Source organism: Vibrio sp. JC009 (genome assembly GCF_029016485.1).
In the GTDB taxonomy this organism is placed as follows: Bacteria; Pseudomonadota; Gammaproteobacteria; order Enterobacterales; family Vibrionaceae; genus Vibrio.
Genome location: NZ_CP092107.1, coordinates 1,150,532 through 1,208,202 on the forward strand (window position 1 = coordinate 1,150,532; position 57,671 = coordinate 1,208,202).

50 protein-coding genes (2 of these 50 running past the window's edge) are annotated in these 57,671 nt (G+C 45.5%); 20 read left to right on the forward strand and 30 right to left on the reverse strand.

The features are described from left to right. Positions 1–874, reverse strand: partial view of a diguanylate cyclase gene (locus L3Q72_RS20065; protein ID WP_275132329.1) — the 5' portion only. The gene continues 971 nt to the left of window position 1, outside the view; the window shows 874 of its 1,845 coding nt (coding positions 1–874); the start codon lies at positions 872–874; its stop codon lies off the left edge, out of view. Between the two features lie 243 nt (positions 875–1,117). Between L3Q72_RS20065 and L3Q72_RS20070 the strand changes: the two genes are divergently transcribed. Next, positions 1,118–1,411: a hypothetical protein gene (locus L3Q72_RS20070; RefSeq protein ID WP_275132330.1), complete on the forward strand. Its 294-nt coding sequence runs from the start codon at positions 1,118–1,120 to the stop codon at positions 1,409–1,411. Between the two features lie 97 nt (positions 1,412–1,508). On the opposite strand, the gene L3Q72_RS20075 is transcribed toward L3Q72_RS20070, so the two are convergent. The 6 genes from L3Q72_RS20075 to L3Q72_RS20100 form a co-directional block, all read right to left on the reverse strand. Next, positions 1,509–2,126 (reverse strand): 3'-5' exonuclease, encoded by a 618-nt coding sequence (locus L3Q72_RS20075; protein WP_275132331.1) that lies wholly within the window; start codon positions 2,124–2,126, stop codon positions 1,509–1,511. Positions 2,127–2,194: 68 nt separating this feature from the next. Then, complete coding sequence (locus L3Q72_RS20080; RefSeq protein ID WP_275132332.1) at positions 2,195–3,016, reverse strand: transporter substrate-binding domain-containing protein; 822 nt, start codon at positions 3,014–3,016, stop codon at positions 2,195–2,197. Positions 3,017–3,101: 85 nt separating this feature from the next. Then, positions 3,102–5,096 (reverse strand): EAL domain-containing protein, encoded by a 1,995-nt coding sequence (locus L3Q72_RS20085; protein WP_275132333.1) that lies wholly within the window; start codon positions 5,094–5,096, stop codon positions 3,102–3,104. A 161-nt stretch (positions 5,097–5,257) separates the two neighbouring features. Then, positions 5,258–7,045: a sodium:solute symporter family protein gene (locus tag L3Q72_RS20090; protein ID WP_275132334.1), complete on the reverse strand. Its 1,788-nt coding sequence runs from the start codon at positions 7,043–7,045 to the stop codon at positions 5,258–5,260. Between the two features lie 370 nt (positions 7,046–7,415). After that, complete coding sequence (locus L3Q72_RS20095) at positions 7,416–8,171, reverse strand: SDR family NAD(P)-dependent oxidoreductase (protein ID WP_275132335.1); 756 nt, start codon at positions 8,169–8,171, stop codon at positions 7,416–7,418. Between the two features lie 416 nt (positions 8,172–8,587). After that, entirely contained in the window at positions 8,588–9,310 is a 723-nt protein-coding gene (locus L3Q72_RS20100; protein WP_275133760.1) for a FadR/GntR family transcriptional regulator, read from the reverse strand. Positions 9,311–9,680: 370 nt separating this feature from the next. On the opposite strand from L3Q72_RS20100, the gene L3Q72_RS20105 reads away from it, so the two are divergent. Beyond that, positions 9,681–10,940, forward strand: a complete 1,260-nt coding sequence (locus tag L3Q72_RS20105) for a diguanylate cyclase (protein WP_275132336.1) — start codon at positions 9,681–9,683, stop codon at positions 10,938–10,940. Between the two features lie 575 nt (positions 10,941–11,515). Here L3Q72_RS20105 and L3Q72_RS20110 read toward each other — a convergent pair. After that, positions 11,516–12,031 (reverse strand): hypothetical protein, encoded by a 516-nt coding sequence (locus tag L3Q72_RS20110; RefSeq protein ID WP_275132337.1) that lies wholly within the window; start codon positions 12,029–12,031, stop codon positions 11,516–11,518. A 256-nt stretch (positions 12,032–12,287) separates the two neighbouring features. On the opposite strand from L3Q72_RS20110, the gene phnR reads away from it, so the two are divergent. Beyond that, the gene (phnR, locus tag L3Q72_RS20115) at positions 12,288–12,989 is read left to right on the forward strand and encodes a phosphonate utilization transcriptional regulator PhnR (RefSeq protein WP_275132338.1); all 702 of its coding nucleotides are present in this window, start codon (positions 12,288–12,290) and stop codon (positions 12,987–12,989) included. A gap of 71 nt (positions 12,990–13,060) precedes the next feature. Beyond that, positions 13,061–13,765 carry a DUF445 domain-containing protein gene (locus L3Q72_RS20120; RefSeq protein WP_275132339.1) on the forward strand — a complete coding sequence of 235 codons (705 nt, stop codon included), beginning with the start codon at positions 13,061–13,063 and terminating at the stop codon, positions 13,763–13,765. A gap of 2 nt (positions 13,766–13,767) precedes the next feature. Here L3Q72_RS20120 and L3Q72_RS20125 read toward each other — a convergent pair whose 3' ends face one another. From L3Q72_RS20125 to L3Q72_RS20140, 4 genes are all read right to left on the reverse strand, one after another. Then, entirely contained in the window at positions 13,768–14,001 is a 234-nt protein-coding gene (locus tag L3Q72_RS20125) for a hypothetical protein (protein WP_275133784.1), read from the reverse strand. Next, on the reverse strand, positions 13,967–14,224 hold the full coding sequence (locus L3Q72_RS20130) for a hypothetical protein (RefSeq protein ID WP_275132340.1): 258 nt from the start codon (positions 14,222–14,224) through the stop codon (positions 13,967–13,969). The genes L3Q72_RS20125 and L3Q72_RS20130 overlap by 35 nt, the downstream gene beginning before the upstream one ends. A gap of 216 nt (positions 14,225–14,440) precedes the next feature. Beyond that, complete coding sequence (gene putP, locus L3Q72_RS20135) at positions 14,441–15,961, reverse strand: sodium/proline symporter PutP (RefSeq protein ID WP_275133761.1); 1,521 nt, start codon at positions 15,959–15,961, stop codon at positions 14,441–14,443. Positions 15,962–16,221: 260 nt separating this feature from the next. Then, positions 16,222–17,007, reverse strand: coding sequence for an AraC family transcriptional regulator (locus L3Q72_RS20140; RefSeq protein WP_275132341.1), 786 nt, complete (start codon positions 17,005–17,007; stop codon positions 16,222–16,224). 409 nt (positions 17,008–17,416) lie between these two features. Between L3Q72_RS20140 and L3Q72_RS20145 the strand changes: the two genes are divergently transcribed. After that, positions 17,417–18,517 (forward strand): PEGA domain-containing protein, encoded by a 1,101-nt coding sequence (locus L3Q72_RS20145; protein ID WP_275132342.1) that lies wholly within the window; start codon positions 17,417–17,419, stop codon positions 18,515–18,517. A 213-nt stretch (positions 18,518–18,730) separates the two neighbouring features. Then, positions 18,731–20,548 (forward strand): SUMF1/EgtB/PvdO family nonheme iron enzyme, encoded by a 1,818-nt coding sequence (locus tag L3Q72_RS20150; protein ID WP_275132343.1) that lies wholly within the window; start codon positions 18,731–18,733, stop codon positions 20,546–20,548. A gap of 42 nt (positions 20,549–20,590) precedes the next feature. Here L3Q72_RS20150 and pdxH read toward each other — a convergent pair whose 3' ends face one another. Further along, positions 20,591–21,226, reverse strand: a complete 636-nt coding sequence (gene pdxH, locus L3Q72_RS20155; protein ID WP_275132344.1) for a pyridoxamine 5'-phosphate oxidase — start codon at positions 21,224–21,226, stop codon at positions 20,591–20,593. Between the two features lie 224 nt (positions 21,227–21,450). On the opposite strand from pdxH, the gene L3Q72_RS20160 reads away from it, so the two are divergent. The 4 genes from L3Q72_RS20160 to L3Q72_RS20175 are packed head-to-tail and all read left to right on the forward strand — an operon-like array spanning position 21,451 to position 27,614. Next, positions 21,451–22,842, forward strand: a complete 1,392-nt coding sequence (locus tag L3Q72_RS20160) for an HlyD family type I secretion periplasmic adaptor subunit (RefSeq protein WP_275132345.1) — start codon at positions 21,451–21,453, stop codon at positions 22,840–22,842. Positions 22,843–22,892: 50 nt separating this feature from the next. After that, positions 22,893–23,558, forward strand: coding sequence for a transglutaminase-like cysteine peptidase (locus L3Q72_RS20165; RefSeq protein ID WP_275133762.1), 666 nt, complete (start codon positions 22,893–22,895; stop codon positions 23,556–23,558). 5 nt (positions 23,559–23,563) lie between these two features. Continuing rightward, positions 23,564–25,474, forward strand: coding sequence for an EAL domain-containing protein (locus tag L3Q72_RS20170; protein ID WP_275132346.1), 1,911 nt, complete (start codon positions 23,564–23,566; stop codon positions 25,472–25,474). 25 nt (positions 25,475–25,499) lie between these two features. Further along, positions 25,500–27,614, forward strand: coding sequence for a type I secretion system permease/ATPase (locus L3Q72_RS20175; RefSeq protein WP_275132347.1), 2,115 nt, complete (start codon positions 25,500–25,502; stop codon positions 27,612–27,614). Between the two features lie 23 nt (positions 27,615–27,637). Here L3Q72_RS20175 and L3Q72_RS20180 read toward each other — a convergent pair whose 3' ends face one another. Together L3Q72_RS20180 and L3Q72_RS20185 are read right to left on the reverse strand one after the other, a co-directional pair. After that, on the reverse strand, positions 27,638–28,561 hold the full coding sequence (locus L3Q72_RS20180) for a DMT family transporter (RefSeq protein WP_275132348.1): 924 nt from the start codon (positions 28,559–28,561) through the stop codon (positions 27,638–27,640). Next, positions 28,545–28,778, reverse strand: a complete 234-nt coding sequence (locus tag L3Q72_RS20185) for a hypothetical protein (RefSeq protein ID WP_275132349.1) — start codon at positions 28,776–28,778, stop codon at positions 28,545–28,547. Before L3Q72_RS20185 ends, L3Q72_RS20180 begins: the two co-directional genes overlap by 17 nt. Positions 28,779–28,787: 9 nt before the next feature. Between L3Q72_RS20185 and L3Q72_RS20190 the strand changes: the two genes are divergently transcribed. Further along, positions 28,788–29,321, forward strand: a complete 534-nt coding sequence (locus L3Q72_RS20190) for a dihydrofolate reductase family protein (RefSeq protein WP_275132350.1) — start codon at positions 28,788–28,790, stop codon at positions 29,319–29,321. Positions 29,322–29,910: 589 nt separating this feature from the next. Here the strand turns inward: L3Q72_RS20190 and L3Q72_RS20195 are convergent. Further along, positions 29,911–30,933 (reverse strand): IS110 family transposase, encoded by a 1,023-nt coding sequence (locus L3Q72_RS20195; RefSeq protein WP_275129409.1) that lies wholly within the window; start codon positions 30,931–30,933, stop codon positions 29,911–29,913. Positions 30,934–31,656: 723 nt separating this feature from the next. Here L3Q72_RS20195 and L3Q72_RS20200 point away from each other — a divergent pair. After that, complete coding sequence (locus L3Q72_RS20200; RefSeq protein WP_265698078.1) at positions 31,657–31,995, forward strand: cytosolic protein; 339 nt, start codon at positions 31,657–31,659, stop codon at positions 31,993–31,995. Between the two features lie 78 nt (positions 31,996–32,073). Here the strand turns inward: L3Q72_RS20200 and L3Q72_RS20205 are convergent, their stop codons facing one another. From L3Q72_RS20205 to L3Q72_RS20240, 8 genes are all read right to left on the reverse strand, one after another. After that, complete coding sequence (locus L3Q72_RS20205) at positions 32,074–32,385, reverse strand: AzlD domain-containing protein (protein WP_275132351.1); 312 nt, start codon at positions 32,383–32,385, stop codon at positions 32,074–32,076. Beyond that, a complete protein-coding gene (locus L3Q72_RS20210; RefSeq protein WP_275132352.1) occupies positions 32,382–33,125 on the reverse strand; it encodes an AzlC family ABC transporter permease in 744 nt (247 codons plus the stop codon). Before L3Q72_RS20210 ends, L3Q72_RS20205 begins: the two co-directional genes overlap by 4 nt. Before the next feature lie 64 nt (positions 33,126–33,189). Beyond that, positions 33,190–34,023: an AraC family transcriptional regulator gene (locus L3Q72_RS20215; protein WP_275132353.1), complete on the reverse strand. Its 834-nt coding sequence runs from the start codon at positions 34,021–34,023 to the stop codon at positions 33,190–33,192. A 95-nt stretch (positions 34,024–34,118) separates the two neighbouring features. After that, positions 34,119–34,610 (reverse strand): GNAT family N-acetyltransferase, encoded by a 492-nt coding sequence (locus tag L3Q72_RS20220; RefSeq protein ID WP_275132354.1) that lies wholly within the window; start codon positions 34,608–34,610, stop codon positions 34,119–34,121. Positions 34,611–34,681: 71 nt separating this feature from the next. Then, positions 34,682–36,373, reverse strand: coding sequence for a FapA family protein (locus L3Q72_RS20225; RefSeq protein WP_275132355.1), 1,692 nt, complete (start codon positions 36,371–36,373; stop codon positions 34,682–34,684). A 148-nt stretch (positions 36,374–36,521) separates the two neighbouring features. After that, positions 36,522–38,567 (reverse strand): GNAT family N-acetyltransferase, encoded by a 2,046-nt coding sequence (locus L3Q72_RS20230; RefSeq protein WP_275132356.1) that lies wholly within the window; start codon positions 38,565–38,567, stop codon positions 36,522–36,524. Positions 38,568–38,683: 116 nt separating this feature from the next. Beyond that, on the reverse strand, positions 38,684–39,658 hold the full coding sequence (locus L3Q72_RS20235; protein ID WP_275132357.1) for a ParB/RepB/Spo0J family partition protein: 975 nt from the start codon (positions 39,656–39,658) through the stop codon (positions 38,684–38,686). Positions 39,659–39,665: 7 nt separating this feature from the next. Further along, positions 39,666–40,883 carry a ParA family protein gene (locus L3Q72_RS20240; RefSeq protein WP_275132358.1) on the reverse strand — a complete coding sequence of 406 codons (1,218 nt, stop codon included), beginning with the start codon at positions 40,881–40,883 and terminating at the stop codon, positions 39,666–39,668. A 1,192-nt stretch (positions 40,884–42,075) separates the two neighbouring features. Between L3Q72_RS20240 and L3Q72_RS20245 the strand changes: the two genes are divergently transcribed. From L3Q72_RS20245 to L3Q72_RS20265, 5 genes are all read left to right on the forward strand, one after another. Then, positions 42,076–44,052 carry a replication initiator protein RctB domain-containing protein gene (locus L3Q72_RS20245; protein WP_275132359.1) on the forward strand — a complete coding sequence of 659 codons (1,977 nt, stop codon included), beginning with the start codon at positions 42,076–42,078 and terminating at the stop codon, positions 44,050–44,052. 694 nt (positions 44,053–44,746) lie between these two features. Beyond that, a complete protein-coding gene (locus L3Q72_RS20250; RefSeq protein WP_275132360.1) occupies positions 44,747–44,944 on the forward strand; it encodes a hypothetical protein in 198 nt (65 codons plus the stop codon). Between the two features lie 103 nt (positions 44,945–45,047). Then, positions 45,048–45,257: a DUF3283 family protein gene (locus tag L3Q72_RS20255; RefSeq protein WP_275132361.1), complete on the forward strand. Its 210-nt coding sequence runs from the start codon at positions 45,048–45,050 to the stop codon at positions 45,255–45,257. Between the two features lie 66 nt (positions 45,258–45,323). After that, positions 45,324–46,040: a YebC/PmpR family DNA-binding transcriptional regulator gene (locus tag L3Q72_RS20260; RefSeq protein ID WP_275132362.1), complete on the forward strand. Its 717-nt coding sequence runs from the start codon at positions 45,324–45,326 to the stop codon at positions 46,038–46,040. Positions 46,041–46,155: 115 nt separating this feature from the next. Further along, positions 46,156–47,028 (forward strand): NAD(P)-dependent oxidoreductase, encoded by an 873-nt coding sequence (locus tag L3Q72_RS20265; RefSeq protein ID WP_275132363.1) that lies wholly within the window; start codon positions 46,156–46,158, stop codon positions 47,026–47,028. A gap of 73 nt (positions 47,029–47,101) precedes the next feature. On the opposite strand, the gene L3Q72_RS20270 is transcribed toward L3Q72_RS20265, so the two are convergent. Then, on the reverse strand, positions 47,102–48,766 hold the full coding sequence (locus L3Q72_RS20270; RefSeq protein WP_275132364.1) for a methyl-accepting chemotaxis protein: 1,665 nt from the start codon (positions 48,764–48,766) through the stop codon (positions 47,102–47,104). 308 nt (positions 48,767–49,074) lie between these two features. Then, entirely contained in the window at positions 49,075–49,941 is an 867-nt protein-coding gene (locus L3Q72_RS20275; RefSeq protein ID WP_275132365.1) for a glycerol kinase, read from the reverse strand. A 200-nt stretch (positions 49,942–50,141) separates the two neighbouring features. Between L3Q72_RS20275 and L3Q72_RS20280 the strand changes: the two genes are divergently transcribed. After that, positions 50,142–50,393 (forward strand): DUF3081 domain-containing protein, encoded by a 252-nt coding sequence (locus L3Q72_RS20280; protein WP_275132366.1) that lies wholly within the window; start codon positions 50,142–50,144, stop codon positions 50,391–50,393. Between the two features lie 52 nt (positions 50,394–50,445). On the opposite strand, the gene nhaD is transcribed toward L3Q72_RS20280, so the two are convergent. Then, on the reverse strand, positions 50,446–51,885 hold the full coding sequence (nhaD, locus tag L3Q72_RS20285) for a sodium:proton antiporter NhaD (protein ID WP_275132367.1): 1,440 nt from the start codon (positions 51,883–51,885) through the stop codon (positions 50,446–50,448). Between the two features lie 193 nt (positions 51,886–52,078). Between nhaD and L3Q72_RS20290 the strand changes: the two genes are divergently transcribed. Continuing rightward, positions 52,079–53,428 (forward strand): diguanylate cyclase, encoded by a 1,350-nt coding sequence (locus L3Q72_RS20290; protein ID WP_275132368.1) that lies wholly within the window; start codon positions 52,079–52,081, stop codon positions 53,426–53,428. Positions 53,429–53,479: 51 nt separating this feature from the next. On the opposite strand, the gene L3Q72_RS20295 is transcribed toward L3Q72_RS20290, so the two are convergent. From L3Q72_RS20295 to L3Q72_RS20305, 3 genes are all read right to left on the reverse strand, one after another. Beyond that, a complete protein-coding gene (locus tag L3Q72_RS20295; protein WP_275132369.1) occupies positions 53,480–54,502 on the reverse strand; it encodes a GGDEF domain-containing protein in 1,023 nt (340 codons plus the stop codon). A 283-nt stretch (positions 54,503–54,785) separates the two neighbouring features. After that, positions 54,786–56,705: a monovalent cation:proton antiporter-2 (CPA2) family protein gene (locus tag L3Q72_RS20300; protein WP_275132370.1), complete on the reverse strand. Its 1,920-nt coding sequence runs from the start codon at positions 56,703–56,705 to the stop codon at positions 54,786–54,788. After that, a complete protein-coding gene (locus L3Q72_RS20305; RefSeq protein ID WP_275132371.1) occupies positions 56,702–57,322 on the reverse strand; it encodes an NAD(P)H-dependent oxidoreductase in 621 nt (206 codons plus the stop codon). Before L3Q72_RS20305 ends, L3Q72_RS20300 begins: the two co-directional genes overlap by 4 nt. Before the next feature lie 202 nt (positions 57,323–57,524). Between L3Q72_RS20305 and L3Q72_RS20310 the strand changes: the two genes are divergently transcribed. Next, positions 57,525–57,671: the start of a fatty acid desaturase gene (locus L3Q72_RS20310; protein ID WP_275132372.1), read on the forward strand. 993 nt of this gene lie beyond the right edge of the window; the window shows 147 of its 1,140 coding nt (coding positions 1–147); the start codon lies at positions 57,525–57,527; its stop codon lies beyond the right edge, outside the window.

The following is a 57,671-nucleotide window of genomic DNA, read 5'->3' on the forward strand; positions in this document are numbered from 1 at the left end:
CGTTAGACTGCTCCAGTTTTCTCTCCACCTTTTTACGAACATGCAGCTCGCGTGACTGACTCTTTACCGCTCTCTGAAGTTTGTCAACCAACACGGTATGGAAGCGCCATGTGGTCATTACCAGAAACACACCGTTAATCAAAAGTGTTCCCAGAGCGGCAATTAATGCCGTCTGGTAAAATTTAACCTGCGCGTTCGCCTGTAAAACACCTTCTTTGGTCCGGATATCAATCGCCTCAAGAAACTCATTGATGGGCACCATAATGTTTCTTTTGGCTTCATGGTATTCCGGCCCGTAGAGAATATTTCTTGCCATTACCGGATCAGGCTTACCTGTCACGATGAAATTCCCGTCCCGATCCTGAAACTTGCCGACCATTGCATTCATTGCAATCTCTTCAAGGTGCACCAGCTCATCAGAATTTTGCTGAGCCTGATTCAACAACAGGAACTCACTTTCGGTAAATCCGGCCATGAGCATAAGGGCTTCCAGTGACGCTTTCTCACCATCAGGGAAGGGAGCTTTGGGAGCATCAACTGTCATAAAATCCCAGTAGATACGCTCATAGTTTTCTGGTCGGGCTTTTTCACCATTTCGGATCGCAAGAATATCCCAAAAATACTCTTTGAACTGAGAGTTCTCTGAAACCGCATAGGAGCGAACCATCCGGGTCAGATCATCTGAGCTTTGCCTGAGCTGATCAGCAAGCTGGTAGGATTCATAGCGAAGCGTGGTCGCGGTTTTAAACTTTTCCTGACCAACGGCCTGCATTCTTAACAGATAAGCAGAAACCATCACCAGACTTATCAGAAGTATCACTTCTGCAATAATCAGGATAAGCAGTCTCTTCTGATTGTTACATATGCTCTGCATTCACTGGCCCGGGTTAAAAGTCCTCTATTAATTTTATGTGCTAACGCTTTAACGTCAAAAAACAGAGCAGAATAAAACGTGCCTCAGTCAAGCTTTCCGCAATCAAATCAAAAAAATAGGAACACCCATAGCCGTGATGTGAGATGACTCTCATACAGAATCCAAATTGTATGATTTTATGTCAGATAGCACTATTGCAATGAAGGCCCCCTCCTCCTATAAGCATTAAAAAAGGTGAATACAATGGAACTGGTAGCAACGAGAGCGGACGACTGGCAACTTTACAGAGCTGGCGAAAAATACTTTGAATCAAAGGTAAAGCTGAGTGAAGAACAACTGGCAACCGATGGTGAAGAAGTCCTGATGACCTCAGGTAACCTAAAACAGTTAGCCTTTAGTAAAGATTCTATTAAAAGTTGGTTCAACAAGAGTGAAACTGAAGATGATTTTGCAAAAGTCCTCAACGCTCTGGAGCCAATCATCGTCGAGTTCTGGCAAGAGAAAAAACTAGAATCCTGGATCATGGAAATATACTAATCCAGACTGACCACTCCCTCCGTTCCGGTTTTTGCCCCAACCGTAATAACAGAGATCGATAACGAAAGAGCCTCACGGCTCTTTCTGACTACTGGTATTAGCCCATATGCCTGGCTAACAAGGCTGTGACTGCATGCTTGCTGGTTTTTGCAATTTTCTGCATAAAGGGAAAGCTTGGATTGCTGATGCCCTGCAGCTCCAGCTCATTGACCATCAGCATCCACAAACGGGCGGTCATCTGCGAATCGGCTAATGCCCGGTGAAAGATGCCATCATTTTCTATCTGCTTAAAGTGCACCAGGTCACCCAGTTTATGGGTTGGGGAGTCCTGAATAAGCCGTCTGGCCACCAGCATAGAACAGGCAAACTGGCCTGGGTAGGTCACACCGATGCGTTCAAATTCCGCATCCAGAAAGCGCTTATCGAAAGAGGCGTTGTGGGCGACCAGAGGAGTGTCACCAATAAAGTCTGCAAACTCTGCCATTACCTCTGCGCAATCCGGAGCATTCTGCAGCATCGCATTGCTGATCCCGGTATAGCCCTCAATAAAACCACTTACACGAAACCCGGGATTCATTAGCTGCTGAAAAGTATCCGTTACCTCTCCGTCTACCAGCTTAACTGCACCTATCTCTATCGCCCTGTCTCCCATATTGGGTGAAAGGCCTGTGGTTTCGAAGTCGAGAACAATGACGGATTTTGCCGATAGCTGCATGTAGGAAGTCCTGGATAAAGCAAAAAGGAAACTGATTATAACGCTTTTCGGGAATAACAAAACGTACTTCAGTGGCCTATACGTTCTGCCTGTTTCTGCTCACGGTACTTTTTCATAACTGTACTGTCAGGCTGATAAGCCGCAATCAATTCCTTCAGGACTCCCTTTTCCTGTAAATAAGTGTGGCTGCTCTGAAGTGCCGATACGACCTCAGCAGAGGTCTTGTTGCCTGTCACAAGCCAAAGCTCTTTTGATAGCTCATCTATCTTTAAAACCGGAACGTAGTCGTCTGGGTTATATCCGTACTGTTCCATCCGGTAGTAAAAGCTGGAAGCAACCAGTGGGGCGTAATCAATGCGATCCGCGCTGAGTAATTTGATCGCTCTGCGACCATAGGTCACCGTCATCACATCGGGACACTCAAGCTCCCTGAGCAAATCTTCAAAGGCACTACCGGACTGAGCTCCGAATCGGAAGTATTTCAGATCTTTAAGTGAAGATGCGACTTTTTTAGGGCCATCCACATGCCGGTACAGTGTGGTTTCATAGGGTGAGACTTCCCCTATCCACTGATATTTTTTCTCTCTCAGCTCTGTTCTTGAGATAGCAAACAGCAAAGAGTTTTCCGACTCCTCCACCGCCAGCATTGCTCTCTTCCAGGGAACAAAGTTCACATGCCGGATCTGCATCGGATGCGATTTTGCCGCTTCCTGCACAAGGCGCTGGATATATTCGATAACATACCCTCTGGGCTCATCATCCACCTGAACCTGCAGAGGGGGAAACTCATCCGTATATAAATCCAGTTCAACCGACTCAGAATGACTCAGCGTGGGGTAAAAAAGAGAGATAACACCACACAGGGCAAATCGCTTTAACTGTTTATTCAAATGACAAATCACGGCTTATTCACATCTAAGTCTATTGCGTTTAGTTTCAATATAGCAAAACAACCGGGTAAAGCTATGCAACAATTTACAATGTAAACTCACTTTGAAACTTCTCCACCGGCATAGGCATTTCAAAGAGAAACCCCTGAAACAGGCAGCTTTCGTACTCCTGAAGCAGTGCCAGTTGGGCCTCTGTCTCCACCCCTTCCACAACCACATCCAGCTGAAAAAAGTCCGCCATAGACATAATCGACTGCACCATCAGATGTGACTGTTTATCGATAAAGATATCCTTGATGATGGTGCGGTCTATTTTTATCTCATCTACCGGAAGCTTTAACAGGTTGCTTAAAGAGGAGTATCCCGTCCCAAAGTTACCCAGTGAAAGCTTCACTCCAAACTTCTTCACATCACTCAGTTTACTGACTGTCTCATCGATATCTTTTAAAAAAGTACTCTCTGAAACCTCCAGAGTCAGCTTGCTTTTATCAACCGGATACTTGTCGATGATAGCGTAAAAATCCGACACAAACTTTGAGTGCCATATTTGCTTGGATGACAGATTTACAGAAATATTCAGATGTTCCGTCTCAGGAGCGGACTGCCACTCCTGCAGCAACTGACAGGCTTTTTCCAGAACCATATGCCCTAACGGAACGATAAGATTGGTCTCTTCCGCTATATCCAGAAAAGCTCTTGGCGCTAAAGCCCCCATGGTGGGATGTAACCAGCGCAATAGTATCTCACCGCCGGTCATCTCCTGAGATGAGTTATACCTGGGCTGCAGATAAGTCGTGAACTCATTTTCAGCATACGCTTTATGCACCGCTTTTTTCAGGACACTTGCTCTGTCCAGATCTAAGCGACTTTCCGGGCCGAATACTCTGATGCCATGCCCCGAGTTCCCCTTAGCTCTGCGCAAAGCGGACTCTGTCAGTCTGATCAGGTTCTCGGCAGAAGCTTCAGCGGAGTTAAACACCATGCCTCCAACGCTGGCGGATACAGAATAATCAACGTCAATGCCACAGCTTTCTTTTAACTTCACGGGCTCCGAAACCGCTAAGCTGATGCGCTCTGAAAATTTTTGGCTATAGGCAATTGCCAGCTTAGAGATGTCGTTTAAGTGGGGAAGAAGAATGGCAAACTTGTCGCCTTCAAAACGTGCAACACTTCCTTTGGCTCCCACCTCATTATCCAGTTTTTCCGCCACCACAGACAGCACTTCGTCACCAACCTGATAGCCATAAGTTTCGTTTAACAGTTTGAACAGATCTAAGTCCAGAAGCAGGAGGGCACTGTATTCCCGCTCGTGATCCCGCTCCTGTAATAAGCCTGAAAGCTTCTCCTCAAACAGAGTACGGTTGGCAAGAGTGGTAAGAGGATCGTAATAAGCAAGACGGCGTATTCTTTCCTGGTTGATTTTTGCCTCGGTAATATCCTGAACAATACCTATCATCCAGACCGGTTGTTCATTCTCAAACTCAACAATACCGCACCTATCCCAAACCCAGATAAGCTTGCCGTCAGGTCTTATTATCCGAAACTCCAAATCATAAGGCTCATTGCGCTCAATAAGCGCATGTAAGGCATTACCAACCCTTTCTTTGTCTTCTTCAAAGATACTTTCTTCAAAGTCCTTAAAACCATACTCTGTATTATGAATACCCACAATTTTCTGAAACTGGGTATTGAAGGTAACGTCACCGGTGCGCATATTCCACTCCCAGAGACCTTCACCGGAGATATTCAGCACAAACTGGAGACGTTTGGTGTCTTTTTCACGATATGAATCAAGAACCGACACTGTTTTAGGCTCTGCTGTTTCAGTTACGGCTAGATCTAACGATTGCTGTTCAGCCCTCTCACTATCCAAAGCTCTGAGACTCTCAAGAGCCCGGTTGGCAAAAACAAATAAAAGCAGCAAGGTAGCAAAAGTCGCTACAAAGATACTTAACTCCTGCTTGTGAGAGAAAGATAAAACAATAAAATAAACCGCTGAAAAGCAGGCAGTAAAGATAACCAGAGCCTGTATTTTGCTCTGCTCTGGATTAATTTTAGGAATGTAATTCACCGACATCATTACCCTCCATGGTACAGATAAACCACGCGTATCCCGACGCTAACCTGCAATCATGGAGAAAATGTGGAGATTTTGCATGCAGGCTCATCTTTGTGACAGACAACAAAAAAAGCAAGTAGCGAACTACTTGCTTTTCTCATAATTAATAATCAATTGAGAGATTAAGATACTGTTTCAGGTTCTTGATCCACTTCAACATCTTCAATGCTCTTATCAACCGCTTTCATCAGTAGCAGACCAACACCACCAACGATTGCGCCACAAAGAATGAAGATAAATCTTCCCAGCATAGGGTTCGGCAGCAGAACCATCAGCATAATACCCAGACCAGCAATTGCGATTAGTCGGCCCAGCATTTCACGCTGCTTGTTGTCCAGTTTCTTCTGAGCAGTGGATTCAGCAACAAGTGGCGTTTCCAGGTTGCTGAAGAACTTGTCTACATCCTTCTGACGGTGCTCTTCAAGCGGCTTGTAGAACAGCGTTGACAGCAGGAAGAAACCACCGGTTAGCGAGATATGTCCAATCAGGCCGATAGCCACTTTAATATCAGACCACTCACGCTTAGTCAGCTCTTCAAGACCAAACCATGCTTCAACCATATCAGCGTTGATAACAAAGCCAACTACATAAGAAACGCCGGCACCAACAACCAGAGTACCCCAGCCAGCCCAGTCCGGTGTTTTCTTGATAAAGAAACCAAGGAATGCAGGGATTGTCATTGGGAAGCCAATCAGGGCACCTACGTACATCATGGTATCAAACAGACTCAGACCTTTTAGCGAGTTAATAAACATCGCCACCAGAATAATCAGAATACCGAACACGGTAGAGGTGATCTTAGAAACAAATACCAGCTCTTTCTCTGTCGCATCTTTGCGCAGTACCGGCTCGTAGAAGTTCTTAACGAAGATACCTGAGTTACGGTTCAGACCAGAGTCCATTGAAGACATAGTTGCTGCAAACATTGCTGCAACCAGCAGGCCAACCATACCGGCAGGCATATATTCACGAACAAAGTGAAGGTAAGCAAAGTCACCCGCTTTTTTACCTACATCAGGGTAGATTGAGTAAAGATCCACGCCTTGTCCTGCAACATACCAGGAAGGAAGGAACCAGATCATTGGACCTAAGGTCATCAGGCAGCAGGCAAGCAGAGCCGCTTTCTTCGCATTCTTAGAGTCTTTAGCCGCAAGGTAGCGGTATGAGTTAAGCATGTTGTTGGTAATAGAGAACTGCTTAATAAAGATAAAGAAGGCCCAGATACCAAAGATGCTCAGGTAGTTCAGGTTGTTACCGGATACAAAAGATGCACCTTCCTGAACCGGGAAGTTGGAAATAATCTCACCAACACCGCCACCCTCAATGATCGCAAATACAGCACAGGTAACGGTTACCGCCATGATGATAACCATCTGCATAAAGTCAGATGCAATTACCGCCCATGAACCACCGGTTACCGACATCGCAAGTACCACAGCACCGGTTACGATAATGGTTGTGTTCATATCGAAACCAAAGATACCGGAAGCGATAATAGCCAGAGCATTCAGCCATACACCCGCAGATACGATCGAGTTTGGCATACTTGACCAAGTGAATACCTGCTCATTGGTTGTACCAAAACGCATGCGGATAGCTTCAATGACTGTTACTACGCGAAGCTGTCTGAACTTAGGCGCGAAATATGCGTAGTTCATAAAGTAGCCAAATGCGTTTGCAAGGAAGATTACCGCTACAGCAAAACCATCGTTATAGGCCTTACCTGCAGCCCCTGTAAAAGTCCATGCAGAAAACTGAGTCATAAATGCAGTCGCACCAACCATCCACCAGAGCATGCTACCGCCCCCGCGGAAATAATCACTGGTTGTGTTTGTAAATGTTCTGAACATCCATCCTATTGCAATCAAGAACAGGAAATAGATGCAGACAATCATTGTATTGAGTTCCATCATTATACCTTTGTCAGTCAGACTAATTGTGTCGATAGTAACTATATAACGCCATCAATTTATTTGTACTACAATATGCCATTAACGTGACGACGATCTACTAAAAAAATCGCATTTGTCATACATATGGTCGAAATGTGCTTTTTAGGGCTGTAGAGGCTTGTGGTGACAAGCATAAGTCCTAAAGACCCCATTAACATTGGAGGTATCAAATTTTCGAAAAACCGACGGCAGATTAAGGCACTGATAAAACAGTAACAAACGACCTGCTGCAACTATGACAGCGCAACAATTCTTGTATTACAATAACCAAAGAAAAAAGGCCACATAAAAAATATGCAGCCTTTTCGGGAGTCAGATTGAGTAGGAATTAAATACCCAGAGCCTGCCCGCCACCAATCTGAACAGTTTCAGCTGTAATAAACGAAGCGTCGTCACTTACCAGGAAGGAGATCACTGAAGCCACTTCCTCTGGCTGACCAAGGCGGCCCAGCATGATGCTGTTTGCCCAGGAAGCAAACACTTCAGGCTTAGTTGATTTAATTTGTGCGTGGAAAGGCGTATCTATGGTACCCGGAGATACCGCATTTACACGGATCCCAACAGGGGCCAGCTCTTTCGCAAGTGCGCGGGTAAGGGTATGAACCGCCGCTTTAGAAGTACCGTAGATACCTGCACCCGGGCCACCAGCATTCCATGCCGCATTTGAAGTAAAGTTGATGATGGAGCCATTTTCAGCTTTTTTCAAAAACGGGATCGCCGCACGGGAAACGAAGAATGCACTATCAAGGTTCAGAGCCATAACTTTACGGAAGAACTCCGTGCTCATCTCTTCGATGGAACTACGTCCACCCAGGCCGCCGGCGTTATTAACGACAACATCGATTTTGCCGTACTTCTCACCAATAGCAGTAACGGTTTCAGTTACCGCCATTTCATCAGTAACGTCAAAACCGTAATATTCAGCCTTAATGCCCTGCTCCTGTAATTCAGCAACACACTTTGCGCCCTGCTCGTTTTCAATACCATTTAAAACTAGGGTATAACCATCTTGACCAAGTCGCTTTGCAACCTGAAAGCCGATACCACCGGTCGCACCAGTGATTAATGCAATTTTCTCAGACATATCCATACTCATATAAAATTAATTAACAATAAGCCACCCTGTGACTTTTACCGGATGCAGCTTATATACGACACAAACAACTGTAGTTAAATACTACAAATAAAACAAGTGGAGCAAGAAAATTCTTGATGAAGATCTCTTTACTGAGAAAACAGGAGCCCAGGAAAAATAGATAACACCATTTTCAAAACCAATAACTTTCTTTTAAAAACAATGAAATACAAGAAAAACATTCACTAAAGACGTCTTCAGGCTTTTTCCAGGAATAAAGGCATGATGATGTATTACACCAGCAAAAAACAAACTTTTGTATTACAAAAAATATGGGTATTCTTCTATTTACCACAACAAACGGCCACAAAAAAAGCCAATGTCCGCAGACTATTGGCTTTTCAGTATGTTTGATTGTGCTTCGCTTATGCAGCTTCTTCCGGCAGACGGTGTTTTGTAGCCTGAAGGTGAGATGCTGATGCGTCACGTGCTTTTTCCGAGTCACCAGCCATGATGGCATTGTAGATTTCCTGGTGCTCTTTGATGCAGGTACTTCCCTCTTCCGAAGAGTGACGGATAAAGTTAACAAACATAGTTGACAGAATATTGCCGAAAGGCAGGAAGAAATCATTTCCTGTGGATGAGAAAATCAGCTTGTGGAACTGCATATCAATATCTGTCCACTTCTCGGCATCAAACTCATCCGCGTTGGCAACATCCACCATTTCCTGAAAAACAGAAGAGAGCTCCATTCGCTGCTCTGCCGTTGCATGCCTTGCAGCAAGCGCGCACGCTTCTGGCTCAATTGCCCTGCGAAGACCCAAAAAGCGAATACAGAACTCATCCACATCCATCAGGCCTTCCATCCACTCGATAAGCTGAGAGTCGAGGAAGTTCCACTTAGCCCGTTCAACAACGCGGGTACCAATTTTCGGCCGGGACTCCAGCAGCCCCTTTGATGTCAATAATTTTACTGCTTCACGCAATGCAGTCCGGCTAACCCCAAACTGCTCGCAAAGCGCCATTTCTCCGGGGATCACGCTGCCTTCAGGTAGCTTTCCCGAAATAATGCTTCTCGCTATTTCTCTTGCCACCTGAACGTGCAAGCTGCGTTTAGAACCCGCAATTGCGCCAAAACTACTCAAAATGTTGCTCCCAATAACCAAGATATTTTAATAATAGTTCAATCAACTAATAGACACTTAGTATTTATTGTAACAATAATACAAGAATTGCTCACGATAAATTAGCGATTGATGATATCTCATTGTTTAAAATAAGTAATGCCTGAAGAGAGACATACCACAAAGCGCGTTCATGTTACGTGACGAGCTTATCAAACCTCAAGCAAGGAAATGTTATAGTAATACAAATTAATTTTTCATTTTCAATATATCATAACGTCGACTATCTTTATGCTACCCGGGACACATTTCACAGCGAATTTGTAATGTCGGTCCGTACAATTTACTGTATTATTAATACCAACATAATACCTTTAGCCACGCTAGTTTATTCATGCCTGAACTTAATATTGATTCAACATATGGTGTAGTAATCATCAAGGACTTTAAGGCCGTTCACGCGGACGATAATTACGCCCGTATCTTTGGCTATGAGTCTGCGGAAGAGCTGCTTTCCAGTATCAGCTCCTTTTTGGATCTTATCGATCCTGAGTATCATGATTCCGTCAGGAAAAACTTTTATCGGATGCTCAGTGGAGAAATCACGCCAAAAGGGAAAACTTTTACTAACTACGATCGTAATGGCAGGAAGTTCAGTGTATTTACCGTAGATCATGTAATTGAATGGGAAGGAGAACCGGCTATACAGGTTACGGTTATCGACCTCTCCATGGTAGAAGAGGCAAACCGAAGAATTAGAGAGAACGATCTCAAATATAAACGCCTGATTACTACGTCTGGACAGGGGATTCTGGTACACAGAAACTTCAAACCCCTGATGGTTAACCAGGCTTGGGTAGACCTCATGCATGCACCATCTATCGATTACGTTATAAACAATGTAAATGTATTCGATTTTATACCTGACGACGCCCGTGAACTCGCCCTAACGAGGTATGACGATATTATCCGGGGAAAAGTGGAAGGGTTTCATCACATAACAGAAAATACCTGTTTCGATGGTAAGCAAAGATATTTTAACGTCTACGATAATCTGATCGACTGGGATGGTGAGCCGGCCATTCAGGCAGTCATTGAAGATGTAACAGAAAAAGTGAAATTAGAGCAGGAGCTGGAATACAAAGCCACTCATGATCAGCTAACTGACCTACTCAACAGAGAAGCCATTTTTAAGTGGCTCAACGACTCTCAGAGCACCAAGGGTGCCCTTGCCTGCCTGCTAATCGATATTGATGACTTTAAGTCTGTAAATGACAGCTATGGCCATTTCAGCGGAGATATGATTATTCAGAGCATCGCCGGGCAGTGCCGTGATTTTGTTGGCGAGAACGGCGTTGTCGGGCGCTGGGGAGGCGAAGAGTTTATCGTCTTTATCCCTGGCATCACTAAAGAAGAAGCCATAGAAAAAGCAGAAGCTCTGCGTAAAAAATGCAAACTGCGCAGCTACGAAGTTGATGGTCACAAGATACGCCGGACTATAAGTGTTGGGGTTGCCCATCAAAACAAACCCAATGAAGATATCATCAAGCGGATCCCCACCAGCGACAAAACGCGGATTAATAAACTGATTCGTAAGGCCGATCAGAAACTCTATGAAGCCAAAGCAAAGGGCAGAAATCGTGTGGAGTGCTAGTTGGATTAACACATAAGAAAAACCCCGTTACATCCGTAACGGGGTTATAGTCTTACTCGCAGCAATCCGGCTACTAAGTGTGCTCCATGCATCTAATCCATGATAGTGTGCTGATTCCTTCAGCTTAATCCTTTCGTCGCCTTCCTAGCGGTGTCCTTGATCTTATCCTGATCAGCTAACAATCCTCGTTAGCGCACTTCACTTGTTCCCTGAGCGGTGTCCCTTACATCATCCTGATGTTCAGTCCCTGCCTCTTCCTGAGGTGTCCCGGTTCGCTCTCCTTGCCGATTACTCATCCTGAATAACCGAATCTTCTTCCTGAAGATAACCAATCCGTGGTGCTTTCCTGTTCCTTTGTCTGCGTCCTGCTGACAAGTTAAATATTACTCATATCCGCTAATTCAGCAAGGAGCATGAAATGGATTACAACTGCATAAACATTCACCAATCCTGCCTAAGCCCTTTATACACAAGGAATTTGATACAATCCGTTAACAATATGCCATACATCAAAACTACATTAACTTACGTCTTTGTAAGAGATCTCGCACAAGTTCCGGCTCTTTTATCTCAAGCTATTTTTCTGCTGATTTTTTAAAAGTGCCCTTAAACACATCCGTTTTGTGCAGAATCAGATCACCACTGCCGTTAATTTCGTATGGAATGCCCTGAGACGGCAGATTAAAATCATCACCTGAAACATTGCTGAACCGGATAACGCCCCTGTCCAGCCTGTAATCAGCCGTGCCGACCAGCACTTTCTCGCTGGTGAGAAAAATCATTTTCTCTACCATCAGATCTTCACGGGCTTTTACCTGTTTTCCGTTAAAGGTGTAACTTATCGTAGAACTGACGTAGGAAATGCTGTCATAAATAGAGGCAGAAAATACATACTCTCCGCTAGGTATCTTCTTTGTACGCGGCTTTTTCCAGGAATCACTGAACTGGACTTCCTTACCCATAAACTTATCCGGGTGGTTAAAACGCACCTTATCTACATCTATCTGTATCAGAACCAAAGGTAAACCGATAATAAGTACCGCCAGAAGGATCAGAAATATCTCTTTGGGAAATGGCTTTTTTTGTTTCATCTCGTTCACTTCTTTATTTTTTATTCAGATTGAACTCTCTCTCATCTTTATATAGACCACAGAGTGAACAAGATGGCTATTCCTCTTCACATAAACGGAAGATTCTTATTCAATTCATTGATTAAAGCTCTCCTCTTATACCAATACCAGTAATTAGCTGTTCAGTGATTGCGCAGGAAAAACCGTTAACTGATTTTACGATTCCTCTATGGCAAGGTAGTATGCAGAGCTGACAGCAACATAGGAATACAAATCCGTGCAATACGTAAAAATCAAAGATGCCATTGTTGAACAGATAGAGTCAGGAATGCTGATCCCGGGCCAAAAACTTCCGGCAGAGCGAAAACTGGCTGAAGCCTTTGATACAACACGTGTTACCCTGCGCGAAGCGCTTTCCCTGCTGGAGACGGAAGGGCGAATCTACCGTGAAGACCGGAGAGGCTGGTTTATATCACCAGAGCCGCTTCGCTACGATCCCAGCCTCAGGCAGAACTTTCATAACCTGGCGCTCTCTCAGGGACGAAAACCGGAAACCAAAGTCATCTCAGCCAAAAGTATTCTGGCAACCAGAGAAGCGGCAAAGCTGCTGGATCTGCCCCCGTTTACCGACGTCTATTCTCTTGAACGGGTTCGTTTTCTTGAACAGCGCCCGGTTGTGTATGTCAGACACTATATCCGGCAGACAGCTTTTCCCGGCCTTCTGGATCACCAGCTTGCTACATCACTGACCGATATCTACCGCGAGCACTACGATATCAGCTATCAGAAAACCCGCTATAAAGTGAGCGTGACTTCGCTGACTGAAGATATCGCTCAACTGCTTCATGCAACGTCCGGTACCCCGGCCATGCTGGTGGAACGCCTTAACTACAATCAGGACGGCGCCCTGATTGATGGCAACTTTGAATACTGGCGGCACGATGCCATGTGCATAGAGTCTTTAGCAGAGTTGATGTAGATGCTTCACTTATCGCCGGTTCTTCTCTAAAATCCCGCCATTGTTGTACTCCATATGAGTTGTAAGTAAGGATGAATAAAAATATTGCTACCAATCTGGTTGCCCTGGCTGTGCTTGCCTCCGGTTATCAGATGCAGAACGATCTTATTTTATACGCAGGTCTGTTTGCGTTTTCTGGCGCAGTCACCAACTCCCTCGCTATCCACATGCTGTTTGAAAAGGTGCCGGGACTTTACGGCTCAGGCGTTATTCCGGCCCGTTTTGAAGAGTTCAAAGCAGCCATTAAAAACCTGATGATGAGCCAATTTTTTACCGGTGAGAACATTGATAAGTTCCTGAGTCAGGAAATGTCAGGAGGCATAAAACTTGAACTGGAACCGGTAATAGAGAAGATTGATTTTGAGCCTACCTTTGATTCACTTGTAGAAGTAATCGCGAACTCATCCTTCGGCGGCATGCTGGCAATGTTTGGCGGAACAGAAGCCCTTCAGCCACTAAAACAGCCTTTTGTTGAGAAAATGAAAGAATCTGTGGCAGATATCAGCCAGAGTGACAATGTAAAAGAGGCGATAAAACAGCAGCTTGAACAGCCTAAAATGATGACTGAAATCCAGGATAATATTGAAAACATTATCGACCAGCGCCTGAACGAGCTAACCCCGAAACTGGTTAAGCAGATGGTTCAGGAGATGATCAAAGAACACCTCGGCTGGCTGGTTGTGTGGGGAGGCGTCTTCGGCGGCCTGATCGGCGTGATCTCTTCGTTTATCGCATAAGTTTACACTGTAAAACCCAAAGCCAGCTTCCACAGCGAGCTGGCTTTTTCTTTATACCTGCACCCCATAGCCCCATAGCCCCATAGCCCCATAGCCCCATAGCCCATCAAACCATAACCAAATAAAACACAGAAACAAAAACGCCCTGCAGAAATAAAATTCCATACAGAGCGTTCTCGTATTAGTAGAATTTTGTCGATATTAATGAAAGCTAACCTGAGTCGTTTCATCAACATGCTGTACACCATGTGTACCTGTGTGGCCTGTCTCAATATGCTGGCAATTACAGACTCTGCAATATTGCTGCAGTTCCATATTATAGTAATGCTTTCCGCTAGCAATCTGGCCAAGTAACTGAGCAAACTTTCTGGTGAAAGGTGCTGACTCGTCTACGTTGCGGCGCATAACAGATTTATGAGGCGTTATCTGCTTACACGACTGACAATATAGATCTGGCATTTTTTGGACCTCTTGCTACGTTTCGTTCAAATAACTGAGTAATTAATCGATTGCGCAAAGATAATAATGGATTTCAACCGATAATTTATCTTTTTTGTGCAAAAAAGAGACATTTTTGCGACATGAGATCACAAAATCATAAGCAGATCACAAAAAATAAGCCCTCGCATCATGCAAGGGCTTATTGACAGTTCTAATTTGACCTAAATTATCTATTTATTCAAGCTCTTCCAGCTGTTTTTCGAATTTCTTATACTGTGCCAGCACAGTAGAGTCAGGCTCACCAGAAACAAGACTTACAACAAAAATAGCAATAGTTGAGAAGATAATGCCCGGTACAATTTCATACACATCAAACCAGCCACCGCTCAGCTGCTTCCAGATAACGATAGTGACACCACCAACAAGAATACCTGCCAGCGCGCCGTTTCTGTTCATTTTTGACCAGTAAAGGCTCAAAACCATCGCCGGACCAAATGCCGCACCGAAGCCAGCCCACGCATAGGAAACCAGGCCAAGTACAGAGCTGTCCGGATTACCGGCCAGAATCATAGCGATAACAGAAAGGAAAATAACACCATAACGGCCAACCTTCACAACCTGCTCAGAAGTCGCATCTTTCTTAAACAGCTGCTTGTAGAAGTCTTCCGCCAGCGCAGAGGAAGAAACAAGAAGCTGGGAATCAGCAGTACTCATGATAGCCGCCAGAATTGCAGCCAGAAGAATACCGGCGATAACCGGATGGAACATGGCATTAACCAGCACCATAAAGATCTTCTCACCATCAGCCAGTGAACCCGCCGGAGAGTTAGTCATATAGACCAGACCAACCACACCCACCAGCATTGCACCAATCATGCTCAGACCAGACCATACAACCGCAATACGACGGGCTGTTGTCAGATCCCGGTTAGTTCTGGATGCCTTAAAACGAGCCAGAATGTGTGGCTGACCAAAGTAACCAAGACCCCATGCAACAAGCGAGATAATCGCAATCATGGTCAGAGGCTCGCCCTTGGAATCATTCCACAGCGTCAGCAACTCAGGGTTGATAGCTTCAAGATCAGCACCCAATTGACCGAATCCACCCTGCATTGCAGCAATAGGAACAATCAGCAGAGCGGCAGCCATCAGAAGTCCCTGAACAAGGTCAGTCCAGGATACCGCCAGGAAACCACCAAACAGGGTATAAGAAACCACACAGATAGTGCCCACTACCACAGCCACGTTGTAATCCAGTCCAAATACAGTTTCAAACAACTTACCACCAGCTACCAGGCCTGAGCTTGTATAGAAAAGGAAGAAAAGCAGAATGAAGAAAGCTGAAATGGTTTGAATCAGATTTGACTGGTCATTGAAACGGCGTGATAAAAACTCCGGAATGGTCAGAGAGTTAGTCGTAATACTGTAAGTTCTCAGGCGCTTGGCACTTAGCAGCCAGTTCGCCCAGGTCCCCACCAGAAGACCACCGGCAAGCCAGAATGCTTCAATACCGGCCGCATAAGCATAGCCCGGCAGACCAAGCAGCAGCCAGCCACTCATATCAGAAGCACCGGCAGAAAGCGCAGCAGGCCATGGACCTAAAGATCGGCCACCCAGAAAGTAATCGCTTGAGCTGGCTGTTCTTTTATAAGCAACGTAGCCGATCACAAGCATCATTATTAAGTAAGCAACGAAGGTTGCAGTAATAGCAAAGCTATTCATTAAAATATCCTCTATTTTTTTGTCTGTCTCCATCCCGGAAGCATGATCAAGGCAGATGAACCATCTGCCTTGATCATGCTTCCGCAAACCACTTCTCATTTCTAATCCATTAATACATAAGGAGATAGCGTACGTGATGGGCCGTGTATTGTGGGCTTGTTGGATACACTTGTCAAAAACTCCGTTACATTTGTCAAAAAATCGGTTTTTCAGACAAAACGAAACGGCTCATCAAAAACGATGAGGTATTTCAGAACGGAAAAAGCAGAATCCGTCGTTTTACGGAAGAATGATCAAGAGAACTGTTTTTTGTACTGAGTCGGTGAAAATCCGGTCAAACGGCTAAAGGCGTGGGTAAATGTACTCAAACTGGCAAAGCCGCAGAGCCGGGACACGTGCGTGAGACTACCGCCTCCCTGCTCGATCAGGGACTTAGCGAAATCAATACGCTTATTTAATACATATTGATGAGGAGTAATGCCGCTTTGCTCTTTAAACAGAAGATGAAACTGGCTCTCACCCAAAAATACGCTTCCCGCCAGCTGAGCTATGGTGATTTTCCGGCTTAAATGACTTTCTATATAGCGGTCCAACTGGTCCATATCCAGCCGGACAGATTTAGCGGAAGGCTTAAACGCAGAGATATGCCGACTCAAAAGCGCCATCACTGTATCATTACAAGCCCGGCTCAGGATCTCATCTTCAGGGCTGGTCTGCATCTCCTGCACCAGCATCTGGATAAGCTGCCTTATCTGTGAGTCCAGCTGAAAGTAAACATCCGACCGGACAAGATCACTGATTCTGGCGCTCAGACGGGTATTTGTATCCGTCAATGAAGGAAGGTTTAAGACCAGTATATCTGAACGGCCAATCACACCACCAAACGCGTGATCAGCACCGGCGGTTACTATGCAGCCCTGCCCCGGACCAATGTAATTACCAGAACCATTAACATCAAACTCAGACTTTCCGCTCAAACCGATAACTATCTGAGAGTAGGAGTGATCATGATGATTCATATAAGAAGGAAGCGTCACTAACTCTGCAGGTTTGGGAAATTGAATTTCAGTGTCTTTCATCGGATTTGATAAACGTCTTTATGAGGCCGGCGCTAGTGTACTTCTATCGTCTACCGACCACAAGCGGCGGCTCCAGCGGATAAAGCAGAAGCAGGCTACTCCATTTTCCCGGAACAATGATCAAGTGCACATTAATTACGGTCAATGCTTGCTCAAATTATGTTCGAAACATTAGAACATGTACTCTAAAAATAAAAAGTTTTAGCAAATATTCTCTACAGCTCAAAAAATGAGATATTTTTTTAAAACTGTAAGACAAAGATGGTATGCTCTTGTAGCTAACAAAAATTTAGGTGGTGAGTGTACAGAGCACAAGCTCTACACATTTATCGTATAAGCTCATTCGTAGTATTCCTCCGCTTAGGGGGGAATAATGTTGTTGAATTGTAATTTGTAATTGCAGGGACCTATGATCACACGCCGTATTCCAGCGCTAATGCTTGCGCTGACACCTTTTTGGTCAACGGTATCAATTGCAGCTGATGATGTACAACAGGTAGATCCTGTTGTGGCAATTGACGCGAAATTAGACCAAAAGAAAGCAGATATTGATTCTGTTAATACAGAGTATGAAACAGAATCCGCGAACCTGAAACGTCTTCAAAACGAGAAGGATTCTCTAAAACGTGAAGGTTCTGAATTAGAAGCGAAGCGAAATCGTTCTAAGTCAGCACTGGATAAACAGTATTCTCGTCTGCTTGACGATCCTGAAACGGATCTGACCAGCTTTCAGAAAGAGTATCAGGCAGCCTGGGCTTCTGTTAAAGAGAACCAGTCTCACCAGCTAACCAATAGTCAGGACATCACAGAAAGTGAAATGCGCCTGTCTCAGGTTAAGCAGAAGAAAGCCCGTTACTCAAACGAGTATGAGAACCTGAAAGAAGCCCGTATCGAAGCGCGTGTAAAACGTATCGGTGCTGAACTGCGTGAAAGTGATGTTCTTGAATCCAGCTACACCACAACATGTTCAACAACAATGACACTTGGCGAGTGTGCCAGCCAGGGGAAATACCTGACTAAGCAAAAAGCGGTTAAGACATTCAAGTCTAAACTTCTTGCCAGCCTTACCGAGTCAAATCTGGCGAAACAGAATCTGGATGGTGTTCAGCTGAACATTCACATTCAGGAAAGCCAGATCATTAAAAGCGGCTTCTCCGGCAACAACTCTTACAGCACACAAATGCAGGCTCAGCTTCAGGCAAAACCAGAAGCAACAGCAGCATGTAAACTGCTGAATGTGGAATCAAGATACTGCCTGAAGGGCAAATCCAAGTCTTCTTCAAATAAAGACAAGCAGTGGGCTAACGTCACCGTTCGTTCTGATCAGTACAACGATTCAGTCACTATCAACGGCGTAAAATATGGCAGCACACCTGTTGAACTGGTACTTCCTGCCGGTAAGCATCAGGTAACCGTTTCTAAAGATGGCTTTGAAACCTATAACCGTGTTATCTCTATTAACGGTAACGATACGGTTTGGGTAAAACTGCTTCCTAGCAAAAAAAGCTAATCACCGCGCAAATCCTGTAAACGCCATCTTATCAGCAACTGACAAGATGGCGTTTTTGTATCTGACCTCGGCATAACCCGCATTACCCCGCAAGATTTAAAAAACTGTGACTTGCATAAACTCCCAAAAAATTCCGCTTATTCTCGCATCTTGATGCAACTTGAGTATAAAATGGGGAATTGCCCAATTAATCAATTAAGTAGTATTACAACAATGCGACACGGTTTACCTGGATTATTGTTAGCGCTTTCTCCCTGCCTGATAAGTCAGGCTGCACTTGCCAATGAGCCTGCTACGGTTCTTGGAATACAAGACGCGCTATTTTCTAAACAGACTGAAATGGACGCTTCATCGAAACAGGTTGCGGACAAAAAAGCAGAAGTACGTCAGGCTCAGGACGAGCAGGCATTGCTGGAAAAACAGTCTACTCACTTAGACAAAAAGCTGAAAGAAGCCAAGGTTGCGCTCGACCGCGATTATGCCCGCCTGAATGATGAGCCGCAATTTGATCTTCGCCCGAGTCAGGGAGCCTATCAGGATGCCTGGGCCAGCGTTAAACAGAACCAGAAAACGCGTCTGGAAAAAGAGCAGGCCATTCAGGAGCTCTATGCCGAACTGAGCCTTCTGGAAGCACAACAGAAGAAACTAAAGTCGGATGTTGAAGCGCTTGAGCAGCAAAAAGTCAGAGCCCGTGTTGAAAGACTTCGCGCCGAGCTGCAGCCGCAAAAGCAGATCTCCGTCAGTTTCACAAACGTCTGTGATCAGAATATGACGCTTTCTGACTGTGCGGAACAAACGAAAACCCTTGGTCTTCAGAAAGCAGTAAACCAGTTCCAGGGACAGCTTATCAGTGAAACCACTGAAGATAAGCTGGTAAAACAGCACCTTTCATCTACCTCACTTAACATTCACGTTGTCGGGCACAATGTAACTAAGTCCGGGTTTTATGATGGCATTCGCTACAGAACCATCATGGATGTGAGCATGGAAGCAAGGCCGTCTAAAAACACCCCGTGTAAACTGCTTAATGTGGATTCAAAATACTGCTTTGATAAAGGCGATGAACCAACAGAAAGCCTGCAACAGAAAGAAGTGCAGTGGGTAACTCTGACCATACGTTCTAACCAGTATCAGGATAAAGTAACCATTGACGATGTCACCTACGGCAGCACTCCGGTGGATATTATGCTTCCGGTTGGCACTCATATGGTTTCCATTGAAAAAGAGGGATACCGCTCCTTCCATCAGGAGCTGAAGATCACCACAGATCACAACCTGCGTGCAGTACTGAGAGAAGAAGAGAACCTGCCACACTCTGGCCGTGTATTTGCCGATGCACTAACCAACAAAGGCAAAGCACCTGAAATGGTGGTTATCGGTTCAGGTCAGTACCTGATTGGTGAAAACAGCTCAACTCAGGTAACCATCAAAAAAGCGTTTGCTCTGTCTTCTACACCGGTTACCGTTCGTCAGTTTGAAACCTTCGTCAATGCAACCAATTACCAGACAGATGCAGAGCTTAAGAAGATCTGCACAACGGTTGATAACTCCCAGATTATTCCGGTAACAGACAGCTACTGGCGTAACCCGGGCTTTAAGCAGACACCAAACTCTCCGGCAGTATGCATCAGCCAGACTGACGCGAAAGCCTATGTAAAATGGCTTTCCAGGCAGACAGGTTACAAATACAGACTTCCGACAGAAGCTGAGTGGGAAGTGGCAGCAAGAGCCGGCACCAAAACCGCATACTGGTGGGGCAACTCATTCGGAACCGGTCAGGCAAACACCGGCTGGGGCGGCACTAAGTGGTCCAACGTAAGCACTTCACCGGTAAAAACCTTTGCACCAAACAGCTTTGGCCTGTTTGATGTTGTGGGTAACGTCTGGGAATGGACAAGCGATGCTCGCGGCATAACTAAAGGTGGGGCATGGAGCTTCTCTCCAAATCAGGCAACCGCATTCAGCCGCCTGTTCCTGTCGCCGAATACCTCATCCAACTATGTTGGTTTCAGGATTCTGAGAGAGCTGTAAAAAAAACGCACTGCCCTGGCAGTGCGTTTTTGTTTTACTTCTTTATGGAGCCAGGCGGTCTATATCCCAGTCACCATCATGTTTTGAATAGACAAACCTGTCGTGCAGCCTGTGCTCACCGCCCTGCCAGAACTCGATTGCTTCAGGCCGGACCCGGAAACCGCCCCAGAAGGTTGGTACAGGAATTTCACCTTTAGAGAACTTATCTTTCAGCTCCAGAAACTTACCTTCCAGCAAACCCCGCGCTGAGATCCGGCTGCTCTGCTTACTTGCCCAGGCAGCCAGCTGGCTCTCTCTTGGTCTGGAAGTAAAGTACTTCATGTTTTCCATTGCCGTCAGCTTTTCAGCAACACCGGTAACATGAACCTGGCGCTCAATAGCGTGCCACGGGAAATGAAGGCTGATCCGGTTGTTGCCTTCCAGCTCCTGAGCTTTACGGCTGCCAAGGTTGGTGTAAAACACGAACCCCTGCTTATCAACTCGCTTTAGCAGTACGATACGCTGGGATGGCTGACCATTTGCATCAACAGTGGCAACTGTCATCGCAGTAGGATCGATAAGTTCGGCATCAATTGCCTGCTGTAACCAGAAGTTAAACTGATCAATCGGATCCTCTTTCAAATCCTTTCTGCGCAGTCCGCCCTTGCTATATTCCCTTCTTATATCAGCCAGTTTCATGTTTACTCCTCTGAATTTTTCCTAGATTGTGCTCCGTTCGCCTGATTAAGACAAGAAAGAATTGATTTGAAATAAAAATGGGTCAAAACGGGTCTCTATTTTGTGAAAATAGACAAAATGCTCCACCGAAGAAGTCACTCTTTACAAATCTGTATTACTATTTGAGTAATTTCTTTTATTTTTTGATACCTTATATTCGCTAAGGAAATATCAAAGGACGTTTAATGAGCAGCAAAAAATACCAAAAACTGGATGGCGTAGAGCTCGAATATTTAGATGACAAAACAGCTGCGCTGCTGCTTAAAACACCTAAAAACGCCCGCATCCTGTTATGGGTCATGGTGCTGTTTTTTATTTTTGCCATCGCATGGGCCTCCTGGGCACAGATAGACAAGGTTACTGTCGGTGAAGGTAAGGTCATCCCTTCTTCACAGCTTCAGGTAGTGCAGAACCTTGAAGGCGGGCTGGTGAAAAAAATACTGGTTCGTGAAGGTCAGAGCGTGGACGAAGGCCAGCAACTTATTCTTATTGATGATACCCGATTTCGTTCAGACTTTCGGGAGCGCGAACAGCAGGTGGCGAACCTGACCGCCGGAGTACTGCAACTTTCAGCTTCAATTACCAGTGTACAAATTAATGAAAAAGTCTCGGCCAGAAACTGGGCTAAAAGCGTACAGATCAACTTCAACAAGCTCTCGTTTCCTCCGAATCTGAAGGAGTCCCAACCTAACCTTGTGCAAAGACAAATGGACGAGTACAAGCAGGATCTTGAAAACCTGCAAAACCAGTTGTCCGTTTTGACACAGCAGGTAAAGCAGAAACAGCAGGAATTAATCGAAATCAGATCAAGGGCCAGAAACCTGAGAAAGAGCTACAACTTCGCCAAAGAGGAGTTTGAAATTACCAAGCCTCTGGCCGATGAAGGCGTAGTTCCGCAGATAGAGCTGTTAAAACTGCAGCGTCAGCTTAATGATACCCGCAGTGAGATGACCTCAACAGAACTTAAAATTCCCGGTCTGACATCTGAAATAGAAGAGGCTAAACTTAGTCGTATTGATGCCGCATTAAAGTTTCGCTCTGAGCAGCAGGAGAAGCTAAATCAGACACAGGACAAACTGTCGGCATTAACGGAATCTGCCGTCGGTCTGGAAGACAGGGTAAACCGGACCATAGTTGTATCACCGGTAAAAGGCACCATTAAGAAGCTGCATATCAACACTGTCGGCGGTGTTATCCAACCGGGCATGGATATCGTAGAGATTGTTCCCACAGAAGACACGCTTCTGGTTGAGGCTAAAATCGCACCAAAAGATATCGCTTTTCTTCGCCCCGGATTACCTGCGATTGTAAAGTTCAGTGCCTATGACTTTACCCGTTACGGCGGACTTAACGGCGAACTGGAGCACATCAGTGCCGATACCATTCAGGATGAGGAGGGGAACAGTTTTTATCTTGTCAGAGTCAGAACCGACGAGCATAAATTCAGTAACAACGAAGAACTACCCATCATCCCGGGGATGACTGCTTCTGTGGATATTATTACCGGTAAACGCAGCGTGCTGGATTACCTGCTGAAACCCATTATCTCTGCGCAGCGGTCAGCACTGAGAGAATGAGAGATAACAATAATGACCAGTTGCTTAACAAGAAAATGACAGGCAAATCAATGTTCAGAAAATGGCCAGTGCTGTTGCTGTCAGTGGTATCACTCACATCAACAGCACTTAATAAAGAAGAACAAACCTGGGTTGAAGCGGCTGTTTCAACCTACGGTGCCCGTGCAGGGAAGCGGGTTATCACCTGGCGTAAAACGCTGGCTAAGTTTGCCCAGGCTTCAGAGCAGAAAAAGCTGTATGAAGTGAACCGTTTTTTCAACCAGATGAATTTTGTCAACGATATCTATCTATGGGGAAAAAACGACTATTGGGCAACGCCACTTGAATTCCTTGGTGCCAATGGCGGTGACTGTGAAGACTTCACCATCGCTAAGTACTTTTCACTGCTTGAGCTTGGCGTATCAGACAAAAAATTGCGGCTTGCCTATGTTAAGGCGCTGCGTCTGAACGAGTTTCATATGGTGCTAACCTATTATGAAAAACCCAGCTCAGTCCCTTTAATTCTGGACAATATCAACCCTCAGATCAAACCAGCCACAAGGCGAAAAGACCTGTTACCTATTTACAGTTTCAACGGTAAAAACCTGTGGCTAATGAAGGAAAAGGCAAGCGGTAAACTGGCCGGGAAATCCTCCCGCCTGAGCCTATGGAACGAATTACGCTCTCGCAGAGATGCGCTGAAATTAAACAAACCAATTATAAATATGGATGAGTAAGCACCATGACTTTATATAGACAAATCGTCGCAGGTATGTTGGCTGTTTTTATAGTATTGATTGGCTCCGTATTTGCCATTGAGTTCAATACAACCAGGAACTACCTGATACAGCAGCAACGTTCAGAAATGAACAACACCATCAACACTGTCGGCCTGGCTCTGGCACCTTATCTTGAGGTTAACGATAAAGTCGCGGTTGAGTCGGTTATTAACGCACTTTTTGACGGCAGCTCCTACTCAGCAGTAAAACTGCATTTTCTGGACAACGATGAAGAGATAGTCCGTTCATACAAGGTGGTGGCATCCGGTGTACCTGACTGGTTTATCAGCCTGGACCTGCTGAAAAAACTGCATGACAAACGCGTTATCACCAGTGGCTGGATGCAGCTTGCTGAAGTTGAAATTATCAGTCACCCGGGCGATGCCTATGAGCAGCTCTGGGCCGCTCTTATTAAACTCTCCACTGTATTCTTTGGCATTTTTGTTATCGGTATTACCGCGATTGCACTGATTCTGAAAAAGGCGCTGAATCCTTTGCACCTTATTACCGAAAGAATGAGAGAGATAGAAGATAACCAGTTCGGCAAGCCACTGGAAAGACCGTCAACAACGGATCTGGTTGCAGTGGTTGACGGTATTAACCATATGTCGGGCCAGATTGAAAAGAACTTTAAAGCTCAGGCCAGAGAAGCGCAGCAACTGCGGGAACGCGCGTTTATCGACCCTGTATCCAAACTGGGTAACCGGGCTCTGTTTATGGGACAACTTACCCAGTGGCTGGCGGAATCTTCCAAGGGTGGTGTTGCATTGCTGCAGGCTAAATTTATCAAAGAGACCTACGACGAATCTGGCTATGAAGCCGGTGACAACCTGGTGAGGGAAGTTGCCGGGCACCTGAATGTCAGCAGCAATATACCTTCAGCCACCATCGCCAGAATCGGTAACGATGAATTTGCCCTGATTCTGCCTGATATCGATGAAGAAGAGCTGCGCTCTACAGCCGACAGCATCATGAATGACATTAAAAATGCGACGCTGGATCCAATCGGCTTAAGTACAAATGAAGCTTTCCTTGGCCTTGTTTATAACGAAAATAAAAAAACCAATACGGAAATCCTGTCCCTGGTGGATAACGCGCTTTCTAAAGCCGCCTCTTCGCCGGAAGAGCCGTACGGGCTTATCACTGAGCAGAGCGATCAGGTTATGCTTGGTAAGAAACAGTGGCTTGCTCTGGTTGAAGAAGCCATTGCCAGCAATGCCATCAAGTTTAAATATCAGCCGGCAAAATACGCTGACCGTAAGATCTTCCATAAAGAAGTCTTCTCGGCCATCGAAATTGGTGACGACAGATACACTGCAAACCAGTACCTGTTCGCATTAGAACAGCTGAATATGGGCTATGTCTTTGACCAGTACGTAATAGAACAGATGGTTAATAAGCTGGATTCCGGTGAACTGTTTGATGCGCTGGCGATCAACCTGACCGTAAGCAGTGTTGTAGAACCAAGCTTTATCCGCTGGCTAACCAAACTGCTGACTAAGTACAAAAATCTGGCTAGCAAGCTTCACTTTGAGATCCCGGAAGTCTGCTTTGTTCACCATCAGCACCATACTGCCCTGCTTTGTCATGCGATCAAAACCAGTGGTGCTATGTTTGGTGTAGATAACTACGGCCGCCATTTCCACTCTCTTGAATATATCAGTGAGTTCAGACCTAACTATGTGAAGCTGGACTATCTGTATACTCACCAGATTGAAGATGAAAAACAGAGATACACGCTGACCTCTATTTCACGGACAGCGCATGATCTGGGCATTACCACAATCGCTTCAAGGGTAGAGACTCAGGAGCAACTGGATACGCTATCAGAGAACTATGTTGAAGCCTTCCAGGGATTCATCTTTTACAAATAATAACAAGCAGTAAGGTTATGGTTGCATGCGCGATCCTTTATTAAATTCTCTTGCTTACATCAGCCGCTATTACGGCCTGTCCAATTCACCAGAGGCTCTGGTGAGTGGACTGCCCCTGGCTGACGGTAAGTTAACGCCCTTTCTTTTTCCCCGCTCCGCAGAAAGAGCTGGGTTGATAGCGAAAGAGAACAGAGCCCCTCTGATGGAGATTTCAGAGCTTATTCTTCCGGTCGTGCTTTTGTTAAAAGATGGTGATGCCTGCGTACTGGTCAGTGTGAATGAGAGCACAGGCGAAGCCGAAGTCGTCTCTGCCGACTCGCAGATGATTCCTGTATCTATCCCTCTGCAAGAGCTGCAACAACAATATATCGGTCGCTATTTTCTGGTAAAAAAACAGTTCCGCTATGATGAGCGTTCACCGGAAATACTGAAAACCCGTGATGGTCACTGGTTCTGGGGTACACTTTTTGAATCGAAACATATCTACCGCGATGTTCTGATTGCCTCACTGTTAATCAACATTTTTGCCGTCGCCGCTCCCCTGTTTACCAGACTGGTGTACGACAAAGTCGTACCGAATCTGGCATTTGAAACCCTGTGGGTGCTGGCGTCGGGTATTTTTGTTATTTTTGTATTCGACCTAATCCTGAAACTCCTTCGCAGTTACTTTATTGATATAGCGGGGAAAAAATCCGACATTCTGATCTCCTCCAAACTGTTTAGTAAAGTCATGGGCATCCGCATGGACTCCCGCCCGCCATCCACCGGCGCCTTTGCCAGACACCTTCAGGAGTTCGAATCCATCAGGGAATTCTTCACTTCAGCCACCATTTCCGCGCTGATAGATCTTCCTTTTGCCATCATGTTTCTGGGTATTATCTGGCTGCTTGCCGGCAACATGGTAATCATCCCTATCATCGGAGTTTCCATTCTGATCATTCATTCCCTGTTAATTCAGGGGCCACTGAGAAAAAGTATCGAGGAAGGCTCCCGTCTGGCGTCGCAAAAGTACGCCAACCTTATCGAAAGTATTGCCGGATTAGAGTCAGTAAAACTCTTTGGTGCCCAGAGCCAGTTCCAGTATCGCTGGGAAGAAGCGGTAACCCATATGGCAAACTGGAGTATCAAAAGCCGCAGATTTACCGATTCAATCCAGAATATGGCGGGCTTTGTTCAGCAATCCTGTAACGTTGGTATGATCATCTTTGGTGTCTACCTGATTGCAGAAGGTGAACTAACCATGGGTGGCCTGATTGCCACAACAATGCTAAGCGGCCGAGCTATCAATCCGCTTGTTCAGCTTTCACTCCTCTCAGCACGCTACAATCAGGCAAAGTCTTCCATGACCATCATCAATCAGGTGATGGAGATGCCCGACGAGCAGGAAGAGGGAAAGCGCTATATTCACAGGCCTGTTATCCAGGGTAGAATTGAACTGGATAAAGTCACCTTCCACTACCCGGATTCACCCGCTGCCGCAGTGCGGGACTTCTCGCTAAAAATCAATCCAGGAGAGAAGGTAGCCATCATAGGCCGTATAGGTTCAGGTAAAACAACGCTGGAGCGCCTTATAATGGGCCTGTATCACCCTACAGAGGGCCATGTGCGCATAGATGACACCGATATCGCCCAGCTCCATCACGTGGACGTACGACGCAATATAGGCTGTGTGCCGCAGGAAAGTCTTCTATTCTTTGGTTCAATCCGGGACAACATCACTCTGGGCCAGCAGCTGGTGGATGACCGCATGGTGCTGGATGCCGCCAACCGTGCAGGCGTAACAGCCTTTACTCAGCAAGATCCCGCCGGTCTTGAAAGGCAGGTTGGTGAAGGCGGCATGCTGCTGTCAGGAGGTCAGCGTCAGGCAGTATCCATAGCCAGAGCCATGCTGGGTCACCCTCCGGTCATGCTGCTTGATGAACCCACCAGTGCCATGGACAACCGCTCAGAGATGCACATTAAGCACCAGCTGAAGCAGATGAAACCCAATGAAACTCTGATCCTTATCACTCACAAAATGACCATGCTGGATGTGGTAGACCGGGTCGTAGTGATGGAAAAAGGGACAGTTATCGCAGATGGCCCGAAAGAGAAGATTCTGGATGATCTTAAGCATGGACGGGTACGGGCCGTAAGTTGATTCAACGGATGAAACTGTATTGCTTATGCAAAAGCTGACCTCATGCGATACCACAGACGGCCATCAATCGCAGATAACCCGAATGCGATTAACGCCATGCCAACTATATGAATGACTTCCAGAGATTCGTTCAGGAATAGTGAGCCAAGCAGAATAGCGGAGACGGGCACAAGTAAAGTAACCAGCAGTACGTTTGTCGCTCCGGCCAGTTCAAGAATTCTGAAATAGAGAACATAAGCTACCGCAGTGGAAGCAACAGCAAGTCCTGCAATAGCTATCCATGTGCTCATGTTTATACTGTCCGTTTCGATAGAGCCTTCTACAAATAACGTAACAGGAAGTAATATAAGCGTTGAAGCCGTTACCTGTCCTGCCGCTGTAATAACAGGATTAACGCCCAGTGACTTAAACCTGCGCCCGTATACGCCTGCAAATGCGTAAGATATGGCTGCGGCAATAACAGCAAGCTGCGCCAGCAAATTACTTCCGTCACCTAAAGCAGGCACGCCTATCATCACAGCAACCCCCACAAAGCCGAGAACAACGCCGATTAGTTTTAGCGGGGTTGGTCGTTCATCAGGCAGCATCATTCCAGCCACAACTACTGCAAATATCGGTGTTGCAGCATTCAGCACAGAAGCCAGACCTGATGCAATCTGAGTTTGCCCCCATACAATCAAAGTAAAGGGGATAACATTGTTCAGTAACCCCATCCCTAAAAATGAAACCCAGACTGTCAGGCTTTGTGGTGGACGCAAACCTGTCACTATGGCGATTCCCCATAGCGTAAGCGCGGCTATTGCAACTCTAAGCGTCACTATGGTTAATGGAGGAAGGTCATTGACCGCTACGCCCACAAAAAAGAAAGAGCCGCCCCATAGCATGGAGAGCAAAACGAGCATAGCCCATACTTTTAAGCTCATAGAATGGTTAATGGTCGGTGTCATGGTAGGGGTAATCCGTGTTATTCATCTTTCTCTTCATATTAACTGCAGCGGCAAGCATATAACATCCGAAAATTGCGCCATATTCAAAATAGAGGAACCACAAATTAACCATCAAATACAGACCTTCCTTTTCCGCATTTTTGTGTAAAGATAAAGGAGCAGTAATTGTTTTATAACGCCCGGTAATTTGAACCGGCTCAACCACAACCATTTTCATGAGGTACTTATGGCAAACATCGTATTTATTGCAGCTAGTCTGGACGGTTACATTGCAGATAAAAATGGCAAACTTGACTGGCTACATTCAGTACCAAACCCGGACAATATCGATACTGGCTTCTTCTCCCTTATGGAACGAATTGACGGCTTGGTAATGGGACGTAACACTCTGGAGGTGGTACTGAGTTTTGACTGCGACTGGCCTTATACAAAGCCGGTCTTCGTTTTGAGTAACACAATGACGAAAGTGCCACAAGGCTATGAAGATAAAGTCTTTTTGGTCAAAGGAAAATTGAAAGACATTCTTGCGGAGCTAAATGCTAAAGGATTTAATAACCTCTACATTGACGGTGGTGTGACCATTCAAAACTTCCTCAAAGAAGACCTGATTGACGAAATGGTGATCACCCGCTTCCCTATCTTACTTGGTGGCGGAGCTCCTTTGTTTGGTGAACTAAAACAGCCATTAAACTTCAAAGTGACCAAGAGTGAAATCGTATTAGAAACCCTGGTTCAAACCACTTACGTGCGAGAAAAATAATATTAATTTCTTAAACAGGCCATATAATCTTTAAAACATGCCTATTTGTATCACTTCGCACTCAAAAGCAGTGCGTATTCCAGCTCACCCGATCAGCCCTTTACGTTTGTTAATCTCGGTGGTCTGATACAGCTAAAGCAAGCCATAGGACTTTGATTACTCAGTGGCAGACCGTACCATTGAAATCGCGACACTTTAGCTCATGGTTGGCTGCCGGGAGGTGGTGAACGATAACTCCCAGTATTGAGCTCGTTCAGGATTTAGTTGACTTATCGAACAATTGAATAGTTACGCAAAACTCTCGTTCCCATGGTCCTCCGTGGGAATGTATATGGACTCCCCCTGTAACACAAGTGGTTTAAGATAATAAGAGTTTATGCAAGTGCACGTATATTCGGTTTCATCATGGGGCGCTACCCCGAACCTTTATGGCTAAATCCACTAACAAGGCTTCTAATCGCAGTCCAGGCATTTATTGCCTCATTCCCACACAGAGTTTGCCTTGTGTGCTGTGCTAACACTTTATCTTAATTACTTGCTATTACGCTGGTTTGTCGTTTGCTCCAAATTCAGCTTTACCTTATTTCAGTTAAGCTAACTTAAGCTGGTAAGGCTGTTTTGATTTCAATATGGCACACGCCATCCTGACTATCTTATTCGCTAGAGCAATAACGACTTTATTCACATGGTTTCTCTCTAACAGAGAGCGTATCCACTGACTAAGTGGATCAGTTTTATCTTTGACATGACTAACTACAGCTCGGGCACCATGAACGACAAGAGCTCTGAGATAACGATCTCCTCGCTTAGTAATGCCAAGGTTGATATTTCTACCTCCACTTCCTGTATGAGCAGGCACTAATCCAATGCTTGCGCTTGCATCCCTACCACACTTATAAGCCGATGCATTTCCTAACCTGGCATACAAAGCACTGCCTGAAATCCATGAAATACCCGGTAACGAGGCTAAAAGCTTACAATCTTCATTTTGTTTTGCCTGATTGGTAAGAGCTTGAGTGGCATCATCAATTTGGGTATCAAGCGCGAGCAACTGTTCTTTAAGATTATTTAGAATAAACCGAGCAGCATGGGTTAATTCATTTTCAGCATTTTCCAACTCAAACGGTAGCTGTTTTCTGAGCGAATTGATTCCTATGGGAAATTTGATGCCATATTCCATCGCAAGCCCCCGGATACGGTTAGCAAGCTGTGTTCGTTGCTTAATATAACCTTCCCGCAGTCTTAGTAAGCAGGCAAGATCTTGCTGTTCAACAGTTTTAACCGGAACGAAATGAATATCTGTCCGCTGACTGGCTTCATAAATAGCCAAAGCATCATTGGGATCATTTTTATTTCCCGAGCGATACTTAGCGGCGATCTGAGCAGGCACGAGTAAGACTTGATGTCCTGCCTGCTGGAACTTTCGACCCCAATAATGAGCCGTTGCACAAGCTTCCATACAAATAACAGCTTTGGGGTGCTTAGCCACCATTGAAATTAACTTTGATTGAGATACTTTTTGATTAGATGAAAGCTTTCCGTGCTTATTAATTATCGCAACTTGAATAACAGTCTTAGCAAGGTCGATAGAAATAGTGATATTCTTGTTCATGGCATGGGCTCCTTTTTAGTTGACACTCTTACCTTAGCCGATATTTTCGACGAAGGTGAGGGAGTCCATGCCATTGCATATCAGACTCAAAGTTACCAGCCGGGGTATAAGTTGTCACTGGACTTATTTTCTCTACTTTTAGTGCCTTACGTGAATACCTTTAGCCGTGGTATGCATTCCCACGCTGGAGCATGGGAACGAGAGGGTAGTGACTAATTTAACAATATTATTGCATAAATAAAGCGTGCCATTTCAAATGGCAGCGCTCGTTTTTGTCCAGTTCCGTGCATCTCAGCCATCATTGAGAGCAGGTGGCCTATGACGTTCTACAATACAAGAAGTTATCTGAAAACGACTTACACCGGATCGCCACCCTCAAACAATAATAAGCAAGCAGTAAAACAGCTTGAAAGACAACCCACTATTCCTTCACTAACACGCCTTATCTGAGTAATTTTCAGGCTGCTCTGGTGCTCACTATTTAAACTATATGGCACTCTAGAAGCAGTCAAATCAGAAATGGTCAGACAAAACGGATTAGAACTACGTTTATATGTTCATAAAGGCAACAGTGCTGCAATTAAAGCATATGAAAAAGCTGAGTTCTCAAAATCTGACTATGAAATAATGGTTTTAAACCAATGAGCATCTGACTACTAAATCTCTACTACGTTCTCTCCTGATAGTGATAAAATCTCCGCATCAGAATTACCGAGAAACTCTATGTTTATCCATCATGTTAACGGCATCGACTGGCTGGTGATTACAGCTTTTGAAGAACTGAAAACAATATTTATCGAAGAAGCTGGTGCCATCCCCTTTTGCTTCTCTACCGCCAGCGAATTGAATCTGATTGATCAAGCCAAGCGAACTTATGGGTATTTGCCGACACTCAGCGGTGTAATCACCGATACTGGCACCTTTCAAAGCCAAGATAACGAAGAGGATTTGAACCCACAGCTTGCCTGCCTGGTTGAAGGCCGTGGTCGGGTGTTTATCTATCACGGCGGCTTTGTGGCTTTTGTGGATGACGAGCAAACCTTTATCACCCGAATGGACTGAAAATTATTCTGTACGGCGGATTGGCATCCAGAGAGCGCTCTACTTTGACTCGCTCTCTGGCATCAGCCCGAGCTGCGGTTAAATAACAACATTCAACACCAAAAAGAAAACCATACTCACCAGGGTCGTCATCAATACATTTCCGGTTTTCCAGATAAGGACGACTGCTGCTATCGCTGCCAGCAGATAAGGGTTATAACTCAGCAACGTCAGTTGACCGTGTGGAGCAAACACTATCGGGCTCCAGATAGCCGTTAGCACACAGGGGCTGGAATAACTTAAAAACCGCAACGCCTGCCCGTTGAGTTTCAGCGGAACCCTTGGTTCCAGGAACAGATAACGGCTGAGAAATACGATAGCTGTCATTGCCAGTATGGATACCATATTCATGCGCTCTCTCCTTCAATCTGTATTGGAGTATCTGTTTTACTGACTGCGAACCTTTCGCAAAAATAACCGCTGACCATTCCCATAATGGACGCAAGCATTAACCCGCCTTCAACATTATTTATTGCCAGACACACAGATGAAACCATGGAAACCAACACTGCAACCAGAACCGGCTTTGTTTTGATTAAAGGAAATACCAGAGCAATAAACATGGCAGCAACAGCAAAGTCCAGCCCGATATCATTCAGCGAAGGGATCTGGCTTCCTGCAATAACCCCGACAAAGCTGGCCAGATTCCAGAGAAGATAAAACGACCCTCCGGCTCCGGCGGCAAACCAGCGGTTAAACTCCTTATCAGACTGACTGCTACAGATAGCAAACAGTTCGTCGGTCAGCCAGAAACCGAGGATCAGACGCCAGCGTACCGGCAGAGATCTGATTTTCTCGCGCATTGATACGCTGTACAGAAAGTGACGTGAAGTGATAAACAGAGTCGTCAGCAGCATGGTGCCCAGCCCGACTCCGGCTTTAAACAATCCTGCCGCGACCAGCTGAGCAGACCCGGCAAAAAGAATAGCTGACATCGCCTGGGCTTCCAGCATATTCAGACCTGCGTCAATCGCGTAGGAGCCGGCGAGAATTCCCCAGGGTACAACCGCGACAGATAAAGGCAACCCGGCAATTATCCCCTGCCACAGCATCGCCCTTCTGCTGCTTTTTTTATTAACCTCACAATCCATTTTTTTCTCCTGTTTTTCTGTTCAATCTAGAAAAGAAAACCAGCAGTGGATTGTACAAATTTGCTCAGAGCCGCTTTACGTACTGGCCTGGTGTATAGCCGTTGGCTTTTTTGAAGTGGCGGTGGAAATGGCTTTGGTCATGAAAGCCACACTCCTGCGCAGTATCAGAAATGGAGTGCCCCTCTTTAAGCAGCTTTCTCGCCATGCGAAGACGTGACTGTATCTGATAGGCATGTGGTGGCAGGCCAAACTCTTTCTGAAAAGAACGTACCAGATGGTAAGGGCTGAGTGCAGCCAGTCTGGCCAGCTCATCCAGTGACACATCCGCCTGAGGAAAATCATCCAGAAACTCTTTAACCAAAAGCAGCTGTCTCTGCGTCTTTCCCTGCAAATCCGGATTCAGTCTGGACCTTGCATGTTTACCGATTAACTTAACTAAGGTGCCGTAGATAAGGGTTTCACGCAGCAGACGGTTATCGGAATTTTCCAGAGTGTTGAAAACCAGACGAAGCTGATTCCCCAATTCAGGGTCAGCAACCACAGCTTCAGGAAAATAAGGCGCACCATATTTCGGAAGATTTAAATCTTTTGTGATTTGTTCCAGTTGCTCAGGCAAAGGGTACATAGCGCGATAGGACCATCCCCCTTCGGTTGCAGAGTGGCCACTGTGTACCTCGTCAGCATTAACCAGAATGATCGTATCCTGTGGCGCAACATGATGCCCGCCGGTTCGGTAAAACCGCTGAGCACCATTATCGATAACCCCTATGGTATAGCCTTCATGACTGTGACGGGAAAAGTTCTGTTTATCATACTTGGCACTAAGAATTTCAAGGCCACCCAGCTCGTCGGTGATCTTGTAATCAGCTTTCTCTTTGATTTTTGCATTCTTAGTCATGGGGGTTCCGGTACAAAATAGCGCTCTGCAACCAGTCTAGCCTACAGGGTAAATAATTTTTTGTACAAAATTGCTCTATCTGGAACAGGTATGATCTAATTAAACATTTGCAGTTGCCAGTAGCCGACACTCAGCCACTTATCAAACTTATAACCGACATTACTGAACTCTCCGGCTTTTTTAAAGCCAAGGCTCTCATGTAAGGCAACGCTGTTTGGGTTTGGCTGGGTAATAACGCTAAGAACATTGCGAATGGAAAGATCCCGCAGTTTATCCAGCAGTTGCTGGTAGAGTTCGGCTCCGAAGCCCTGCCCTGCAGCTTCAGAGGTGAGGTAAACCGAGGTTTCCACTGTATAACGATAAGCGGTTCTTTGATTCCAGACAGAAGCGTAGGCGTAACCTAAAATAGAATCGCCCAGTTCAAATACCAGCCAGGGCAAGCCGGACTGTTGAACCTTTTCAATTCTCTGCTCCATCTCCTGGGCAGAAACAGGGTGCTCTTCAAATGTTGCTGTCGTGTTTTGAACGTAATGGTTGTAGATATCCGCTATCTTCTTAGCATCGTCTTCCGTGACTTCTCTAATCATAAGTATCCAAATTTTTCCTAAACTGGAGCAGAAGACTACCCCAATTTCACCAGAATGTTAAATCTGATGGCTTACAGCTCTTCTTCCTCTTCATCAACTTCTTTGCCTTCAACCATTCTTCGGCAATGAATGGTGTACTGGTCAAAAGAAAAGACAGCAGCATTATGCTCCCGCTTGGTAAGAACAGTCTCATCGCCAAACTGAATCGTCACACGGGTATACACCTTTTCCCTGGCAGCCACCGTATTTTCCTTCAGAAGGCGTTTTAGCTCAGACTCAGCCCAGTCAATTTTCTCTTTTGCTTTTGCAATGGCTTCATTGTTCTGCTGCTTCAGAGATTCGATTTCAGCTAAGCCTTCAGGCGTTCTCTCTTCCTTGGGCTTTTTCTTATACTCCATTTCCTGACGAACAACGTTCATGGTTTTAGTCTGAACGTCTTTGTAACGATTTCTCAGTTCAGCCAGCCCGGTTTTGTACTTATTAAAGCGGACAAAAGGCTGAATAAAGGTCGCAGTATCACCTTCAACACCAAGATAAACACACTTAACACCACCACCCACTTTCGCAGCACCACCACTCAAGGTCCCTTTCTTCTCGGAAGGGTCCATCACTGTCAGGTTTCCGCTGCACATAATGGTGTTATTCAGGCTGTGCAACTCCATATTGATATCGCCCATGGCCTGAAGAAAAGCAAACTGTGCGTATTTAGTATTGATGCTGCCGTTGGTTTTGACGGTGCAGGATTTCTCTTCACCTTCATCAACTGCAGGGCCAATGATTCCCTGGCCGACGGTAATATCTTCCTGAGCCTGCACATCGGCTGACTCAATAAAACCACCAACGGTAATGGAACCCGTCGCTCTTACAATCATGCCCGGCTCAATATTACCTGTGATAATAATGCTGCCTTTAAACTTAACATGACCAGTGGAGACATCGATATTTTTCAGGCAAAGCGCCGGGTCCACATCAACGGTATTTTCCCGGATAATTGGCATACCAGATATATCAGCACGAAGCAGATTCGGATCTTCTGAATCGTATACAGTGCCCTTACCTTGTTTCAAAACCTTGTCTTTCCCTGGTGTGGGAAGAATGGGCGCTCCTGTGACCGTGTAGCCGGGAGTACCTCTTGTGGCGGGAATGCGCTTTAAAACCAGTTCACCTTTTTCGACTGCGATAGTTTCACCCAGGTCGCGCATATCGACCTGTTCGGTTTTTTCGTTGGTTTCCTGAGGACGGAGCACCCGCTCGTTCACATCTTCAACCAGTGGGATAAACTGAACATCTTTACCATTTTTAGCTCTGAGGCCAGCCGCTACCGGCTGGGTAAAGGTTTCACCGGGACCAAGCTCTGCGCTCATCTGCATAACCTTTTTCAGCGCATTTTTGTTTATCCCTTTAGCCACTTTATGCTCAGCCAGTAAGGCCAGAATATCAGGTCCGTTAAGTCCTCTACCCCCATACGCACCGGTAACAGAAATGGTCGCCAACAAGTCGTGATCTTCAAACAGAACTTCAGCCTCGGCGTTTCGTTTATACGCAACAACAATACCGTCATAGGCTTTTTTCTTCTTTTCACGTGCAGAGTTGACGAACAGAGTCACTGCATCCTGATCAAGATAAAAGCTTTGAACATCAAGCTCTTCAAGAACACGAAGCAGTCCGTCTGAACTAAATGTCGGCCCAACTTCTTCTTGCGGAGGAAGTTGTGCAATGACACTGTTCTCATCATCACTTAGTCTTGTTAGCTCTTTCCACATCTGAATATTTAATCCGTTTTTAGCACCAAAAGCAGTCTATCTAAATTATGAAACTTTTTGTGAAACTTTACGCAAAAGTAGGTCTTACGTCACTTTTCACTTTACAGTGTAAATTCTACTGCTGATTTACACTGTAAATAGTAAGCTATCACTCAATTTTACACTGTAAATTCAGATAGTTTATTAGTTCACTCTTTAGAAAAGTCTCTGCCTGCTTTTTACCGGTAAAGCCAAATAAGTGACACACATCCGGCCATGATTGCCGTTGCAGTACTTTAGCAATGAACATAGGGTGAACAGGCAAAGCTTTGTCAATGACACGAACGCTGACAAATTCATAGAGATCATAAAACGCACTTTCATAGCTCACCACACCGGAACTATAGCCTTGCAATAGTTCGGTTCGATAGGCAGAGCTTACCTCTCCCGTATCTTTAGAGTTTCCTAATAATTGTAAAATTAGCTCAGATTCCGTATTTACAAAAGTTTCAGGTAATAATAACAACAGGTTTCGCGCAAAACGGCGGTGTAACTCACCAATCCAGTCATTTGAGTCATCTTTTTTCACCATGAGAATTGAGTGTGTTCCACTCGCAGGGTCGCGTTTTGCTCCCAGCCTTAACGGCACAAAGTGGTTACTCCGCCAGAATGAAAACAGCTCAGAGGTAACACCAAAGCTGGTGGCGATATAGTCAAAATCGATTTCCTGCAAAAGAGAAAGCTGTTCCAACGCTTTTGAACCAATCCCTTTTCCCTGCAAACCAGGGTGAACCGCAATCCGCATTACCCGCAGACATTTCATCTCAATGGCTTTTGGCGTGCAGAGTTGAGTTGCAATTGTCGTCGCGACCAGATGTCCCTGAGGTCGTCTTTTCCCGGACAAAACGCCCTCAGCAAGTACTCTGTCCATCCCCCCTTCCCTGAGTACTAACAGGCAGCCAACAATCTCTGAATTTAGTTGAACCGTGATTAGGTGGGTATCCGGGTCCTGAAGAAGATGAATTAAATCGTTTGGCGATGTTTGATAATGAGCGCTGACTAAAAGAGCAAAACAGCGCCTGAGAAGAGAACTATCCGTTCTTAGTTGTTCATGGCTGACCAGATTCAGGCTAACCGCCTCAGCATCAGCGATAGAACCAGGAACAGTGTTTGGCATATCATCCAGATCAGCATCCAGCAAAAAGGTCTTAAATAACCACTGCTCCAGCGGATCATTTTTGCTCCAGCGAATAGGCTGATTTAGATGCTCTCTTTTCCAGCCCGGCCTGTTACGATTCAGCCAGTCAAAAAATTTGATAGTAAAACCACGCCCGCATCCTTCATAACCGTGTACCGTTGTGGAAAACACAATGCGGTGGTAATTCCCGACCAGAGAGATCAGCATAGGAACAGGTATTGCTGACGCTTCATCAACAAAAAGAATATCGCAATCAGGTTTACTTCTTAGCAGCTCATCAGGCGAGATAAACTGAATTTCCGAACAAGAAGTTTGCAGCCGGTTTTTATCGCTGAATGTAATTTCCGCGAGCTTCTGCTTTGCGTGAGAAAACAGAGGGTCAACTGCTTTACGGGCCGGAGCTGTCACCAGAATTTTTGTGCTTCTCTGCTGCATTAATTGCGCAGCTGCCAGGCCAAGGGCTGCGCTCTTGCCGCGACCTCTGTCCGCAGTAATAACCAATGGTCGTTTCCGGTGTCCGTTCAACACTTTTGCGATGGCTTCGATAGCTGAGTTCTGGTCCTCAAACCGGTTTTCATCAGAACTAACAGGCTCCTTTTTTGGCAGCTCAGGCGGCAAAGTTTCAGCAGAAAGACAAAACAGATCCGAGAAACTTTGTTTAAACCAGGAGTGCCTGAGCAACCCGGAAGAAGAGAGAATAAACATAATCCCTCCACCAACCAGAGCTCCGGTCGCAGCCGTAAAGCTGTTTGCATCAAAGCCATCTAAATCATCATAGATTAAAGTTTGTCGCTCACACCCTAAAAGCTGCTGGCCCTGTTTATAGGAAAGTTGCTGCACTTCTCCAACTGCTTCGCCTCCAATCTTTGTAACAAGGGATTGTTCTTTATCAGTGAGGTAGTTGTTCAGAAGCTGAAATTTCCAGTCAATCTCCCCTTCCATAACAACAGCAAATCTGTGATTTGCCTTCCCGGCTAACAGGTTTAATTTATTGAGGAAATCTGAGTGGAGCTGCATACCGTTAATCCCGTAATGTGAGTTAACGGAATAGTACAATAGAGTCTGAATTATTGGCATAAAAAAACCGCCAGCGGCGGTTTTTTCTAATCAGTGCTTTGCTACAGAGAAAAGATTTATTGCATCTTAGACTCAATAAAAGCCAGGATCTCATCTACCATTCCATCATCCACTTTCTTCAGGTTGATGGCCAGACTGGTGCCTTTTCTGGTGTAACTTGCTCTGCCTTTTATCAGATCCTTTTTGTTAGATACCGGCTTTTTAGCGGGCGCAACTTCGCTAATCCACTGCTCGATATGCTCGGAAACTTCTTTAGTCAACCGCGCGATACCCTGAGCTTCGCTTTCTTCCCACACAGACTTGCCTTCTGTGCGGCATTTATTAAGTACAGCTTCACGGCCTTCATCAGAAAGTTCGCTAAAATGCTTATGCAATTTCACGATAGTCGGACGGCCGATATCCACCACATTCGGGTAAGCCTGCAAAAGCTCAAGCGGCAAAGAGGCCGCCTTTAACGCGCCACTAACCAGAGCTTCACTGCACTGGAACATCTGTGCCAGCGCTTTTTGGTCTTCCGCTTCGCCACTATCCAGCTTAGCCTGCATCTCTTTGCCACGCTCATAAAGCGACAGAGGCTTATGCGCATTCGCGACATCAGACAGGAATTTTGCATGCTCAGAATTGATATTCTCTGCGACATAAATCAGAAAATCTTTCTGTGCAAGAATGCAGGACATTCTTCGGCGACTGCCGTCAAGCACCTCGACTTTTCCGTCTTCGCTCTTGCGACCCACCGCAGGATACTGCTGTCCGCGTTCGCGAAGTGTAACCAGTACATCAGAAAGAGCGTGTTCATTTAAAAATGACTGCTCACGAGCATTCTCTTCAAACACTATGGTTGTTGATTCAACTTCGCTTGCCGGGATCCGGACAAGTTCAAACTCAACCACTTCCTGCCCTGCTACCGCCAGCTCAATAACCTGAGCCTTGTCTTTGGCTGCAGTCTGAGCTTCCTGAGGGGTTGTCGCTCTTCTTTTGTTTGCTTTACCGAATAACTTAGCATTTAATTCAGAAGTCTTAATTGCTGCCATTTATCCTTTACTCCTGATTTAATGAAGACCAATTGCTATGAAGCACACGTTCTAATTCTAGCGCACTTTTCTGAACAGCATCTTGCGCTGTCTGCAGTGTCTTCTTACCACCTTCAAAATCACCGATCGTCAGATCAAACACTGTGCTGTAAGTATCGGCACAGGTTTCAAACGCCCTACTCCTCGGTATTGTCGCCATCATAACCTGATCATTTAGCAGGTAATTCATTTCAGTCAGGACTGAAACCTGCTTCTTGTTGTCATCTTCAAACATGGTTGGCATCAGACGAACAAATTCAAGCCCTTTCCAGTCTTCCGGGAACATCTCATAAACCGTTGGCAGATGCTGGAAAAAGTTAACCGTAGAAGCCCAGTCCAGACGCTTAGCCGCACATGGAATAAGCAGTGCATTTGATGCATACATAGCGTTCCACACCAGTGGGTCAACGTGCGGACCGGTATCAATCATGATGATATCAAAATCGTCTGCGATTTGATCAATCAACTTCTCTTTAAGCAGACAAACAATATCCAGTGACTGATTTTGAGACAGGTACTGCCAGGCTTCTGCGTTAAACATCGCATCTTCAGGGAAGGCAGAAATAGTTTTCAGGTTTGGATACTGTGTTGGAAGCAACACATTCTTTTCCAGAAACTCTTTATCAACCACCACATCTTCTGGCACATTATCCAGCATAATATCAACGGCAGAGTAAAGCGTATCATGCTCTTCGATGCTGATCTGAGGGTTTAAAAACAGGCGTAAAGAGCCCTGAGGATCTAAGTCAATCAGACAGATGCGGTAACGCTTATCAAGATTCAGAGCAAGACAGGCAGCCAGATGAACGGCTGTCATCGACTTACCGGTACCGCCTTTTTGGTTCTGAACATTAATCACCCACGGCTTGTTGCCTGAATTATTTTTACGTTCATGAAACTTAGGCACGCCAGCTGCGTCCATTAGCATGTGCGCTTCCGGCAATGATATCGAATAGTGATTCGCGTTATTCTTAGTAAACTGATGTCCGCCCTCTTCTAATTTATTGATTGCGTCATCCAGTTTTCGGCGTGTCAGCCCGGAACGAGTTTCCATCAATGCCTTTGACATTGGCGGAAAATGCTCATCACTTCTCTCTTCAAGTACAATCTCGATACGATCAGCCTGCACCTGTTTAGTCTGTTCTGCTAACTGGTAGAGGTTCTCTATCGTCTGCTCTCTTTTCATGGTCTGTTTCCGTTATCAGATTCAATGAAGTTATTGTACAGCAAATCAAAGCGATAACAATAAAAAGGTGAACATGCATTACTGTGTTACATCACAATAAAATTTATCCAGATATACAAAAAGCGGTCAATTGAGCATTTTTTAGCCCAAAAACACTCTAATATTTAGTAAGGAAAGAGTCTCAATATGCCACAGATTTAAAATGTTACCACGTCACTCATTTACAGTGTAAATAATCAATATTCCCGGAACAATAATAAAACACCGCTGAATTACGGCCTGTGTAAATTCTACTCTTCAATAAGCAACATTTGGCTAACAAACTAAGTTTATGCAAGCTAAGCATCAAATATATTACTCTGAATCCGATTTACGCTCTGGAAGAATGATCAAGGTACTACCTTGATCATTGTTTCGGAGTTTCCAGCTTTTCCGGAAGAATGATCAAGACGATTTACAGCTCGTTTTTTCATCAATCGCAGAATATCTAAGAAGATCAAAAGATCGGATCGATGATCAAGGCAATAATTCTTCGGAAGCATATATTTTATTGCCTCTGTTACGGCCAATGTCTTATGGAGTAAGGCATTGGTGTTTCTTTAACGGGAGAGAAGGGTTTAACCGCTATCCAATTTTACACTGTGACAGCCTTGATCATGCTTTCGGCTCGGGAGTAAAACCACGCTGGTTACGGCTGATTTACGATACTGGCGAACAATGGCATAAGAAAATAGCAGAATGGCTGGTTTACGGATAAATGAGTGCCTTGATCATGCTTTCGCAACCTGTAAATCACCTCCTTTCTGCTTAAATTTGTTTAATTTCAACTCTCAGGCTGTGGATAACCTGTGTTGTTATCATGATCATTTTTCCGAAAGCATGATGATCAAGTTTGCAGAGGTTACATGATCAACGTTTCGGAGATATTTGATCATCGTTCTGGACTTTCTATGATCATTCTTCCCGAATACACATGATCATGCTTTCGAGAACAAAAAAAAATACTTATTTTTATACAATGAGTTACGAGCAAGAGAAGGCCCAGATCATTAGATCACTTAATCAATATAGATCTATTTAATCAATAAGATCAGTTTTTAAAGGCAGCAATTTTTTCCTTTATTTATGATCTTATTTTCTTTACTCTTTTGGAACTATAGCAAGTTTACGGCTAATGAGAATTGGATCACGAATGAAATCAGATGAAAAGATACTGATCAAAGCACCACGCAGTCATAAAGATGGTCATTTATTTGAAGTATCAGAAAATGTAGTAGATTGGATTGAGCAGTACCAGCACTTTAAAGGTGTTACCAAAAGCATTATTGAGCTATTAAATCAGATTTCATTACGAGGCTTTAGCAGTAAAGATGGTTTTGTCTCCACAACGGAGCTTGTTGAGGCATCTGACCGTCATCTGACAAGAGCAGCCATTCAGCAAAGACTGAGGGCAGCGGTAAAGATTGGTCTGTTTACTCAAATCCCGGTGCGGTTTGAGGAAGGTCTTGCCGGCAAAACCATGCTGCATCGCTTTGTTAACCCGGCCCAGTTAGTTTCAGTTATGGGTGCAACCAGCTTAATGACTGAATCAAGTAAACGAACGGAGAAGCAGAAAAAGTCTAAAGCCCTGGCTCAGACTCAGGTAAACCGCCGCCTGTTAAACGAGTATGGCCTGCAAACACCGCCAGCGATGAAGGATGAGTCGGAGCAGTTTGTGGTCTCGCCTGCTTACTGGGCGGGCATTATTGATCAGGCGCTTGCTCCACCGAGAACCAGAAAAAATTATCAGAAATCCATGGTCTCGATCTCAGGATCCCGTGCCGTGATCGAAACAAGATCCTCGAAACATATTATGACGGTAGATGATCTGATGACGCTGTTTGCTCTGTTTACATTGACGGTGCAATACCATGAACATCATCAGGAGGATTACCAGATTAACGGGGTCCAGATCCCGAATAAAACCCCGTTGTATATCACCGATATCCTCTCTATGCGTGGCAAGAAGGACAGTGGCCCGGCCAGGGATTCCATCCGTGAAAGTATCGACCGTATTGAATATACGGACTTTCAGCTTCATGAACTGGCGGGCCGCTGGTTAAGTGAAAACATGCCGGAAGGGTTTAAGAGTGATCGTTTCCGTTTTCTTGCCCGGACCATTACAGGATCCGAAGAGGCGCCGTCGGAAGATGCAGCAGGTGAGATCCGGATCAAGCCAAATCTCTACATTCTGGTCTGGGAACCCTCGTTCTATGAAGAGCTGCTGACCAAAGATTACTTCTTCCTTTTCCCGCCGGAGATCCTGAAGCAGCATACATTGATCTTCCAGCTTTACTCCTATTTCAGAAGCCGTATGTCAAGAAGGCTGACCGACAGCCTGCTTCTGAGTGAGTTGAATCAAAAGCTTTCCCGGAACATTGAATGGCGCCGTTTTTCCAATGAGATGATCCGTGAGCTGAAAAAGTTATCGGAAGGGGAGGGGGGTGAAGATCATTTTACCGTTAATCTGTGGGGCTACCATCTGACGCTTACCGCTGAAGATACCAAAGGTAAGACCAAAGACTACCGGATGGACATTAAGTGTGACGTGGATGAAGTTGTTCGTTATTCCAGAGCAAGAACGACCAATGCCGGTAAGCGTAATATGGCGCCAACGCTGCCAAACCCGCTGCGCAACGAGATGCTTTCAAAGCAGAAGCTGGAAGAGCTGTCTGAAATTATTGATGGTGAGTTTGAGCCAATCCAGCGTAAGCAGGCTTCTCCGGGCGGGCGCCTTGGCAGAAGGGTCAAGCTGAGAAAGCACCTTGTTGAGATCAACGCGGATGAGCTGACTATCACCCTGTCTAAGTATACCTCTCCAGAGGCTCTGGAACGCAGTATAACGGCTCTTTCTGCAATGACCGGGCATCCGCACTCTTCAATCCAGAATGAGTGTCAGGAGCTCTTAGAGAAGCTGGATTGGCTTAGAGTAGGCGAGCAGGTGGTTTCCTACGAAACTCTGAGCCGGACTGTCGAGTTGTACAACAGCCAGGCTCAAAGCAAACATCTGTCTATCGAAAGGCTGATTTCCGGTTTAGCGGTACGGAAGAAAATCTGTAAGCAAGTTTTTGAAGGTCATATCGATGAGGAAGTATTCCGCGCCATTGAAGATGTGGCGGTGGGGAATTAGTTCTGAAACAAACAAAATCCTGACACTTTACTGACATTGGTTCTCCAGCCCGTGTCTAAACTTAAAAACGAATAGACAACCTTTTGTCCTTTCTAATGAAATTGATAGATTGGCTCATATTGTTTAAATTCATAAGGTTATGGATTTTTAGCGAGGTGCAAACCTCGCTATTTTTTTGCCTGAATGAAAGTGATGCTGAGATACCAATCCCTTGATCATCGTTCCGCTTCTTTGCCTGTATTTCACTTAAACCTGCCGAGTGTTAGTTCCGGGATACCTGCTATTGCTCCGGTTTCTTTTCACTAAAAACACGGAACGATGATCAAGTGTAATTTATGCAACCCTTGATCATCGTTCCGTCAGAGCGGTTGTTTATAACAAAGCGCAATGCTACCGGCGAATGGGCTATAGTTAAAATGAGAACAGGGAAAATCCTGAAATTTTGTGCGGTCAGGCTTATCGTAGGGAGAGTGAGCCAGGAAAAAAATGAGAGGTCAGTCAATCAATTTTTGAGGGGGTAATCTTTTGAGAATATAGTCGAAATTGAGACTGTGCAATTACATAACTGATAAATTTATAAGTCATATATCAGAAACCGTGAACAGCTCACATTCCTGATCGATTTTGCTTAACAAGGATTTTGCCCTTTGCTACATAAAACTTGTCCCTGACATGGTTTTTATCGGAGGTGTATATGTCCATTAATTCTATAGACCATGATGAAATGAGAAACATTGCATCGAGTTGGGAACTCAAGGAAGAAGATTCCAAGCAGTCAGTAAAAAGAGTTAAATCAGCAGAAGCTCGCCGTCGGATTGAGATGTTGAGAGAGATAAAAGAGAGTGGTTTAACTTTAGAGGAAGCTGAGGAATTAGGCTTGCTACATCACTGACTGCACTTCACATGCAAACGATGTAAGGGCGATATTCAATATCGCCCTTACTTTTTTGTGTTATATTCTTGCCTAATTTCATATCGCCCTGAGAATTTCATTCATGTCCATTAATTTGTCACTGCTGCCTCCTGAAGAAAAAAACAGGATAGAACTTGATAAACAAGCCTCTTTTCTGGTCTGGAAACTGAAAGAAGCAAAGGCTGGTCCCGATGAACTGATTACTGAAGCGGACAAGATCCGTAACGAATCTGAGAAAGAGTTCTTCGAACAGGCGATTGAAAAATATAAAAGGATAATGGGAGTTGCCTGAACAATTGAATTGAGGCACTTTTTTGTTAAAATCCATTCGTTAAGTTGAATCAGAGAGAACATCCCAATGGGAAGAAGTTTTGAAGTGCGCAAAGCCTCTATGGCGAAAACACAAGGCGCAAAAATTAAGGTTTATTCCAAATACGGTAAAGAAATTTATATGTCTGCTAAGAATGGTGGTGCCGATCCTGACACTAACCTTTCTCTAAAGCACTTGATTGCAAAAGCTAAAAAAGATCAGGTGCCAAGTCATGTAATCGATAAGGCTCTTGACAAAGCAACCGGTGGCGGTGGTGAAGATTATCAGCCAGCCCGCTACGAAGGTTTCGGCCCGGGTGGCGCAAGCGTAATCGTTGACTGTCTGACAGACAACGGCAACCGTACCTTCCAGGACGTTCGTCAGTGCTTTGTTAAAACAGGCGCTAAGATCGGCAGCCCTGGCGCGGTAGCTCACATGTTTGACCATCAGGCGGTATTCCAGTTTAAAGGCGACGATGAAGAAGCTGTACTGGAAGCGCTGATGATGCAGGATGTTGATGTAGCTGACATCGAGCTTGAAGACGGTGTTATCACTGTATTTGCTCCGCATACTGAGTTCTTTAAAGCGAAAACGGCTCTGGGTGAAGAGTTCCCTGATGTCACGCTTGATGTTGAAGAGATCACTTTCGTTCCTCAGACCAATACTCCGGTAGCTGGCGAGGATGCAGAGAAGTTCCAGAAGTTCCTTGATCTTCTGGATGAGTGTGATGACGTACAGCAGGTTTATCACAACGCAGAGCTATAATTCTTAGCTGTCGCAGACTAGATACAAAGCCGGGCCATGTGTCCGGTTTTTTTATGCCTGCTGTTCAGGTAAAGTTGAAGAAATTGCTGTGACTCAAAATAACAAGGAAATCAGAATGAAAGTAAGTTTTGTTGGACTGGGTGTTATGGGATATCCGATGGCCGGACACCTGCAAAAAGCCGGGTTTGATGTGACTGTGTATAACCGGACTCAGGCTAAAGCTGAGCAGTGGGTACAGGAGTATGGCGGCAATATGGCTGAAACTGTTCCTGAGTGCGTTCAGGAGGCCGATATAGTGTTAACTTGTGTCGGTAATGATGACGATGTCAGAAGCGTCACTACGGGCCCTGCAGGCGCCTTGACGGCGATGAAGCCGGGAAGCATTCTTATCGACCATACGACGACTTCTGCGAAATTGGCTGAAGAGTTGCAGCAGGCGTGCCTGAACAGAGAAGTACGTTTTATGGATGCCCCGGTTTCCGGTGGACAGGCGGGTGCTGAGAACGGCGTGCTGACCATTATGTGCGGTGGCGATGATTTTGATTTTGAGCTGATGCAGGATGTGTTCAACTGCTACGGAAGATCTTCGGTTCTGATGGGCCGGGTAGGGCAGGGACAGAGAGCCAAAATGGTGAATCAGATCTGTATTGCCGGTGTTTTAACCGGGCTTTCAGAAGGTCTGATCCTGGCTGAGAAGTCAGGGCTGGATATCTCCACTCTGGTTGACTGCCTGAAAAACGGTGCTGCCGGATCCTGGCAGATGGAAAACCGCGCTGTCACCATGTCGGAAGATAAGTACGATTTCGGTTTTGCTATCGACTGGATGATCAAGGATCTGGGCTTCTGCCTGGATGAAGCCGAGAGACAATCTGTTCGTCTGCCATTAACGGAAAAAACGGCGCAGTCCTATAAAGAGCTCTCAGCAGAAGGGCTGGGTAGAATGGATACTTCCGTGCTTATGAAAGCGATCCAGAGAGAGGCTGAGTGATTTCGCTTTTGGAGTCATTCCCGCGGAGGCGGGAATGACTTCATTTAAGTCGATCCGTATCTTGTTACCAGATTTACACTGTAAAGCGTTTAACCAGATCATGCAGCTCACTGGCTTTGCCTGTTAATTGCTGACTGCTGGTGCGGTTTTCGTTAGCCAGTCCTGCTGACTGCTGACTTTGATCGGATATCACCACAATGCGCTGTGAGATTTCCTGTCCCACCTGTGTCTGCTGCTCCGTTGCTGTGGCTATCAGAGAGTTCATATCCATGATAACCCTGATGGATTCCTGAATCTTATCCAGCGCCTGAGTTGCTGCGTTGGCTTCTTCAACGGTTTTCACGCTGCGGTTCTGGCTGACATCCATGGTCTGAACGGCGGCATCTGAAGCCGATTTTAGCTGTTCGATCATTTCATGGATTTCCAGTGTACTTTCCTGAGTTCTGCTGGCCAGTTTTCTTACCTCATCGGCAACCACTGCAAAACCACGGCCCTGTTCCCCTGCTCGGGCGGCTTCAATCGCTGCGTTAAGTGCCAGCAGGTTTGTCTGTTCTGCGATGTCTTCGATTACGGTCAGTGATGAGGAGATATTCTGTACATCGCCTTCAAGCCGCGAGACCACTTCGTTTGCTTTTGCCACATCGGAAGCAAGATCCTGAACGGAAGATGCGGCTTTCAGAACGATATCCATGGCATCACTGGTATTGTTTTCCACATCCGTTGCCGCTTGTGCCGCCTGAACGGCATTACTGGAGATTTCATTAGCGGTGGTGGTCATTTCCGTCATGGCAGTGGCAACCTGCTCGGTTTCCTGGCTTTGCTCACTTGCCAGTGCATCCACCTGCGTTGCCCGGCCTGCCATGTTTTCGGTTTCACTTACTACGTCATGACTCACATTGCTGACGCTGGAAATAATGTTCTGAAGGCTGGCAACAAAGCTATTAAAGTCATTGCCCAGCGTTTTAAATTCTGGCGTCTTAAAGTCTTCCATTCTGGCGGTAAGATCGGCATCTCCACTGGCAAAGGATGAGATGGAGTCTTTAAAGCGCTTAAGAGGTGTCATAATGCTTTGGTTGATGGCGATGGCAAAAATGGCAACAATAATCACAACAACCAGAGTGACAGTGGCGATACTCCAAATGCTGTCAGCCAGATTTGATTTCGCATCCTGCTCAATTTTAGAAAGGGTTACCTCTATATCATCGATATAGAAACCTGTACCAATGATGATATCCCACTGAGGTTCATAGATAGAGTAGCTAAGCTTTGGAAGTGGTTCGTCACTGCCGGGTTTAGGGAAGTAGTAGGTGGTATAACCGCCACCATTTTTGGCTTTTTTCACGATATCCTGGATCAGAAGAAGCCCTTTTTTGTCTTTCAGATTCCAGAAGTTTTCTCCAATTCCTTTTTTACTCTGCCCCAGCAGGACGCGAACACCCTTTGAGTCGTAACCATACAGATAACCATTTTTACCAAATTTGATATTGGATAGCTCTTCAATCACTTCTTCCCGGGAAGCATTTCGTTCCTTAAACGTTTTAAGTGCGCTATCAGCAATCTCGATAAAATAATGAAGCTGCTCTCTTTTTTCATTCATGAGCATTTCATTTACACGTTCTGCCTGTACTTCGGTACTTTTTAGCATCTCGGAGTAAGCGAGGTAGATCATACTTAGCGAAAGTATGATTAGGGGGGCAATAGCTAGAATATACAGCCTTGCTCTGATGGTCAGATTCATAACACTCATCCTGCACTAATCTATTTATCATTATACCAATCCCAGTAATTATCTGTTCATCCTTGCTTGTCAAAACCGCTGAACAGCTAATTACTGGTATTGGTATTAGTTCTGTTTTGGGAAAATGGTCAATGTGACCGCGTACTATTATCGGTATGTTTTAATTATTTACTTTAGATAATAGATTTGCCAATAAAACTCTGTCCGCATATTGAGAAAAATATATACAAATTCTCAATAAGTCAGTGATCTGCATCAACTGGTGGATTTTTGTTCTCTGATTTTTCAGATGAGTATATGAGCCTGGTTTAGTGCGCTTTTATTCCAAATTTACGCAGTTCTTTTGGCAGGATTTCATCAAGATTTTCAATGTCTTGTTCATCAAGTTGAATAAGGTTCAGGTGATGTGTCTGATAAACGGTGGTTTTTTCTGACTTCACTTTTTCAGAAACCGGACCGGTATCTGTTCCCCAATACTGGATATAAACTTTTCCCGCTGGCAGGTAAAAATCGCTGTAAACCTCTTCAGCAATAGGCAGTTTTCTTTCATAGGCGTGAACCAGACCTGCCATATACAGCCAGTTATCAATAAGTAGTTCGCCCTTTGAGCGCACATAATGGCCATCCGCCGTTCTGTGCTTGGCCTGGAATTTCTGCCTGAAGCTGGAGAAAGACTTATCTGTAGAAAGGGAATCTGAATCCGTTCCCTGAAACTCCCTGACGGAGTTTTTCAGGTTCTGATTCTTTAAAACGGTATCGTGCCAGACGGTATAGTATGACTCGTTATTTTTACTGAACTTCTGCTCGCCACCGGCTTTCAGGCCCAGTTCGGTGATATGCCAGCCGTCCTCTTCTCTGTTTATCCAGCCCAGCTCGTTCAGTAGCTGGTTAATCTTTTTGGCATTCAGGTTTAACACTTCTCCAAGCTGAGTCGCCGAGTAGTGCTTTCCGGCACTTATTGCAGTATCAATCAGCAGGTTCTGAGGCCACACAATAAACTGGCCATATTTGGAATGATTAACGTATTCGCCACCGAACTTTTCACCTAAGTCAGTCAGTACCCACTTATCTTCATGTCTCACTATATAGCCGAACTTAGCAAGCTCTGAGAAGAGTGCTTTCGGTTCTGTTTGTTTTAACTTTGCCAGCGCGGTTGTGGATACTTTCTCAGTCATAGTTGCGGGTATTGTCAGTTAGGTTTGTTATTAGGTTAACTTAATTTTTTGCTTTTTTGAAAGGGAATGCTCCTGGCTGATTTGATGTTTGCTGATGATTTTACAGTGTAAATAGGGGGGCTGGAAAATTCGTAGTCTGCTAACCATACTTATACCGAGGATGAAATTGTGTGTAATGATGAATTGGATGGGAGTTTGTTATGAAGAATGAACTTGATCCGGGCAAAGTACTAAGAGCTTATGAATTAATTATGGATCGCGGTACTCCGACAGAGCATGGAAAGTTTTATGAGGGCCTTGAGGCTTTCTCTGATTACGATGGTTACAACGTATTTATGCGTGGTAATGGTGTTGAACTGAAAGTAGGGTTCCACAACACTTATCATCTTGAATATGATCAGGAGCATTTGCGTGACAGCTTCCTGAAAAAAGTAGAAGCACTTAACAAGTAAGCACTTCTTATTCGTTTTTATGATTCCCGCATTTAAGCGGGAATCTGTTTTTCTAGTAAAACATGGCGTAGTTAAGCATCAGATGCACACCTATGCTGACGGCGTAGCCAAAGCCGATTACCGGCGTCCATCTCAGGTGCCCGAAGAAGGTATACTTGCCGTGCGCCGCGCCCATCAGCGCCACGCCGGCTGCCGAGCCGATAGATAGCATGCTGCCGCCAACCCCGGCGGTCAGTGTCACCAATAACCAGTTACCCATAGACATGTCCGGGCTCATGGTTAATACCGCAAACATCACGGGAATGTTATCAACAATTGCGGAAAGAATGCCCACCACAACATTGGCCCAGATTGGGTCCCACTGGGTGTACATTACATTGGAAACCAGTTCCAGATAGCCAAGCAGACTTAAACCGCCCACACACATTACCACGCCATAGAAGAAGAGCAGGGTGTCCCACTCCGCATGCGATACCCGTTTAAATACATCAAAGGGGACGACTGAGCCTAAACGCTGCAATGCCGCTTCATCGTGTGTTGCCACAGCCCGTGCCCGTTTTTTCGCTAATGAAGCGGGCAGGGTTTTGACCAGAAAGAAGCCAAAAAACTGCAGATAGGCCAGTCCCATCATCATGCCGATAACCGGAGGGAAGTGAAGAACGCCATGGAAGCCAACCGCCGTCATTATGGTTAGTAAAAACAGTCCGACAATTCTTTTGGCACCTCGCTTTAGTTCTATATATTCATTTGTGGCTTCAGGGCTCTCATTAGGGATAAAGAAAGACATGATAAGCGCAGGTACCAGGTAATTGATCACAGAAGGGAGGAACAGGTGCAGAAACTGGGAGAAACTCACTAATCCGGCCTGCCAGACCATAAGCGTGGTTATATCTCCAAACGGGCTAAATGCCCCCCCCGCATTTGCGGCAACTACAATATTCACGCAGGCAAGGTTAATAAATTTGGTATGGTTTCCGCCAACTTTCAGTACCACAGCGCACATAAGCAGAGCGGTTGTCAGGTTATCGGCAATAGGGGAGATAAAGAATGAGAGAAAGCCGGTTAACCAAAACAGAGTCCGGAAGTTGAACCCCCTGCCCACCATCCAGGCTCTGAGGTAGTCAAACAGCCTTCGCTCTTCCATGGCGTTTATGTAGGTCATGGCAACAAGCAGGAACAGCATTAGTTCGGCATATTCCAGCAGGTTGTGCTCTATGGCGGCATGGGCCACTTCCATCTGGCCATGCTGTTGATAGACATAGCCGATCATTATCCAGATAAGTCCGGCTGCCAGTAATACGGGTTTGGACTTTTTTAGCTTGAGGAATTCTTCACCCATCACAAGCGCATAGGCAATCACAAAAATAGCCAGTGATGCGTATCCGACATCTGACGTTGTCAGCCCTGCTATGGGATGCCCGTAGGATGTTGCAAATACGGGTAGTGAAACCACAGAGAGAAGAAAAGAGTATAGGGTCCTTTTTATTATCATTGCTATCTCAGCTCCTTATCAGATGTTGGTTTATTAACATCGTGTTCAGGTCTTTGAATACCATAGAAGCATTTTAGTTCAGGAATAGCCAATGTGGTGTGAGGAAAGGCATAGTCATTTGAATTAATGTCAATTTTACGCTTTGTCTACTATTCTTTTTAATAATAACACCTGAGCCTTTAGGTCAGTGAAGATGAAGTATGTATTAGGACAGCGGGCAACAGTAATGGGCTTTCTGGCTGCATTTACTGCTCTCGCGATACTCATAATTGAACATCAGCATTCTCGTGATGAAGGGCTGACCCAGCAAAAAGTGCTGAGCTCTGCACAGCGGGAGCTGTTGGTGGTTCGTTCCAATCTTGAAGCCGATATTTATTCTGACGTGTTTTATGCCAATAGTGTGGCAACGCTTGCCAGTGTTTCTCCGGATTCTGCGATTAAAAACTGGGACAGGCTTTCCGCAGAGCTGTACGACAAGGCAAAGCATCTGAAGAATATCGCACTGGCTCCCGATGACGTTATCCGTTTTATTTATCCGCATAAAGAGAATGAAAAGGCACTGGGGCTGGATTTTAGAACTGTACCTGCTCAGTGGGAAACGGTGAAACAAGCCAGAGAGCTGCAGTCAATATTTTTGGCCGGTCCTATTAACCTGGTTCAGGGGGGAGTTGGCCTGATTGCCCGTATGCCGATATTTACTGATCCGCCGGATCATAAAGAGTACTGGGGAACAGCCAGCATTGTTATGGATCTGGAAAGCCTGTTTCAGGCTGCCGGGGTTAATCAGTTGCAGGAGAAATATGATCTGTCTATCCGGGGAAAAGACAGCTTAGGCTCTCTGGGGGACATCTTCTGGGGCAATCCCGGGGTATTTGACAGTACCTATGTCAGTGAAAGGGTTAGCCTTCCTTCTGGTTCCTGGGAGATGGCCGTCTCGCTTGATTCTGTATTTTCCGGGCTTAAATGGCATCAGAAATACACCTCCCGTCTGATAGGCTATCCGATTTTAGTCGTTCTGCTTTTGATGGCAGCGGGCATCTATTATCAGTATCAGCTTGTCAGTCAGCGTTCACTTAAAGACGATCTGACGGGGTTGCCAAACCGGCGTTACTTTATTTATACCCTGGAACAGATGATGGAGGATGTGCGTAAAAAAGAGAGTGGCTTTACGCTTTTAGATGTGGATCTGGATAAGTTCCGGTCGGTGAATGACACCTATGGTCACGCTGTCGGGGATAAATTCCTTGCTGAGATTTCCCGCAGGATCAAACACGCTCTGCGCGCATCAGATATTGTTGCCAGAGTGGGTGGCGATGAGTTCTTGATCATTCTTCCCCGGGTGATCCAGGAAGAGGATGTGGTGCGTATTGTGCGTAATTTAGAAGAGGTGATTGTTAAGCATCCGGTTCAGTTTGGATATAGCCGGATCTATCCGGAAGTCAGTATTGGTTATGCAATATATTTAGATATGGAGGTTAGCTCGGACGAGCTGATTAGTCTGGCTAATAGTGATATGTATGAGGTTAAGGTGAAGAAGCGGTGAGAATATGGCTGTGGGGCTATGGGATAACACCATAGCCCCTGGTTTGCAGCTTTACAGAGGCATTACTCTGTTTCTTCCAAGGCTTTTGGCTTTGTAGAGCTGTTTGTCTGCATTATCAATTAGTGCGATAGGGCTTTCTCCCGGTACAAACTCAGCGACACCGATTGAAGCAGAAATATTGCCAATCTGCTCTCCCGTGCGCTTATCCTTCACTGTGATTTTTTCGATAGCGCGTCTGACTGATTCAGCAAACTGGCGTGCCACTCTGAGTGATTTGTTCGGAACCAGCATTGCAAACTCTTCACCGCCGTAGCGGTATGCAGCAATGCCCTCACGGCAGCTTATTTGCAGTCGTTTGGCGATGGCTTTGATTACCGTATCACCAAAAATATGGCCATACTGGTCATTCAGATCTTTGAACTTATCGATATCGATTAAAATCAGACAAAGCGGATGTGAATCCGGGCTGCTGCAGTAGCTGGACATATCCTTGTCAAAGGCTCCGCGGTTAAGCAGGCTCGACAGGCTGTCATACAGAGCATCTTTCTGTACTTCTTCCAGCTGTTTCTTCAGATTGGATATCTCTTTACTGGCGCTGTTTAACTGAGAGTTAAAGTATTTGGTAGAGTCGCGGATCTCTTTTGATTCTGCGACAAACTCCTTCAGCATGCCCATCACTTCGTCAAAGGTAATGCCATCATTTTCTATTTTGGCCAGATTTTCGAAGTTTTTGTCGATCATGTTCTGAAATGCGCTGGTGTCATCAAGCGTATCTTTCATTGACTGAAAAATCTCACTGACCAGAACTTCCAGGTTGGTTTTTAACTCACGGACATTCGCTTCTGTCTGACTGGCAATATACCTGCGATACAGCTCCTCATTGTGACTTGGCAGACACAGGCCATACTCACTGATGATTTCATCAAGTTCTTCATTCAGAGCGGGCTGAGTTTGATCAACATAGGTGTACCACAACGCATAGTTTGTCGGCGTTGTGGGTACCTGGTTTTTGATCATCAGCGGAACAGCTCTCCGCAGGTTTTCTGTTGCTTTATGGAATTCTTCTTTATTCATCTATCTCTGAACTTAGCCGGATAAACCGAAAATCTGTTTTTACTAGCCTAGATTAATGTTAGCGAATTTCTTATACAGTTTCCTATACATAATTCAATAATCTTTCGTTTTGTTGAGCTACTCACGTATCTGACAGTTTAACTGATACATCCTAACCTAAATCTTTTCAGCTTTTTAGATCCATTATTGAGATAAATAGTTTCATAAGATCTTGATTCAGATTTTATGATTTGAAACCGATAGAAAAAAATCCGCACAATGGCGGATTTTCTGTCGGGAAGCTCTATTCGCTATCTTCGAATTTTTCTGCATAACCTTTTGGTGGAGGAGTCCATTCACGTTCAGACAGCGAGTGCACACCGCGCTTATCGGTTCCCATGGCTTCTGCAAGGTGCTCCTCAAGCTTCATAAACAGTTTGCGGTAGTGATTGTCAAAACGCTCACCTTCTGAGTCATCAGCCCATGCTTCATAAAGCAGATCCGATTTTTTATCCTCAACGTTTTTGTATGCGTTTCTCTGCTGTTCAATCATAAACGGATGGTGTCCCATCGTTTTCATTGCATGGGTGCCCAGCTCAAGAGCGGAATGATAGGTTTCTGACTCGATAATATCAGCGCCAGCCTGACGCAGACGATAGCCGTGACCACGGTCGAACGCCCTGGCGACAACCTTCACCTGAGGGTAGGTATGCTTCACATACTTAACCAGCTCCACACTGCTGTCCTGATTGTCTATGGCAACAACCAATGCTGCGGCATCTTCGATTCCTGCGGTATGCAGAAGCTCAGGGCGGGTTGCATCACCAAAGTAGGCCTTGGTGCCCAACTGCCTCATCATATCCACCTGAGCGGCTTCCAGATCCAGAACCACCGTTTTTACACCGTTGGCGATCAGAAGGCGGTTAACTACCTGCCCAACCCGGCCGATTCCCGCAATGATCACGCTGCCGGTTTCATCAATGTTGTCCTGCTCTTTATCGTTAGACTGTTTTTCGAATCTTGGCAGGATGACCTTATCGAAAAGAATAAACAGGCCCGGAGTCAGGAACATAGACAGGGCAACCACCAGAGACAGCGGTTTAGCCAGTTCTGGCGGAAGTACGTGGTTCTGAACCGTAAAACCAAGCAGAACAAAACCAAATTCACCGGCCTGCGCAAGGCTTAGGGTTACCAGCCATCTGTCGCTGCCTTTGATGCGGAAGACAAGCGCCAGAACAAAAAGCACGGCGGCTTTCACCAGAATAACACCCAGCGTCATGGCCAGAATAAATCCAAACTCATCAACAAGAATCGAGAAATCGATACCAGCACCTACCGTGATAAAGAACAGACCGAGCAGCAGTCCTTTGAAAGGATCGATGTCGGACTCCAGTTCATGGCGGAATTCACTGTTTGCCAGAACCACACCGGCAAGGAAGGTGCCCAGAGCAGGAGAGAGCCCAACCAGGCTCATCAGCGCAGCGATACCGATAACCAGCATAAGCGCGGTAGCGGTAAAGATTTCTCTTAACCCGGAATTGGCAACAAAGTGGAACAGCGGGCGGCTTAAAAAGTGTCCGCCAACCACAACGACGGCAATGGAAGCGACGATAATCAGGCCATAAGCCCAGCCAGGCAGTCCGGCGACAAGGTTCAGCTGATCATGGTGGTCGGCGGCTTCAGCAAGGTGGCTTGCTGCTTCTACCAGCTCAGGAATTGCCAGAAGCGGGATAAAGGCAAGCATTGGAATTACGGCGATATCCTGGAACAGCAGAATAGAGAAGGCATTTTGAGCGCCTTCAGTACGGCTCAGGCCTTTTTCACTGAAGGTCTGGAGCACAATCGCCGTTGAAGAAAGAGAGAAAATCAGACCAATGGACAGAGCAATGCTCCAGCTCTGGCCCATGGCCATAGCGATGGCCATCACTGCGGCAGCGGTGGCCCCGATCTGAAGTCCGCCCAGACCGATAAGTTTGTTGCGCATGCTCCAGAGCATTTTCGGCTCAAGTTCCATACCCACCAGAAACAGCATCATAACCACGCCAAATTCAGCGAAGTGCTGAATGGTTGTGGTTTCAGAGCCCACCAGACCGGTTACCGGACCGATTACAACACCGGCAATAAGGTAGCCAAGCACAGAGCCAAGGCCGAGTCTTTTGGCGATTGGCACGGCAATAACGGCTGCAACTAAATAGACAAACGCCTGAAGAAATATTCCCGTCATGCCTCGTCTCCTGTAATGATGGTGTCTAAGTGGCGGTTTAATTTGTCGACTTTTCTGGCAGCGTTGAGGTCAATCTCATCACCAACCAGGGCGTAAAGGAATCTTACCCATTGCGCCACATGTTCTTCTATCCGGCCCTCTTCTGCTGCCGTTCTTGACCCAAACAGGGCGAAAGGCGGAAGGTAATTCATTCCGGTGATATTTGCCATCTGCTCCATAGGGCGTAAAAGCTCGTTAATGGTGAAGTGGTTAAATCCCTCAGCCTGGTAAGCATCTTCTTTGCCTCCGGCAGAAAGGGCGCACAGGAAAGTTTTTCCTTTTAACGCGGTTGCTGTGTGGCCATAAGCAAAGCCATATTCCAGAACCAGATCCTGCCACTCTTTAAGAATTGCCGGAGTGGAGTACCAGAACAGAGGAAACTGAAAAATGATCACGTCGTGTTCGATAAGGCGGTTCTGCTCCCGTTCAATATTGATGTTTAGTGTTGGGTATTCCGCGTAAAGATCCACTGCGGTCACCTCACTGATCTGTCTGGCGGCTTCAAACAGAGGCTGATTCACCTCAGAGCGGTGTTGTGACGGATGTGCATATAGCACTAAGACTTTTTTCTTCTGCATATTATTTGTCCTGATAATCACTTATCTGATATAGGGCTTCTTGATAAATAAAATAATGACACAGGCTGGTTTATGCAGCCAGTACGCTGTTGCGAAAACAGTATTAAGAATTGGTTAATAAAACAGCCAAATTAGTTTGACTTACACCTGTACGCTGATATTCTAGCGTACAAGTGTAAGCTGAAAGTTAAGTGAATGGATTATGACTTCTCAAAGTAACCGAAAGCCGCCTCTGATCTGGCTAAATATTATTATTTTTGCTGTCAGTCTGGGCCTGGCAGTGATTATTACGCCCTGGTATGGATTTACCCATGGGTATGGGATAGAGCACCTTATCTGGCTGTTAGTG

What these genes read in the sequence shown, in the direction of transcription:
- L3Q72_RS20070 (WP_275132330.1), top strand. Translation starts at nt 1,118, where the DNA reads ATGGAACTGGTAGCAACGAGAGCGGACGACTGGCAACTTTACAGAGCT.
- L3Q72_RS20075 (WP_275132331.1), bottom strand. Translation starts at nt 2,126, where the DNA reads ATGCAGCTATCGGCAAAATCCGTCATTGTTCTCGACTTCGAAACCACA.
- L3Q72_RS20085 (WP_275132333.1), bottom strand. Translation starts at nt 5,096, where the DNA reads ATGATGTCGGTGAATTACATTCCTAAAATTAATCCAGAGCAGAGCAAA.
- L3Q72_RS20090 (WP_275132334.1), bottom strand. Translation starts at nt 7,045, where the DNA reads ATGGAACTCAATACAATGATTGTCTGCATCTATTTCCTGTTCTTGATT.
- L3Q72_RS20095 (WP_275132335.1), bottom strand. Translation starts at nt 8,171, where the DNA reads ATGTCTGAGAAAATTGCATTAATCACTGGTGCGACCGGTGGTATCGGC.
- L3Q72_RS20105 (WP_275132336.1), top strand. Translation starts at nt 9,681, where the DNA reads ATGCCTGAACTTAATATTGATTCAACATATGGTGTAGTAATCATCAAG.
- L3Q72_RS20110 (WP_275132337.1), bottom strand. Translation starts at nt 12,031, where the DNA reads ATGAAACAAAAAAAGCCATTTCCCAAAGAGATATTTCTGATCCTTCTG.
- L3Q72_RS20120 (WP_275132339.1), top strand. Translation starts at nt 13,061, where the DNA reads ATGAATAAAAATATTGCTACCAATCTGGTTGCCCTGGCTGTGCTTGCC.
- L3Q72_RS20125 (WP_275133784.1), bottom strand. Translation starts at nt 14,001, where the DNA reads ATGTTGATGAAACGACTCAGGTTAGCTTTCATTAATATCGACAAAATT.
- L3Q72_RS20130 (WP_275132340.1), bottom strand. Translation starts at nt 14,224, where the DNA reads ATGCCAGATCTATATTGTCAGTCGTGTAAGCAGATAACGCCTCATAAA.
- putP (WP_275133761.1), bottom strand. Translation starts at nt 15,961, where the DNA reads ATGGAGACAGACAAAAAAATAGAGGATATTTTAATGAATAGCTTTGCT.
- L3Q72_RS20140 (WP_275132341.1), bottom strand. Translation starts at nt 17,007, where the DNA reads ATGAAAGACACTGAAATTCAATTTCCCAAACCTGCAGAGTTAGTGACG.
- L3Q72_RS20145 (WP_275132342.1), top strand. Translation starts at nt 17,417, where the DNA reads ATGATCACACGCCGTATTCCAGCGCTAATGCTTGCGCTGACACCTTTT.
- L3Q72_RS20150 (WP_275132343.1), top strand. Translation starts at nt 18,731, where the DNA reads ATGCGACACGGTTTACCTGGATTATTGTTAGCGCTTTCTCCCTGCCTG.
- pdxH (WP_275132344.1), bottom strand. Translation starts at nt 21,226, where the DNA reads ATGAAACTGGCTGATATAAGAAGGGAATATAGCAAGGGCGGACTGCGC.
- L3Q72_RS20160 (WP_275132345.1), top strand. Translation starts at nt 21,451, where the DNA reads ATGAGCAGCAAAAAATACCAAAAACTGGATGGCGTAGAGCTCGAATAT.
- L3Q72_RS20165 (WP_275133762.1), top strand. Translation starts at nt 22,893, where the DNA reads ATGTTCAGAAAATGGCCAGTGCTGTTGCTGTCAGTGGTATCACTCACA.
- L3Q72_RS20170 (WP_275132346.1), top strand. Translation starts at nt 23,564, where the DNA reads ATGACTTTATATAGACAAATCGTCGCAGGTATGTTGGCTGTTTTTATA.
- L3Q72_RS20175 (WP_275132347.1), top strand. Translation starts at nt 25,500, where the DNA reads ATGCGCGATCCTTTATTAAATTCTCTTGCTTACATCAGCCGCTATTAC.
- L3Q72_RS20180 (WP_275132348.1), bottom strand. Translation starts at nt 28,561, where the DNA reads ATGACACCGACCATTAACCATTCTATGAGCTTAAAAGTATGGGCTATG.
- L3Q72_RS20185 (WP_275132349.1), bottom strand. Translation starts at nt 28,778, where the DNA reads ATGAAAATGGTTGTGGTTGAGCCGGTTCAAATTACCGGGCGTTATAAA.
- L3Q72_RS20190 (WP_275132350.1), top strand. Translation starts at nt 28,788, where the DNA reads ATGGCAAACATCGTATTTATTGCAGCTAGTCTGGACGGTTACATTGCA.
- L3Q72_RS20195 (WP_275129409.1), bottom strand. Translation starts at nt 30,933, where the DNA reads ATGAACAAGAATATCACTATTTCTATCGACCTTGCTAAGACTGTTATT.
- L3Q72_RS20200 (WP_265698078.1), top strand. Translation starts at nt 31,657, where the DNA reads ATGTTTATCCATCATGTTAACGGCATCGACTGGCTGGTGATTACAGCT.
- L3Q72_RS20205 (WP_275132351.1), bottom strand. Translation starts at nt 32,385, where the DNA reads ATGAATATGGTATCCATACTGGCAATGACAGCTATCGTATTTCTCAGC.
- L3Q72_RS20210 (WP_275132352.1), bottom strand. Translation starts at nt 33,125, where the DNA reads ATGGATTGTGAGGTTAATAAAAAAAGCAGCAGAAGGGCGATGCTGTGG.
- L3Q72_RS20215 (WP_275132353.1), bottom strand. Translation starts at nt 34,023, where the DNA reads ATGACTAAGAATGCAAAAATCAAAGAGAAAGCTGATTACAAGATCACC.
- L3Q72_RS20220 (WP_275132354.1), bottom strand. Translation starts at nt 34,610, where the DNA reads ATGATTAGAGAAGTCACGGAAGACGATGCTAAGAAGATAGCGGATATC.
- L3Q72_RS20225 (WP_275132355.1), bottom strand. Translation starts at nt 36,373, where the DNA reads ATGTGGAAAGAGCTAACAAGACTAAGTGATGATGAGAACAGTGTCATT.
- L3Q72_RS20230 (WP_275132356.1), bottom strand. Translation starts at nt 38,567, where the DNA reads ATGCAGCTCCACTCAGATTTCCTCAATAAATTAAACCTGTTAGCCGGG.
- L3Q72_RS20235 (WP_275132357.1), bottom strand. Translation starts at nt 39,658, where the DNA reads ATGGCAGCAATTAAGACTTCTGAATTAAATGCTAAGTTATTCGGTAAA.
- L3Q72_RS20240 (WP_275132358.1), bottom strand. Translation starts at nt 40,883, where the DNA reads ATGAAAAGAGAGCAGACGATAGAGAACCTCTACCAGTTAGCAGAACAG.
- L3Q72_RS20245 (WP_275132359.1), top strand. Translation starts at nt 42,076, where the DNA reads ATGAAATCAGATGAAAAGATACTGATCAAAGCACCACGCAGTCATAAA.
- L3Q72_RS20250 (WP_275132360.1), top strand. Translation starts at nt 44,747, where the DNA reads ATGTCCATTAATTCTATAGACCATGATGAAATGAGAAACATTGCATCG.
- L3Q72_RS20255 (WP_275132361.1), top strand. Translation starts at nt 45,048, where the DNA reads ATGTCCATTAATTTGTCACTGCTGCCTCCTGAAGAAAAAAACAGGATA.
- L3Q72_RS20260 (WP_275132362.1), top strand. Translation starts at nt 45,324, where the DNA reads ATGGGAAGAAGTTTTGAAGTGCGCAAAGCCTCTATGGCGAAAACACAA.
- L3Q72_RS20265 (WP_275132363.1), top strand. Translation starts at nt 46,156, where the DNA reads ATGAAAGTAAGTTTTGTTGGACTGGGTGTTATGGGATATCCGATGGCC.
- L3Q72_RS20270 (WP_275132364.1), bottom strand. Translation starts at nt 48,766, where the DNA reads ATGAATCTGACCATCAGAGCAAGGCTGTATATTCTAGCTATTGCCCCC.
- L3Q72_RS20275 (WP_275132365.1), bottom strand. Translation starts at nt 49,941, where the DNA reads ATGACTGAGAAAGTATCCACAACCGCGCTGGCAAAGTTAAAACAAACA.
- L3Q72_RS20280 (WP_275132366.1), top strand. Translation starts at nt 50,142, where the DNA reads ATGAAGAATGAACTTGATCCGGGCAAAGTACTAAGAGCTTATGAATTA.
- nhaD (WP_275132367.1), bottom strand. Translation starts at nt 51,885, where the DNA reads ATGATAATAAAAAGGACCCTATACTCTTTTCTTCTCTCTGTGGTTTCA.
- L3Q72_RS20290 (WP_275132368.1), top strand. Translation starts at nt 52,079, where the DNA reads ATGAAGTATGTATTAGGACAGCGGGCAACAGTAATGGGCTTTCTGGCT.
- L3Q72_RS20295 (WP_275132369.1), bottom strand. Translation starts at nt 54,502, where the DNA reads ATGAATAAAGAAGAATTCCATAAAGCAACAGAAAACCTGCGGAGAGCT.
- L3Q72_RS20300 (WP_275132370.1), bottom strand. Translation starts at nt 56,705, where the DNA reads ATGACGGGAATATTTCTTCAGGCGTTTGTCTATTTAGTTGCAGCCGTT.
- L3Q72_RS20305 (WP_275132371.1), bottom strand. Translation starts at nt 57,322, where the DNA reads ATGCAGAAGAAAAAAGTCTTAGTGCTATATGCACATCCGTCACAACAC.